General features: G+C 67.5%; 45 protein-coding genes and 1 riboswitch (2 of these 46 running past the window's edge). Of the genes, 24 read left to right on the plus strand and 21 right to left on the minus strand.

Features of this window, described 5'->3' with window-relative positions:
• Positions 1–1,056 carry the 5' portion of an acetylornithine transaminase gene (locus I6I07_RS06875; RefSeq protein ID WP_198486106.1) on the minus strand. The gene continues 138 nt to the left of window position 1, outside the view, so 1,056 of the gene's 1,194 nt are visible here — the first part of the coding sequence; the start codon lies at positions 1,054–1,056; its stop codon lies beyond the left edge, outside the window.
• A gap of 212 nt (positions 1,057–1,268) precedes the next feature.
• Between I6I07_RS06875 and I6I07_RS06880 the strand changes: the two genes are divergently transcribed.
• Positions 1,269–2,234, plus strand: a complete 966-nt coding sequence (locus I6I07_RS06880) for a Bug family tripartite tricarboxylate transporter substrate binding protein (protein ID WP_116522440.1) — start codon at positions 1,269–1,271, stop codon at positions 2,232–2,234.
• 160 nt (positions 2,235–2,394) lie between these two features.
• Here I6I07_RS06880 and I6I07_RS06885 read toward each other — a convergent pair whose 3' ends face one another.
• Together I6I07_RS06885 and I6I07_RS31835 are read right to left on the minus strand one after the other, a co-directional pair.
• Positions 2,395–2,958: a TetR/AcrR family transcriptional regulator gene (locus tag I6I07_RS06885; RefSeq protein WP_198486107.1), complete on the minus strand. Its 564-nt coding sequence runs from the start codon at positions 2,956–2,958 to the stop codon at positions 2,395–2,397.
• Positions 2,959–2,999: 41 nt separating this feature from the next.
• Positions 3,000–3,122 (minus strand): hypothetical protein, encoded by a 123-nt coding sequence (locus I6I07_RS31835; protein ID WP_257791509.1) that lies wholly within the window; start codon positions 3,120–3,122, stop codon positions 3,000–3,002.
• A 343-nt stretch (positions 3,123–3,465) separates the two neighbouring features.
• On the opposite strand from I6I07_RS31835, the gene I6I07_RS06890 reads away from it, so the two are divergent.
• From I6I07_RS06890 to I6I07_RS06905, 4 genes are read left to right on the plus strand one after another with little or no spacing between them, the layout of a single operon-like run.
• On the plus strand, positions 3,466–4,248 hold the full coding sequence (locus tag I6I07_RS06890) for a transporter substrate-binding domain-containing protein (protein WP_116522442.1): 783 nt from the start codon (positions 3,466–3,468) through the stop codon (positions 4,246–4,248).
• Between the two features lie 27 nt (positions 4,249–4,275).
• Positions 4,276–4,944 (plus strand): amino acid ABC transporter permease, encoded by a 669-nt coding sequence (locus I6I07_RS06895; RefSeq protein WP_198486108.1) that lies wholly within the window; start codon positions 4,276–4,278, stop codon positions 4,942–4,944.
• Entirely contained in the window at positions 4,941–5,597 is a 657-nt protein-coding gene (locus tag I6I07_RS06900; RefSeq protein WP_198486109.1) for an amino acid ABC transporter permease, read from the plus strand. Before I6I07_RS06895 ends, I6I07_RS06900 begins: the two co-directional genes overlap by 4 nt.
• Positions 5,578–6,315, plus strand: coding sequence for an amino acid ABC transporter ATP-binding protein (locus tag I6I07_RS06905; protein ID WP_006392206.1), 738 nt, complete (start codon positions 5,578–5,580; stop codon positions 6,313–6,315). Before I6I07_RS06900 ends, I6I07_RS06905 begins: the two co-directional genes overlap by 20 nt.
• Before the next feature lie 113 nt (positions 6,316–6,428).
• Here the strand turns inward: I6I07_RS06905 and I6I07_RS06910 are convergent, their stop codons facing one another.
• Entirely contained in the window at positions 6,429–7,820 is a 1,392-nt protein-coding gene (locus I6I07_RS06910) for a DUF6630 family protein (protein WP_198486110.1), read from the minus strand.
• Positions 7,820–8,959, minus strand: coding sequence for a DSD1 family PLP-dependent enzyme (locus I6I07_RS06915; RefSeq protein ID WP_198486111.1), 1,140 nt, complete (start codon positions 8,957–8,959; stop codon positions 7,820–7,822). The genes I6I07_RS06910 and I6I07_RS06915 overlap by 1 nt, the downstream gene beginning before the upstream one ends.
• A 228-nt stretch (positions 8,960–9,187) precedes the next feature.
• Here I6I07_RS06915 and I6I07_RS06920 point away from each other — a divergent pair, with 228 nt between their 5' ends.
• From I6I07_RS06920 to gluQRS, 4 genes are all read left to right on the plus strand, one after another.
• Positions 9,188–10,147 (plus strand): TAXI family TRAP transporter solute-binding subunit, encoded by a 960-nt coding sequence (locus tag I6I07_RS06920; RefSeq protein WP_054489426.1) that lies wholly within the window; start codon positions 9,188–9,190, stop codon positions 10,145–10,147.
• 133 nt (positions 10,148–10,280) lie between these two features.
• Positions 10,281–12,305, plus strand: coding sequence for a TRAP transporter permease (locus tag I6I07_RS06925; protein ID WP_198486112.1), 2,025 nt, complete (start codon positions 10,281–10,283; stop codon positions 12,303–12,305).
• A 239-nt stretch (positions 12,306–12,544) separates the two neighbouring features.
• Positions 12,545–13,003 carry a DUF494 family protein gene (locus I6I07_RS06930; RefSeq protein ID WP_006392201.1) on the plus strand — a complete coding sequence of 153 codons (459 nt, stop codon included), beginning with the start codon at positions 12,545–12,547 and terminating at the stop codon, positions 13,001–13,003.
• Positions 13,004–13,119: 116 nt separating this feature from the next.
• On the plus strand, positions 13,120–14,001 hold the full coding sequence (gene gluQRS, locus I6I07_RS06935; RefSeq protein WP_198486113.1) for a tRNA glutamyl-Q(34) synthetase GluQRS: 882 nt from the start codon (positions 13,120–13,122) through the stop codon (positions 13,999–14,001).
• A 133-nt stretch (positions 14,002–14,134) separates the two neighbouring features.
• Here gluQRS and I6I07_RS06940 read toward each other — a convergent pair whose 3' ends face one another.
• A complete protein-coding gene (locus tag I6I07_RS06940; protein ID WP_198486114.1) occupies positions 14,135–16,789 on the minus strand; it encodes a GDYXXLXY domain-containing protein in 2,655 nt (884 codons plus the stop codon).
• Between the two features lie 62 nt (positions 16,790–16,851).
• Here I6I07_RS06940 and I6I07_RS06945 point away from each other — a divergent pair, with 62 nt between their 5' ends.
• The 5 genes from I6I07_RS06945 (at position 16,852) to I6I07_RS06965 (ending at position 23,111) form a co-directional block, all read left to right on the plus strand.
• Positions 16,852–19,488 (plus strand): DNA topoisomerase III, encoded by a 2,637-nt coding sequence (locus I6I07_RS06945; RefSeq protein WP_198486115.1) that lies wholly within the window; start codon positions 16,852–16,854, stop codon positions 19,486–19,488.
• A gap of 135 nt (positions 19,489–19,623) precedes the next feature.
• Positions 19,624–20,682 (plus strand): ABC transporter substrate-binding protein, encoded by a 1,059-nt coding sequence (locus tag I6I07_RS06950; protein ID WP_198486116.1) that lies wholly within the window; start codon positions 19,624–19,626, stop codon positions 20,680–20,682.
• Positions 20,682–21,452 (plus strand): ABC transporter ATP-binding protein, encoded by a 771-nt coding sequence (locus I6I07_RS06955; RefSeq protein ID WP_006392196.1) that lies wholly within the window; start codon positions 20,682–20,684, stop codon positions 21,450–21,452. The genes I6I07_RS06950 and I6I07_RS06955 overlap by 1 nt, the downstream gene beginning before the upstream one ends.
• A 7-nt stretch (positions 21,453–21,459) precedes the next feature.
• Entirely contained in the window at positions 21,460–22,314 is an 855-nt protein-coding gene (locus I6I07_RS06960) for an ABC transporter permease (protein WP_006392195.1), read from the plus strand.
• Between the two features lie 14 nt (positions 22,315–22,328).
• Positions 22,329–23,111 carry an SDR family oxidoreductase gene (locus I6I07_RS06965; RefSeq protein WP_198486117.1) on the plus strand — a complete coding sequence of 261 codons (783 nt, stop codon included), beginning with the start codon at positions 22,329–22,331 and terminating at the stop codon, positions 23,109–23,111.
• A 94-nt stretch (positions 23,112–23,205) separates the two neighbouring features.
• Here the strand turns inward: I6I07_RS06965 and ilvB are convergent, their stop codons facing one another.
• Positions 23,206–25,026: a biosynthetic-type acetolactate synthase large subunit gene (gene ilvB / locus I6I07_RS06970; RefSeq protein ID WP_198486118.1), complete on the minus strand. Its 1,821-nt coding sequence runs from the start codon at positions 25,024–25,026 to the stop codon at positions 23,206–23,208.
• Positions 25,027–25,119: 93 nt separating this feature from the next.
• Between ilvB and I6I07_RS06975 the strand changes: the two genes are divergently transcribed.
• A complete protein-coding gene (locus I6I07_RS06975; RefSeq protein ID WP_198486119.1) occupies positions 25,120–25,590 on the plus strand; it encodes an Lrp/AsnC family transcriptional regulator in 471 nt (156 codons plus the stop codon).
• A 1-nt stretch (position 25,591) separates the two neighbouring features.
• Here I6I07_RS06975 and I6I07_RS06980 read toward each other — a convergent pair whose 3' ends face one another.
• Positions 25,592–26,512: a bestrophin family protein gene (locus I6I07_RS06980; protein WP_035361116.1), complete on the minus strand. Its 921-nt coding sequence runs from the start codon at positions 26,510–26,512 to the stop codon at positions 25,592–25,594.
• Between the two features lie 107 nt (positions 26,513–26,619).
• Between I6I07_RS06980 and I6I07_RS06985 the strand changes: the two genes are divergently transcribed.
• Both I6I07_RS06985 and ribB read left to right on the plus strand, forming a co-directional pair.
• On the plus strand, positions 26,620–27,141 hold the full coding sequence (locus I6I07_RS06985) for an SET domain-containing protein (protein WP_198486120.1): 522 nt from the start codon (positions 26,620–26,622) through the stop codon (positions 27,139–27,141).
• 497 nt (positions 27,142–27,638) lie between these two features.
• A riboswitch (FMN riboswitch) is annotated at positions 27,639–27,796 on the plus strand.
• Positions 27,797–27,904: 108 nt separating this feature from the next.
• Positions 27,905–28,618, plus strand: a complete 714-nt coding sequence (gene ribB, locus I6I07_RS06990) for a 3,4-dihydroxy-2-butanone-4-phosphate synthase (RefSeq protein ID WP_006392189.1) — start codon at positions 27,905–27,907, stop codon at positions 28,616–28,618.
• 54 nt (positions 28,619–28,672) lie between these two features.
• Here ribB and I6I07_RS06995 read toward each other — a convergent pair whose 3' ends face one another.
• Positions 28,673–29,881, minus strand: a complete 1,209-nt coding sequence (locus tag I6I07_RS06995) for an MFS transporter (RefSeq protein ID WP_198486121.1) — start codon at positions 29,879–29,881, stop codon at positions 28,673–28,675.
• A 151-nt stretch (positions 29,882–30,032) separates the two neighbouring features.
• Here I6I07_RS06995 and I6I07_RS07000 point away from each other — a divergent pair, with 151 nt between their 5' ends.
• Complete coding sequence (locus I6I07_RS07000) at positions 30,033–30,713, plus strand: TetR/AcrR family transcriptional regulator (protein WP_198486122.1); 681 nt, start codon at positions 30,033–30,035, stop codon at positions 30,711–30,713.
• A 26-nt stretch (positions 30,714–30,739) separates the two neighbouring features.
• Here the strand turns inward: I6I07_RS07000 and I6I07_RS07005 are convergent, their stop codons facing one another.
• From I6I07_RS07005 to I6I07_RS07030, 6 genes are all read right to left on the minus strand, one after another.
• Positions 30,740–31,237 carry a nucleoside 2-deoxyribosyltransferase gene (locus tag I6I07_RS07005; RefSeq protein ID WP_006392186.1) on the minus strand — a complete coding sequence of 166 codons (498 nt, stop codon included), beginning with the start codon at positions 31,235–31,237 and terminating at the stop codon, positions 30,740–30,742.
• A 4-nt stretch (positions 31,238–31,241) separates the two neighbouring features.
• Positions 31,242–31,811 carry a flavin reductase family protein gene (locus I6I07_RS07010; RefSeq protein ID WP_198486123.1) on the minus strand — a complete coding sequence of 190 codons (570 nt, stop codon included), beginning with the start codon at positions 31,809–31,811 and terminating at the stop codon, positions 31,242–31,244.
• A gap of 11 nt (positions 31,812–31,822) precedes the next feature.
• Complete coding sequence (locus tag I6I07_RS07015; RefSeq protein ID WP_054431084.1) at positions 31,823–32,278, minus strand: nuclear transport factor 2 family protein; 456 nt, start codon at positions 32,276–32,278, stop codon at positions 31,823–31,825.
• Positions 32,279–32,465: 187 nt separating this feature from the next.
• Entirely contained in the window at positions 32,466–33,077 is a 612-nt protein-coding gene (locus I6I07_RS07020; protein ID WP_198486124.1) for an NAD(P)-dependent oxidoreductase, read from the minus strand.
• Between the two features lie 169 nt (positions 33,078–33,246).
• Positions 33,247–34,173 (minus strand): 2-dehydropantoate 2-reductase, encoded by a 927-nt coding sequence (gene panE, locus I6I07_RS07025; RefSeq protein WP_198486125.1) that lies wholly within the window; start codon positions 34,171–34,173, stop codon positions 33,247–33,249.
• Between the two features lie 130 nt (positions 34,174–34,303).
• Positions 34,304–35,218, minus strand: a complete 915-nt coding sequence (locus tag I6I07_RS07030) for a VTT domain-containing protein (protein WP_198486126.1) — start codon at positions 35,216–35,218, stop codon at positions 34,304–34,306.
• A gap of 451 nt (positions 35,219–35,669) precedes the next feature.
• Here I6I07_RS07030 and I6I07_RS07035 point away from each other — a divergent pair, with 451 nt between their 5' ends.
• The 5 genes from I6I07_RS07035 to I6I07_RS07055 are packed head-to-tail and all read left to right on the plus strand — an operon-like array spanning position 35,670 to position 41,587.
• The gene (locus tag I6I07_RS07035; RefSeq protein ID WP_198486127.1) at positions 35,670–36,701 is read left to right on the plus strand and encodes a BMP family protein; all 1,032 of its coding nucleotides are present in this window, start codon (positions 35,670–35,672) and stop codon (positions 36,699–36,701) included.
• Positions 36,698–38,227 (plus strand): ABC transporter ATP-binding protein, encoded by a 1,530-nt coding sequence (locus I6I07_RS07040; RefSeq protein WP_198486128.1) that lies wholly within the window; start codon positions 36,698–36,700, stop codon positions 38,225–38,227. The genes I6I07_RS07035 and I6I07_RS07040 overlap by 4 nt, the downstream gene beginning before the upstream one ends.
• A gap of 31 nt (positions 38,228–38,258) precedes the next feature.
• Complete coding sequence (locus I6I07_RS07045) at positions 38,259–39,332, plus strand: ABC transporter permease (protein ID WP_198486129.1); 1,074 nt, start codon at positions 38,259–38,261, stop codon at positions 39,330–39,332.
• A 10-nt stretch (positions 39,333–39,342) separates the two neighbouring features.
• The gene (locus tag I6I07_RS07050; RefSeq protein WP_006389489.1) at positions 39,343–40,293 is read left to right on the plus strand and encodes an ABC transporter permease; all 951 of its coding nucleotides are present in this window, start codon (positions 39,343–39,345) and stop codon (positions 40,291–40,293) included.
• A gap of 16 nt (positions 40,294–40,309) precedes the next feature.
• Positions 40,310–41,587, plus strand: a complete 1,278-nt coding sequence (locus tag I6I07_RS07055) for an amidohydrolase family protein (protein WP_198486130.1) — start codon at positions 40,310–40,312, stop codon at positions 41,585–41,587.
• A gap of 79 nt (positions 41,588–41,666) precedes the next feature.
• On the opposite strand, the gene I6I07_RS07060 is transcribed toward I6I07_RS07055, so the two are convergent.
• Positions 41,667–41,942, minus strand: a complete 276-nt coding sequence (locus tag I6I07_RS07060) for a MafI family immunity protein (protein ID WP_198486131.1) — start codon at positions 41,940–41,942, stop codon at positions 41,667–41,669.
• A gap of 168 nt (positions 41,943–42,110) precedes the next feature.
• On the opposite strand from I6I07_RS07060, the gene I6I07_RS07065 reads away from it, so the two are divergent.
• Positions 42,111–43,081, plus strand: a protein-coding gene (locus I6I07_RS07065) for an IS5 family transposase (protein WP_232625937.1) whose coding sequence is annotated in 2 segments (ribosomal slippage) — positions 42,111–42,924 and positions 42,924–43,081 — 972 coding nt in all. Because the reading frame shifts where the segments join, the coding sequence is not laid out codon by codon here.
• 376 nt (positions 43,082–43,457) lie between these two features.
• On the opposite strand, the gene I6I07_RS07070 is transcribed toward I6I07_RS07065, so the two are convergent.
• The 5 genes from I6I07_RS07070 to I6I07_RS07090 form a co-directional block, all read right to left on the minus strand.
• Positions 43,458–43,949 (minus strand): pentapeptide repeat-containing protein, encoded by a 492-nt coding sequence (locus I6I07_RS07070; RefSeq protein ID WP_198486132.1) that lies wholly within the window; start codon positions 43,947–43,949, stop codon positions 43,458–43,460.
• 106 nt (positions 43,950–44,055) lie between these two features.
• A complete protein-coding gene (locus tag I6I07_RS31890) occupies positions 44,056–44,400 on the minus strand; it encodes a DUF596 domain-containing protein (RefSeq protein ID WP_420094582.1) in 345 nt (114 codons plus the stop codon).
• Between the two features lie 306 nt (positions 44,401–44,706).
• Positions 44,707–45,183 carry a hypothetical protein gene (locus tag I6I07_RS07080; protein WP_198486134.1) on the minus strand — a complete coding sequence of 159 codons (477 nt, stop codon included), beginning with the start codon at positions 45,181–45,183 and terminating at the stop codon, positions 44,707–44,709.
• A gap of 10 nt (positions 45,184–45,193) precedes the next feature.
• A complete protein-coding gene (locus tag I6I07_RS07085; protein ID WP_198486135.1) occupies positions 45,194–56,476 on the minus strand; it encodes a hemagglutinin repeat-containing protein in 11,283 nt (3,760 codons plus the stop codon).
• Between the two features lie 67 nt (positions 56,477–56,543).
• On the minus strand, positions 56,544–57,671 hold the 3' portion of the coding sequence (locus I6I07_RS07090; protein ID WP_232625938.1) for a ShlB/FhaC/HecB family hemolysin secretion/activation protein. It continues 531 nt past the right edge of the window; 1,128 of the gene's 1,659 nt are visible here — the last part of the coding sequence; the start codon falls outside the window, past its right edge — the gene reads right to left on this strand; the stop codon is at positions 56,544–56,546.

Consider the following 57,671-nt stretch of genomic DNA (forward strand, 5'->3'; position numbering starts at 1 on the left):
CAGGTTGCGTGCAGCTTCGACGATGGCGGGGCCATCATCCCGATCCATGATCAGTGCGCGCAGCAGGCCCATCCCGCGCTCGCCCTTCATGCCGTACCTGGCCGACAGGGCCAGCAGGCCTTCGGACAGTTGCTTGGCGCGGGCATTGACCGACTCCATGAAGCCCGGCGCGGCCAGGGCGTCGAACACCGCCACGCCGACAGCCGCCATCAGCGGGTTGCCGTTGTACGTGCCGCCCTGGTCGCCATGCGAGAACACGCAGACTTCCTGGCGCGCCAACAGGGCAGCCAGCGGCACGCCACCGCCAATCCCCTTGGCCAGCGTCATGATGTCCGGCACCACGTCGGATTGCTGGTAGGCGAACAGGGTGCCGGTGCGGCCCATACCCGTCTGCACTTCATCAACGATGAACAGCAGCTTGTGCTCATCGGCCAGCTTGCGCAGGCCCTGCATGAATTCCTTGGTCGCCGGAATCACGCCAGCCTCGCCCTGCACCGGTTCCAGCATGATCGCCACGGTCTGGTCATCGATCAGCTTGCGCACCGATTCCAGATCATTGATCTCGGCCTTCGGGAAACCTTCCACCTGCGGCGCGAACATCTTGTCCCAGCCCGGCTTGCCGGACGCCGACATCGTCGCCAGCGTGCGGCCGTGGAAGCCGTGGTTCATGGTGATGATCTTGTAGGCGCCTTTCTTGTTGACCTGGCCCCATTTACGCGCCAGCTTGATGGCGCCTTCGTTGGCTTCGCCGCCGCTGTTGGCGAAGAACACGCGGTCGAAGACCGAGGCGCCGGTCAGGCGGCTGGCCAGTTCGATGGAGGGCAGGTTGTAGAAGGCCGGCGACGGGTTCATCAGCAGCTTGGACTGGTCCAGCAGGGCCTTCTGCATTTCCGGGGCGCTGTGGCCCAGGGTGTTGACGGCCCAGCCCTGAACGAAGTCCAGGTATCGCTTGCCCGCGTGATCCTCCAGCCAGGATCCCTGGCCGCGCACGAACACGAGGTCCGGGCGGGAGGTGATCTCCATGAGGGCGTTGACGTTGTACTGGCTGAATTCCATGGCGGTTCCTGCTGAAAGGAGAGAACAGGGGTTGAAAAGGGTGGGAAACGCTAAATGCCGAATTTAGCACCGGCGGGGGAATGCTATCGTGACGCACCCCCAGCCGATCCGCCCCACGGCCGCCCCAAAAGGGCCGCTTGCGCGGGGCTCTCTATTTTATGCAACAGGGCAGGCGCCGGGCGCCGCTCTTTGTCGCTTTTTACTGACCGATCATGACACGAATTCTTTCCAGTCTTGCCGCCGGCCTGGTGCTGGCGGCGGCCGCGACGGCCGCGCATGCCGAATATCCCGACCGTCCCATCCGCCTGGTGGTGCCGTTTCCGCCGGGGCAGGCGACCGATATCTTCGCCCGCGCGCTGGCCGAGAAGCTGGGCACGGCGCTCAAGCAGCCGATCGTGGTGGAGAACCGCGCCGGCGCCGGCAGCAATATCGGCATGGAACAGGCCGCGCGCGCGACGCCGGACGGTTACACGCTGGTGATCGCGGGCTCGGCCGCGGCGGTGAACCAGACGCTGTACAAGACCATCAACTACAGCCTGACCAAGGATTTCGCGCCGGTGTCGGGGGTGTTCTCGGTGCCGCTGATGTTCCTGGCGACGCCGGCATCGGGCATCACGTCGCTGCAGCAACTGGTCAAGCAGGCGCGCGCCAATCCGGGCGAGCTGGCGTATGCCAGCGCCGGCATCGGCGGCACGCAGCATCTGTCGGCCGAGATGTTCAAGGCGGCGGCCAATATCGACATCCGCCATATTCCGTACAAGGGCAGCGGCCCGGCGCAGGCGGATTTCCTGGGCCACCAGGTGCCGCTTATGGTGGATTCGGTGACGGCGGGGCTGCCGCACGTGCAGAGCAAGAAGGCGGTGGCGCTGGCGGTGACGACGGCCAAGCGCCTGCCGCAGCTGCCGGACGTGCCGACGGTGGCCGAGAGCGGCTACCCGGGCTTCGAGGCGATCGGCTGGGCGGCGGTGCTGGCCCCGCGTGACACGCCGCCGGCCATCACCAACTACCTGAGCCAGCAGATCGGCCACGTGCTGGGCACGCCCGAGATGCAGAAGTTCTTCCGCGATCGCGGCGCGGAACCGATGCCGCTGAAGCCCGAGGCCACCGGCGCGTTCATCGCCGGCGAGGTCGAGAAGTGGGGCAAGGCGGTCAAGCAGTCGGGCGCGCAGGTGGACTGACGGCGCGGCTTGGAGGCCGGCGCGGTGGCCTTGCCGGCCTGCGCGATCAGCCGGCCATGAAGCCGCCGTCGCAATGACAAACGCCGGGCAATCGCCCGACGTTTTCACGTGGATTTTCAGCGGCCATGTTCAGTGGCCATGGCGAGGCGCGCCGCCTGCGTCAAGGCGCGCTACCCGCATGCCCCAGCGCATCCATCGCCGCCTGCACCAGAAACCCCCGCCATTCGCGCTTTGCATCAATGCGCGCGGCCGTCAGGGCGGAGATGCCCAGGCCGTTGAAAGCGCTGGTGACGCGCACCACGCGCTCCAATTGCAGGTCGGCCAGGTCGATACCGAGCGCGGCATACAGCGTCAGGCCGATCTTGATCAACTCGGGTTCCACCTCGGCGCCCTGGTCGGCCAAGCGGTTGGTCAGGGCCGACAGGCCGGGCCATTCGTAGGTGAGGTCAAGCGTGGCCTCGACCACGGCACGGTCGCGCTCGACGCCGACGGGGATGTGCTGGACGCTTTCCAGCAGGGCTTGCATGCGGTCGATGCCGGTCTTGAGGACCGCGTCGTAGATGGCCTGTTTGCTGGGGTAGTGGTGCAGCAGGCCGGCCTTGGAGTAATTCACGGCGTCGGCGATCTGCTGCAGCGAGGTGTGGGCAAAGCCGTGGCGCGCGAACAGGGCCGCGGCGCGGTCGAGAATCTCGGCGGCGATCTCGGATTTGGTGGGTTTAGGCATGGCGAATCCTTCCGGTACGCCGCATTTTGCCTGATCGCCCGTCAGAACCCTGCGCGTGGCATCGCCGACATGATGCCGATGTACGGCACGACGCGCGGTGGCGGTGGTTCAGATAGGTAGAGGTAGGCGGTGAGGCCCGCGAGCAGGGCGAGGGTGGCGGCCATTGTCAGGGTTCCGGATGGTCGGGTACCGACATGATAAACCGATTTGGTCTGTTTTCGACCATTATGGTCTGTTTTGTAAATCCCTGCCGCTGACTCGCTTCGGCCGTTCCCTTGGTTGGGCAGCCTTCTTTCCGCGGCCCGTCCGGCACCCACCCCACCGCGGTGCGCATCGTGCGCCGCGATGGCGCGCGCCGCACCATCAAGGTGCACCCGCCCCGGCGCGCCTGCGGGCATCCCGCGCGCCCGCCAAATGGCACGGAACTTGCTTTTCAGGTTTTGTATACCGAATTGGTGTGCAACGCTCGACCCCACCCCCGGGGCGGCGCGCCCTGGAGAGTTCCTCATGAACCGTAGAACCCTGTTGCTGTCCCTCTGCACCGCCGCCACGCTGCTGGCCGCGCCGCTCACGCATGCCGACACCCTGGACGACATCGTCAAGGCCGGCACCCTCAAGGTCGCCGTGCCGCAGGACTTTCCGCCGTTCGGCTCGGTTGGTTCGGACATGAAGCCGCTGGGTTACGACATCGACACCGCCGCGCTGATCGCCAAGCAGCTGGGCGTGAAGCTGGAATTGGTGCCGGTGACCAGCGCCAACCGCGTGCCGTACCTGCAGACGCGCAAGGTGGACCTGGTGATTTCCAGCCTGGGCAAGAATCCCGAGCGCGAGAAGGCGATCGATTTCTCGGATGCGTATGCGCCGTTCTTCAATGGCGTGTTCGGCCCGGCCGACCTGAAGGTGGCGTCGGCCGCCGACCTGGCGGGCAAGACCATCGGCGTGACGCGTGGCGCGGTCGAGGACATCGAGCTGACCAAGATCGCGCCGCCCACGGCCACGCTCAAGCGTTATGAAGACAACAACGGCACCATCACCGCCTTCCTGTCGGGCCAGGTGCCGCTGATCGCGACCGGCAACGTGGTGGCCGCCGCGATCCTGGCGCGCAATCCGCCCAAGAAGCCGGAGACCAAGTTCCTGATCAAGGATTCGCCCTGCTACATCGGCATGAACAAGGATGAGCCGAAGCTGCGCGCCAAGGTCAACGAGATCCTGGCCAACGCCAAGCGCGATGGTTCGCTGGCGGCGATTTCCAAGAAATGGCTGGGCGCCGACCTGCCCAAGGACCTGTAAGGCGGGCGCGCGCGCCGGGGCGCTTTCATGGCTTATCAATTCGACTTCGCTTCCGTGTTCGATTACACGCCGGTCCTCATCAAGGGCATTGGCGTGACGGTCGAGCTGATCGCCTTTGGCGCGGTGGCGGGCGTGGCGCTGGGCATCGGCTGCGCCTGGGCCCGCACGCAGGGGCCGCGCTGGCTGCGCGCGCCGGTCACCGCCTATGTGGAGGTGGTGCGCAATACGCCGTTCCTGATCCAGCTGTTCTTCGTGTTCTTCGGCCTGCCGTCGCTGGGCGTGCAGTTCAACGAGATGCAGGCGGCCTGCCTGGCGATGGCGCTGAACCTGGGCGCCTACAGCGCCGAGATCATCCGCGCCGGCATCGACGCCACGCCCAAGGGCCAGTACGAGGCCGGCGCCAGCCTGGCGATGACGCGCTGGCAGGTGTTCCGCCATATCGTGCTGAAACCCGCGCTGGCGCGCATCTGGCCGGCCCTGTCGTCGCAGATCGTGATCGTGATGCTGGGGTCGGCGGTGTGCTCGCAGATCGCGGCCGAGGACCTGACGTTCGCGGCCAACTTCATCCAGTCGCGCAATTTCCGCGCATTCGAGGTGTATTTCGTGACCACCGGCATCTATCTGGCGCTGGCGGTGGGGTTGCGCCAGTTGCTGCGCATGACGGGCAGGCGGTTGTTCCGCAAGGCGGCGCGATGATCGAGTTCACAACCTGGGACATTGTCCGCAACCTGCTGCTGGCCGCGCGCTGGACGATCGTGCTGTCGCTGGTGGCCTTTGTCGGCGGCGCGCTGATGGGCACGCTGGCGCTGATGATGCGGACTTCGCGCGTGACCGTGATGCGGCGCGTGAGCTGGGCCTATATCGAGCTGTTCCAGGGCACGCCGCTGCTGATGCAACTGTTCCTGGCGTTCTTCGGGCTGTCGCTGATCGGCGTGGAGGTGCCGCCATGGCTGGCCGCGGGCGCGGCGCTGACGCTGTGGTCGGGCGCGTTCCTGGCCGAGATCTGGCGCGGCTGCGTGGAAGCGATTCCGAAAGGCCAGTGGGAGGCCTCGGCCAGCCTGGCGCTGGGCTACGTGCAGCAGATGCGCCACGTGGTGCTGCCGCAGGCGCTGCGCATCGCGGTGGCGCCAACCGTTGGCTTCGCGGTGCAGATCGTCAAGAGCACGGCGCTGACCTCCATCATCGGTTTCACCGAGCTGTCCAAGGCCAGCACGGTGATCACCAACGCCACCTTCAGCCCCTTCACCGTCTATGCCTGCGCCGCGCTGATCTATTTCGCGCTGTGCTGGCCCCTGTCGCGCCTCAGCCTCCGGCTGGAAAGGAAGTTGCATGCCCCTCATCGCCCTTGAAGACGTCCGCAAGAAGTTCGGCGACAACGAAGTCCTGAAAGGGGTGACGCTGCGCGTCGAGCCTGGCGAGGTGATCGCCATCATCGGCAAGAGCGGCTCCGGCAAGAGCACGCTGCTGCGCTGCGTGAACGGACTGGAGCAGATCGACGGCGGCGCCATCATGGTGGCCGACGCGCAGCTGGGCGACGACGAGTTGCGGCTGCGCGCGCTGCGGCTGAAGGTGGGCATGATCTTCCAGCAGTTCAACCTGTTCCCGCACCTCACGGTGGGGCGCAACGTGATGCTGTCGCCGATGGTGGCCAAGCGCATGCCGCAGGACGAGGCGGCGGCGCTGGCGCGGGCGATGCTGACGCGGGTGGGGCTGGAACACAAGTTCGACGCCTGGCCCGATGAATTGTCGGGCGGCCAGCAGCAGCGCGTGGCGATCGCCCGCGCGCTGGCGATGCAGCCGCTGGCGCTGCTGTGCGACGAGATCACGTCGGCGCTGGACCCGGAGCTGGTCAACGAAGTGCTGGCGGTGGTGCGCGAGCTGGCCGCCGACGGCATGACGCTGCTGATGGTGACGCACGAGATGCGCTTTGCGCGCGAGGTGTGCGACCGGGTGGTGTTCATGCACCAGGGCCGCGTGCATGAGATCGGGCCGCCCGAGGAACTGTTTACGGCGCCGGCGACGCCGGAGCTGCGGCAGTTCCTGGGGATGACGGATCTGGCCGGATAGGGCGCGTGGATCCTGGCGTGCCAGGATCCGGATCGTCGCGGCCGCTGGCCGTCACGACGGCATTGAGGCGGGCGCGCAGTGCCTGGCGGCGGCGATGGCCCGCCCACCGATGGTCAAGCGGCTGGCAGTCGGCCCAACAATGCGTCGAAGCGACCCAGGCGTACATGACGCAGCTGTCCGCCGACCACCAAGTCGCCATCCGGCAACATCAAGGCGCGCTGGATGCCGCTATCCAGATCGAGCGCGCCGTGGCGGATGCGCAGGACCTGACCGGAACCGGGATGCCACAACTGGCCCAGGTCCAGGCTGCGATGGGGCGCATGCCAATGGCCCAGCAGCAGCCAGCCCCGCGGCAGGGACTGCAGGGTCATGCCGCCGGCGGGCATCTGTTGGGGCTCATGGCGGTTGACGACGAGCGCGTCCAGGTCCGCGTGGCAAAGCGCATCGTCTTCAAGCCAGGCAATGGCGCCGTTGCCGCAGGCGACGGGATGCGAGACATCCCCCGACGTCGCCTCGGGATGGCGCAATGCCAGGGGATGCAACTGGCCGTCGCGCCACAGCAGAAGCTGGCCACGGCACAGCACGCAGGCGCGGCCGTCGGGCAGCGGGATCACCGCCGAGCGGTCGCTGACGGGACGGCGTTGCGGCGGCGCGGTGTGCAGCAACACCGGTTCCATGATGGCTGGGTCATCGCGCGTGGCAAAGCCCCGGTACGCGAAGACCATGCCGCGATCCACCAGCAGCAGGTCATCGCCCGCGAACCCCAGGCTGAATTCGGGCGTGCGGCGCTGCGCCTGCGCCGCGCGCGGCGGTAGCGCCAGGCCGGGACGACTGGACGGCGCGGCCTCGACCCCGGACGCGCGCAGCAGATGCGCATACGGCGTGCTGGCGATGCCGTCTGGGCCTTGCTCGATCCAGGCGTGGACGCCGTTCGCGGCGACGGCCGACGCCAGCAGGCCGCGATGCGGCTGGAACTTGCCGGCGACTTCGCGCAAGGCCGGCCAGCCGCGCAGGTCCGCCAGTTCCGGCATTGCCGTGTCGCGGTTGGCCGCGCAAGCCCAGCCCGATGCCAGCGGCAAGCATTGCGCCATGTCCAGATAATCGCCAGGCTGCGCCAGCGGGCCGGAAGCGGGACGCGGCAAGGCCGCCGGGGCGCCTTGCGGGGCGCCGTCCTGCCGATGCCGCGTCCCCTGTCGGCCATGAGCCGCGATCTGCGCGAGCGTGTCGCTGGCGTCGGCCTGGGGCACGATCAGCAGATGGATGCCATCGTCGTCTTCGTCCTGCCCGATCAGCGCCAACCCCAGCGCTTCCAGTTCCTGGCCCAACAGCGGCAGGAAGTCGTCGGCGCGGTCATCACGCAACGCCGCGCGCAGTGCATCGAGCCGCGCGGCGGCCAGCGCCGGGTAGCGCGCCGCATGGGCCTGCCGCAACGCGTCCAGCAACTCCGGCAGCGGCGTTTTCCAATCGAAGGACAACGGCTCCATCGCGATCGGCGCGGCGGCCATCAGCGTGAAAACCCGCGCGCCGAGATTTCCCAGATGTCCCGCACGATGCCGTCGCGATACACCACCAGCCCGTCGTGCAGGTTGAAGGTGGGGTCGACGTGCGACGGCACCAGCAGCAGCGTGTCGCCCAGCGCGGGCGCCTGCGCGCCGGCCGCCACGCGCACCACGCCGTGTTCGTCGTTGATGGCGGCGTATTGCAGGCCTTGCGCGCCGTGGATCGCGGGCGGGCCGCATTCGGCGGTGGTGGACTTCAGGCCGGCGTCGAGGATGACGCGGTCCGGCGCCGGCGTGCTCATCACGGTCGACAGCACGAACAGGCTGTTCTGGAAGGCCAGCGCGCCGTCCCATTCGTTGGCGCCGTAGTCGCCGTCCATGAAGGCGTAGGAGCCGGCCTGCAGTTCGGTGAAGACGCCGCTGGCGGCGTCGAATTCGACGCTGCCGGTGCCGCCGCCGGTGATGACGTCGCAGGCGATGCCGCTTTCGCGCAGCAGCAGCTGGTAGGACGCGGCGATGCGCGCGGCCTGGCGGCAGACGGCGGCGCGTTCCTCGCGGGTTCGGAAGTGCTGTACCGAGCCGTGGTACGCCTGCAGCCCGACGAAGGTCACGCCGGGCAGGGCGCGCGCCTGCTGCGCCAGCGCCAGCACGGTGGCGTCATCGGACACGCCGCAGCGGCCCTGGCCCACGTCCACCTCGACCAGCACGTCGATCTCGGCGCCAGCCGCGGCCATGGCCTGCGAGATCTGCGCCAGGTTGGCGGCGTTGTCGACGCAGACGCTGAGCTTGGCGGCGCGCGCCAGCTGGCCCAAGAGGCGCAGCTTGGCCGGGCCGACCACTTCGTTGCTGATGTGGATGTCGGTGATGCCGGCGGCCACGAAGGGCACGGCCTCGCTGACCTTCTGGCAACAGATGCCGCGCGCGCCCAGCGCCAGCTGGCGGCGCGCGATCTCGGGACATTTGTGGGCCTTGGCGTGGGGCCGCAGCGCGACCTCGTGGCGGTCGGCCCAGGCCTGCATGGTGCGCAGGTTGGCCTCGAACGCGGCCAGGTCCAGCACCAGGCTGGGCGTGTCGACGCTGGCCAGGGGATCGCCGGCCTGCGCGGGCGGGGGCAGCGCAATGCCGCGTATGACTTCCTGGGACATCTGGAGACTCCGTTGTCTGCACTGCGAGGAAAGCGGCGACCCCCTGGTAAACCATAGCCCTGCAAGCATTGGCGCGGGGGTGCGGCCATGCCAGAATTTCACCACAAATAAAGCCCCGCGCCATGCGCCCGCACAACGGGCCGATCCGATACCGAGCGGGAGCCGAGGCCGCGAAACGGCCCAGCAGCGTCAAAGCATGCCCCTTATCTATTCCCTGGAGAAGCCCGCATGAAAACGAGAAGCTGGATCACCACCCTGGCAATGGCGTTGTCCCTGGCGGCCGCGGCCGGTACGGCGCAGGCGCAGCAGTTCTTCCGCATCGGCACCGGCGGCACCGCCGGCACCTACTACCCCGTCGGCGGCATCATCGGCAACGCCGTGTCGCAGCCTGGCAAGCTGATCGCCACCGCGGTCGCGTCCAATGGCTCGGTCGCCAACATCAACGGCATCATGGGCGGTTCGTTCGAGGCCGGTTTCACGCAATCGGACGTGGCGTTCTGGGCCTACAGCGGCACCGGCACGTTCGAAGGCAAGCCCAAGGCGCAGGACCTGCGGCTGATTTCCACGCTGTATCCGGAAAGCATCCACCTGGTGACGCGCAAGGGCGCCGGCATCAAGGGCGTGGCCGACCTGAAGGGCAAGCGCGTGTCGATGGACGAGCCGGGCTCGGGCACGCTGGTCGACGTGCGCCTGATCCTGGGCGCCTACGGCATGACCGACAAGGACATCAAGGCCGAATACCTCAAGCCCAACCAGGCCGGCGACAAGCTCAAGGACGGCGGGCTGGACGCGTTCTTCTTCGTCGGCGGCGCCCCCGCCGGCGCCATCGCCGAGCTGGCCTCCACCGGCAATATCGAGCTGGTGCCGCTGGTCGGCCCGGAAATCGACGCGCTGCGCGCCAAGCAGGAGTTCTTCACGCCCGACGTGATCGCCGCCAACACCTACCAGAACCTGCCCGAGGTCAAGACCATCTCGGTCAACGCGCAGATGGTGACATCCGCCAAGATCCCCGAGCAGACGGTGTATGAGGTGACCAAGGCGCTGTACAGCGACGCCACCCGCAAGACGCTGGACGCGGGCCATGCCAAGGGCAAGCTCATCACCAAGGAAAACGCGGTCAAGGGCGCGGGCATTCCGTTCCATCCGGGCGCCGAGAAGTTCTACAAGGAAGTCGGCCTGCTGAAGTAGGCCCGCCGCCGCGGACCCGCTGACGTCGGCCTGCCGCGCCGGCGTCGGTCCGCACGCATCCGCGCGCGCCGTCGCGTGGCAGGGGCAGGGCCGTCCGGCCCTGCCCGCCGTGTTCTTCCCGAGATTCCTGGCCATGGAAATTGACCCCCAGAAGACCCAGCAGCTGGCGGAAAAGTACGATTCCGAAATCCGCTTCCGCCCGCTGCACAAGACCGCCACGTGGCTCGTCTCCGGCCTGCTCGTCGCGCTGTCGCTGTTCCACTACTACACCGCCGGCTTCGGCCTGTTGCGCGAGGCCACGCATCGCGGCGTGCACCTGGCGTTCGTGCTGAGCCTGATCTTCCTGGTGTTCGGCTTTTCCAAGTCGCACTATCAGCGCGAGCCGAAATCCACCTGGTATGCGCCGGGCGGCGTGCCGCTGTACGACTGGATCATCGCCATCGCGCTGGCGCTGTCGGTGCTGTACATCCCCTACATCTTCGAGGACCTGGCGTTCCGCGTCGGCAATCCGATGCCGATGGATGTCTTCATGGGCTCGATCCTGCTGATCGGGCTGCTGGAGGCGACGCGCCGCGCCATGGGCTGGCCGCTGCCCATCATCGCGCTGGTGTTCATGGCCTATGCGATGTTCGGGCCGTATTTCCCCGGGCTGCTCAAGCACGCGGGCAACACCTGGCCGCAGATCGTCAACCACATGTACCTGACCAGCCAGGGCGTCTACGGCGTGGCGGTGGGGGTGGTGGCGACCTACGTGTTCCACTTCGTGCTGTTCGGCGTGCTGGCCACGCGCATCGGCCTGGGCCAGCTGTTCCTGGACGTGGCCTCGACGGTCGCCGGGCGCTACGCCGGCGGGCCGGCCAAGGTGTCGGTGTTCGGCTCGGCCATGTTCGGCATGCTGTCGGGGTCGTCGGTGGCCAACGCCGTCACGGTCGGCTCGCTGACCATTCCGGCGATGATCCGCATCGGCTATCCGCGCCATTTCGCGGCGGGGGTGGAGGCGGCCAGCAGCACCGGCGGCCAGATCACGCCGCCGATCATGGGCGCGGCGGCGTTCCTGATGATCGAATTCCTGGGCATTCCGTACCAGCAGATCGCGATCGCCGGCATCTTCCCGGCCTTCCTGTATTTCTTCGGCATGTTCATGCAGGTGCACTTCGAGGCCAAGCGCGAGGGCCTGCGCGGGCTGACCGAGGCCGAGATGCCGAAGCTGAAGCAGTCGTTCAAGATGCGCTGGCCGACGCTGATCCCGCTGTTCCTGCTGATCGGCGTGCTGGCCAGCGGCCGCACCCCATACCTGGCGGCGTTCGCCGGCATCACCGGCTGCATCATCGTCGGCCTGCTCAATCCGTTCCAGCGGCTGCGCTGGCGCGATCTGTACGAGGCCTTCGAGACCGGCGCCAAGTACGCGCTGGCGGTGGGCGCGGCGGCCGGCACGGTGGGCATCGTGATCGGCGTGGTGACGCTGACGGGCGTGGGCTTCAAGATCTCGTACATCGTGATCGCGGCCTCGCAGGTGCTGGCCAGCGGCGCGGCGATGGTGCTGCCGGACAGCCTCGCCAACATGCAGTCGCTGACGCTGATCGCCGCGCTCATCATGACGGGCGTGGTGTGCATCCTGATGGGCTGCGGCGTGCCGACCACCGCCAACTACCTGATCATGGTGGCGGTGGCCGCGCCGACGCTGGTGCAGCTGGGGGTGCAGCCGATCGCGGCGCACTTCTTCGTGTTCTATTTCGGCATCCTGGCCGACATCACGCCGCCGGTGGCGCTGGCGGCCTACGCGGCGGCGGGCATGGCGGGCAGCGATCCGTTCAAGACCGGCAACACCGCGTTCCGGCTGGGCATCACCAAGCTGATCGTGCCGTTCGTGTTCGTGTTCTCGCCGTCGCTGCTGATCTCGGTGCAGGGCTTCACCTGGTACGACTTCTTCGTGACCCTGTTCGGCTGCATGGTGGGGCTGGTGCTGCTGTCGGCGGCGTTCTCGCGCTACATGCTGGTGGGGATGAAAAGCTGGGAACGCTGGCTGTGCACGGTGGGCGCGCTGCTGACCATCATCCCGGGCCTGGCCAGCGGGCTGGTCGGGCTGGCCATCTGCATCCCGGTGTTCATGCGCCAGGTCGCGCAGCTCAAGCTGGAATCGGCGCCGAAAACCGCCTGAACCGTAGGGGTATTAAAGAGGGGCGGACCGTAACGGCCCGCCCCTCGGAAATCGCGCAACCCCTTATTCTGTCAGGCATTGCGCGCGGTTTTCGTGACTGTCGCGAGGCCACGACGCCCTGCCACGCTCCCCCTTGTCGGCGGTTGCCCGGGCAAATAAATCAGCGTAAAGTAAAATTCATGTTTGCTGGTCTGCCGATATGCGGGCCGACTGTGCAAACAGGCTCAAGACTGCGCCATATGTTCGATATCCTGGTTTATCTGTACGAGAATTACTACACGCCGCAAGCCTGTCCTGCCGCCGATGTCCTGGCGAAACGGCTGGCCGCCGCCGGGTTCGAGCACGAAGACATCGACGATGCGTTAGGCTGGCTCTACGGGCTGGCCGAAACCACCGAGCGCTGTGTCGACCTGGCCCAGGCGCCCACCAGCGGCACCCGGATCTACACCGATAACGAATACCAGCAACTGGGTTCCGAATCCATCGGCTTCATCGCCTTCCTGGAATCGGCCGGCGTGCTGCCCGCGCCCTTGCGCGAGATCGTCATCGACCGGGGCCTGGCTTCGCCGGAATCGCCCGTGCCGCTCTCCAAGATCAAGATCATCGCCCTCATGGTTCTCTGGAGCCAGGAAGCCGAGATCGACAACCTGGTCCTGGAAGAGCTGCTCGACGAAGACGGCGTGCGCTTGCTGCACTGACGGCGCCGGCTCCGGCCGACGTCCGTTTCCCCGCGACCCGCGCGCATCGAGCGCGCGGCGCCGCTTCGCCGTAACCCCGTAGTTTCGCCACGCCTCCCGTTTTGCCGCGCCCTCCCGTGACCTACACCGGCCGCTTCGCCCCCAGCCCCAGCGGCCCGTTGCACGCGGGTTCGCTCGTGGCCGCGCTGGCCAGCTGGCTGGACGCGCGCGCCAACGACGGCCGCTGGCTGCTGCGCATCGAGGACGTGGACACGCCGCGCACCGTGCCCGGCGCGGCCGAACACATCATGGGCCAACTCGAGGCCCTGGGGCTGCATTGGGACGGCGACGTCATGTGGCAATCGCGGCGCGGCGACGCCTACCGGGCGGCGTTCGACGCGCTGGCCGCGCGCGGGCTGGTCTACGGCTGCGGCTGCACCCGCCGCGAGATCGCCGACTCCGCGCTGCGCGGCCAGAGCGCGCCCGGCGCGGACGGCGAGCGCCCCTATCCCGGCACCTGCCGCCACGGCCTGCCGCCCGGCCGCGAGGCGCGCGCCTGGCGCGTCGTCATGCCGGCCGGCCTGGAGCGCTTCGACGACCGCTGGCTCGGACCGCAGGAGCAGGACGTGGCGCAGGCGGTGGGAGACATCGCCGTCAAGCGCGCGGACGGCCTGTGGGCCTATCAACTGGCGGTGGTGGTGGACGACGGCGCGCAGGGCGTCACCGACGTGGTGCGCGGCGCCGACCTGCTCAGTTCGACCGCGCGCCAGCGCGTGCTGGGCCGGCTGCTGGACCTGCCGCCGGTGCGCTACATGCACGTGCCGCTGATCCTGGACCCCGCCAGCGGCCTGAAACTGTCCAAGCAGAACAGCGCCCCCGCCCTCGACACGAATGCGCCCCTGGCGTCGCTACAGGGCGCCTGGCGCGCCCTGGGTTTCGCGGCGCTGCCCGCCGCCGACACCGGCGCGTTCCTGCGCGAGGCGACGGCGCGCTGGGCGGCGCGCTTTCCGCTGCCCTGAGCCGGCAAGACCGGCAGGGACCGGCGGCCGTCACGGGCGGTGCAATCGCTCGTGCCGAGGCGCCCGTTCCGACGCATGGCCCACGGCCACCAGGCAACATCATGCCGGGTGGGGTGCCGCCGACCTGCGATCCCTACAAAGGCTGCAGATCCTCGCCCAGCATGCGCACCAACAGGGCCTCGCCGTTCTCGGCCACGCGCAGTTCACCGAACTTGGCGACTTCATAGCGCTTGGCCTGGCCCTGGGGGAAGAAATAGGCGTTGGTGACAATGCGCACCTGGTTGTCGCGCACCCGGTAGCGCAGCGGCACTTCGTTGTCAGCATGCGGCGTGGCGTCGGTCTGGATGCGCACGGGCTGGTACACGCCGCGCGAATCGACCGTCAGCATCACGTAGCCATCGGACGCTTCGCCCATGACGGAATCCTCCGTGTCCGGGCGCTCGCCGCCCAGCCGCAGCCGCGTGACCTCGCGCCCGGCGGCGAAGTTGAGCGCCATGTAGTCTCCCTGCATCAGGGAACGCGGGTCGACCGGCGCCAGTTCCAGAATCACCGGCTTGCCGCTGGCCAGCAGCTTTTCGCGCTGCCAGATGCCGCCATTGGCCACCACCAGCACCAGCGCCAGGCCGCCCAGGATCGCCAGGGTGCGCCAGCGCAGGGCCGGCGAGACCGGCGGCAGCGGCGCGCGGCGCGACGGGTCCTGGGTGCGCATCAAGCGCGGCACCAGCCACACCAGCACCCGCAGCACGAACAGCAGCACCGCCGCGCCCCCCAGCCACAGCGCCTTCTGCAGCAGCGGCACGTCGAGTTGGTAGTAATAGACACCCAGATAGGCCAGCAGGCTCAGCACGCCGAACAGCGTCACGCCCAACTGGTTCAGGCCGAAGCCCAGCAGCAGCCAGGCCAGCGCGAAACCCACGCCGGGGCTGGGCAGCCAGAACAGCGCGAGCAGCAGCAGGGCGATGGGCACGCCCCAGGTGACACCGCCCGTCAGCACATGGCGGCGCGGCCACAGCACCGCCATCGCCGCCGCCGCTGGCAGCAGCGCGCCCGCGCATACCAGCACGGCGGTCTGCGCGTGCAGTTGCCACATGGCCGGCAATTGCAGCACCGACAGGCCGCTGGCCAGCCACACCATGCCCTGCACCGACAGCAGGAAGGCCCAGGCCAGCGGTTGCAGCGCATGGCCGCGCCGGCCGCCCAGCCGGTGCGCCAGGGTCAGGATCACCGCCGTGGCCCATGCGCCGGTCACCGCGATCGGCAGCCAGACAAAGGCGGCGCGGGCCATGTCGAAGTCCAGCAGGGCGTCCAGCAGATCGTCGCGCAGCAGCTCGGGCGCCAGGACGCGCCAGATCAGGCCGGCGCCAGCCATGGCGATCAGGCCGCCGCTCAGGAAGCGCAGGATCACGTCCGGCCCCAGCACGTACACCGCCGTGGCCATCAGCAGCACGAACAGGCAGGCGCTGGCGAACGAGGTCGAGCTGGACATGCCGTAGATGATGAGGATCTGGCCGGCAAAGGCCATGGCCGTGCCGCACTGGCGCCAGAACGGGCCGGCGTCGCTGCGCAGCACCGCCACGCCGGCGGCGCACAGTACCAGGCCGGCCACCAGCGCGCCTTCCTCGGAATTGACGATGCCGGAGAAGGCCACGAACGCCAGCAGCAACAGGGTCGCCAGCCAGGCGCTCAAGCCCAGGATGCATTGCACGTACCAGGGCGGCTCGGTGTGCGGCACGGCGGGCGGCGCGACCTGGGCCACGGGTTCGCCCGCCTCGGCCGGGTCGACCGCGTTGCCGGCCGAGGCGGCGGCCGGCTCGGCATCGGCGGGCGCGGCAACGACCCGCGCCGGCTGGGCCAGGCCACGTAGCCAGCGCGCGGCCCACACGCCTTCGGCCATCAGCAGCGCCGCCAGCGGCAGGGCCGCCCAGACGCCGGGCTCCAGCCGCAGCAGCCATTCGCCGACGATGCGCAGCGACACGCAGATGACGCCGGCCACCAGCATGGCCAGGATGACCAGGTCGCGGCGGCCGCGCTGGTAATAGAAGCCCAGGCCCAGCGTCACCGCGATCCAGGCCAGGCTATTGACGGAAACCAGGCCGCGCGACATGGCGTCGCCGATCACCAGCACCGTCACCATCGGGCCGAAAACCAGCCCCGTCACCAGCGGGCTGATCACCAGCGCCGCCAGGACCCGCGGTCCGACCAAGGTGCTGGCGCGCCAGCGGCGCGCCGCCAGTTCCCAGCCCAGCAGCAGGATCAGGTTCCAGGCGGCCACGATCAGGCTGGCGACCTGCGGGCCGCCCAGCAGCAGCCACCAGTTGAAGGCCCGTTCACCCAGCCACAGCGCCAGGGCGACGTTGCTGACCAGCACCCACAGCAGCCAGACCGCCTGGCTGGACGCCACCAGCGCCCAGGGCAGCAGCAGGACCGCCCACCAGGCGAACAATTCCCAGGTATCGGCGCCAGTCTGGTAAGTTTGGCCTAATAACGCGAGCAAGGCACCGAGCAGGATGCCGGCCAGGGCCAGCAGGGCGCCCGGGATGCTGCGGCGCACTCCTGGAGTGGCGCGCAGGCGCAATCCGGCCCACGCCGCCGCCAGCGCGCTGAGGGCCAGGAGGCCCTGCGTGCCGGCGAAACGCTGGATCTTGGTCATGTCCTGCCAGTTCGCCGCGACCCAGCAGATGGCGGCGCTGCCGAGCAGCAAAACCCCTAGCCAAAGGGTGCTGCGGGCCAGGAATTGGCGCCATGCGTGCAGTTCGGATCCCACTTGCCTTTCAGTGCCGACTTGCATCTCGCGAATCTCCGATCTTATTATCCGCGCTACTAAGGCGGGTCTGCCGCCACTGGATACACATGAATAAAACGCTGATTATTGCCGAGAAGCCCTCGGTGGCCCTTGATATATCACGCGCCTTGGGAGGCTTCGCGCGCGAGGGCGACTATTTTGAAAGCGAACGTTACGTACTGGCGTCCAGCATTGGCCATTTGCTGAGCTTGGTCGCGCCCAACGATCCGGTCAAGGGAAAGTGGAGCTTCACGCACCTGCCCGTAATTCCGCCTGAATTCGAACTGGGCCCGACCGACAAGAAATCGGCCGAGCGCCTCAAGCTGCTGGTGCGCCTGGCCAAGCGCAAGGACGTCGATGCCATCATCAACGCCTGTGACGCTGGGCGCGAGGGCGAACTGATCTTCCGCTACATCATCCAGTACGCCGGGGTGAAGAAGCCGATCCAGCGCCTGTGGCTGCAATCCATGACGCAGGCCGCCATCCGCGAGGCCTTCGCCAACCTGCGTGACGACGTCCAGCTCAAGCCGCTGGAAGCCGCCGCCCGCTCGCGCGCCGAGGCCGACTGGCTGGTGGGCATCAACGGCACGCGCGCCATGACCGCCTTCAACAGCAAGGACGGCGGCTTCTTCAAGACGCCGGTGGGCCGGGTGCAGACCCCCACGCTGGCGATCGTGGCCGAGCGCGAAGAGCGCATCCGCCGCTTCGTCTCGCGCGATTACTGGGAAGTGCGCGCCACCTTCGTGGCCGCGGCCGGCCTGTACGAAGGCCGCTGGATCGACCCGGACTTCAAGAAGGACGAGCGCGACCCCGAGAAGCGCGAGTCGCGCCTGTGGTCGCAGGCCGCCGCCCAGAGCGTGGTGGCCGCCTGCCGCGCCCAGCCGGGCAGCGTGACCGAGGAATCCAAGCCGTCGACCCAGATGTCGCCGGCCCTGTACGACCTGACCTCGCTGCAGCGCGAGGCCAACGGCCGCTTCGGCTTCTCGGCCAAGACCACCCTGGCGCTGGCCCAGACCCTGTACGAACGCCACAAGGCGCTGACCTACCCGCGTACCGATTCGCGCTACCTGCCCGAGGACTACATCGCCACGGTGCAGGAAACCATGCGCGCGCTGGCCAAGGGCGGTTCGAACGCCGTCGGCGGCCTGTCGCGCCATGCCGAAACCGTGACCAGCCAGCACTGGGTCAAGCCGAACCGCCGCATTTTCGACAACAAGAAGGTGTCGGATCACTTTGCCATCATCCCGACGCTGCAGATCCCGCACGACCTGAGCGAGGCCGAGGCCAAGCTCTACGACCTGGTGCTCAAGCGCTTCCTGGCCGTGTTCTTCCCGGCCGCCGAATACCGCGTCACCACCCGCATGACCGAAGTGCAGGGGCATCGCTTCCGCACCGACGGCAAGGTGCTGGTCAACCCGGGCTGGCTGGCCGTGTACGGCAAGGAAGCCCAGGGCGAGGACGCCAACCTGGTGCCGGTGGCCGATGGTGAAACCGTGCGCACCGAGGAAGTCGAAGCCGTGGGCCTGGCCACCAAGCCGCCGGCGCGCTTCAACGAAGGCACGCTGCTGTCGGCCATGGAAGGCGCCGGCAAGCTGGTGGACGACGAGGAACTGCGCGAGGCCATGTCCGAGCGCGGCCTGGGCACGCCGGCCACCCGCGCGGCCATCATCGAAGGCCTGCTCAACGAGGTCTACCTGCGCCGCGAAGGCCGCGACCTGGTGCCCACCGCCAAGGCGCGCCAGCTGATGACGCTGCTGTCGGGCCTGGACGTGTCGGAACTGACCTCGCCCGAGCTGACCGGCGAATGGGAACACAAGCTCAAGCAGATCGAGCAGGGCGCGCTGGACCGCCAGGCCTTCATGCGCGAGATCGCCCAGATGACGCAGGTCATCGTCAAGCGCGCCAAGGAATACGAGCGCGACACGGTGCCCGGCGACTACGCCACGCTGCAGACGCCGTGCCCCAAGTGCGGCGGGGTGGTCAAGGAAAACTACCGTCGTTTCGCCTGCACCAACTGCGATTTCTCGATCGGCAAGCACCCGGGCGGCCGCACCTTCGAGCTGCCGGAAGTCGAGGAACTGCTGGCCAAGCGCGAGATCGGTCCGCTGCAGGGCTTCATCAGCAAGATGGGCCGGCCGTTCGCCGCCATCCTGCGCATCAGCGACGAGTACAAGCTGGAGTTCGACTTCGGCCAGAACGACGAGGACGACAGCGAGGCGGTCGATTTCTCCGGCCACACGCCGGTGGGCAGTTGCCCCAAGTGCCAGTCGCGCGTGTTCGAGCACGGCATGAGCTACGTCTGCGAGAAGTCGGTCGGCCCTGAAAAGAGTTGCGACTTCCGGTCGGGCAAGGTCATCCTGCAGCAGGAAATCTCGCGCGAGCAGATGGAAAAGCTGCTGACCGACGGCCGCACCGACCTGCTCGACGGCTTCGTGTCCAGCCGCACCAACCGCAAGTTCAAGGCCTTCCTGGTGCGCCAGCCCGACGGCAAGATCGGCTTCGAGTTCGAACCGCGTCCGGAGAAGCCCGGCCGCGGCCGCGCGCCGGCCAAGACCGCCACCGCCACCAAGACGGCGGCGAAGAAGGCACCGGCCAAGAAGGCCGCGGTGAAGAAGACCGCAACGAAAACGGCCACCAAGACGGCGACCAAGACCGCCGCCAAGAAAGCCGTGAAGAAGGCCGCGCCCAAGAAGACCGCCGCATAAACCGCGACGGTCTACACTTGCGTGGCACGACGAGAACGCCCGGGCAACCGGGCGTTTTCCATTGTTGGACGGCAAGCGCCGCTGCGGTATTGTTGACGCCAAAACAACCACCACCCGATCAGGACCGAGGAAGACATGAGCATGAGCCCCCACTTCACCACCCGTCGCCGCGTGCTGGCCGCCACCGGGGCGCTGGCCGGCGTCACCTTGATCGGCGGTCGCGTGGCCTTTGCCCAGCCCAAGGCGGGCCGCGTGGTCTACGGCCAGGGCAGCATCGACCCGTTCTTCGCGGCCGGCTACGTAGCGCTCAAGAAGGGCTATTTCGGCGAAGGCGGCCTGGAGGTCGAGTACCTGAACTCGCAGAGCGGCCCGCGCACCAACCAGCTGCTGGCGGCCGGCCAGATCGCGTTCGGCGCCACCGCGGCCACCGCCGCGCCGGCCCTGACGCTGGCCGGCAAGCCGGCCACGCTGGTGTTCGGCTTCGACCGCAAGCTGACCTACGCCAACGTCATCGTGCGCCGCGAGGACTTCGAGAGCGGCAAGATCAAGTCGTTGAAAGACCTGGCCGGCAAGCGCGTGGGTGCCACCCAGCCGCAGTCCAGCACCTGGCTGATGGCGCTGTACCTGATGCAGAAGGCCGGTGTGGCCGACAAGGTCGACATCCGCCCCCTGGGCGACCTGGCCACCATGCTGGGCGCGCTCAAGACCGGCTCGGTGGCCGCCAGCATGGCCACCATGTCGATGATGGAGCAGGCCAGGCAGGAAGGCTGGGGCGTGCCGATCTTCGACGCCACCACCGAGGCCTCGTGGAATGAATTCATGGGCGGCGACGTGCCGGGCATCGCCGCGCTGACGCTGCAGGACACCATCCAGAAGCGGCCCGAGACCGTGCAGGCCTTCGTCACCGGCCTGGTGAAGGCGCAGGACTTCATCACGGCCCACAGCGCCGCCGAGATCGCCGACGTGATCTACGACGACTATCTGAACGCCTTCCCGCGCGCCGCCATCGAGAAGACGCTGGGCGTGTACAAGGAAACCGTGTTCCTGAAGGACAACCTGATTTCCCAGGACGCCTATGACCGCATGACCGCGATCATGGGCGACGGCCGCCAGTTCTCGAACGACGAGATCAAGACCGTGCCGTACGCCAAGTGCGTCGACATGAGCTTCGTGCGCCGCGCCCGGGGGCTCTGATGATCACGCTGGACCGGGTGGGCAAGGCCTACCAGACCCGCCAGGGCACCACCCACGCGGTGGGCGAGGTCAACCTGGAGATCGCGGCGGGCGAGTTCGTGTCGATCGTCGGCCCCTCGGGCTGCGGCAAGAGCACGCTGCTGAACATGATCGCCGGCTTCCTGCCGCCCACCACCGGCCAGATCCGGGTCGACGGCCGGGTGGTCGACGGCCAGGTGCCGCCGGCGCTGGGCTACATCTTCCAGAAGGACACGCTGCTGCCCTGGTTCAGCGTGAAGAAGAACGTGGCGCTGGGCCTGAAGTTCCAGGGCGTGCCGGCCGCGCGCATCGCCAGCCGCGTGGCCGAGCTGCTGGAGCTGGGCCACCTGACGGCGTTCGCCGACGCCTTTCCGCACCAGCTGTCGGGCGGCATGCGGCGGCGCGTGGCGCTGCTGATGAGCCTGGCGGTGGAGCCGCGCATCCTGCTGCTGGACGAGCCGTTCGGGGCGCTGGACACGCACACCAAGACCCACCTGCACCGCGAGCTGATGGAGATCTGGCGCAAGCTGGGCCAGACCGTGGTGCTGGTCACGCACGACCTGGACGAGGCGATCCTGCTGTCCGACCGCGTGGTGGTGCTGTCCGGGCCGCCCAGCCGCGTGCTGCTGGACGAGCGCATCGCCATCCCGCATCCGCGCGACGTCTTCACCCTGCGCGAGACGCCGCAGTTCGTCACCCACGTGCAAAGCCTCTGGAGCGTGCTGGGCCAGCAGTTCCGCGCCGCCGCCTGATTCCGCCATGACCGCTCCCGAATTCACCGATACCCTGCAGGACCAGCTGCGGCTGGACCGCCGCGCCAGCACCTTGCGGCGCGTGCGCATCACGTTGTGGCAGGTGCTGATCCTGGCCATCATCCTTGGCTCCTGGGAAACGCTGACGCGCATTCCCTGGTTCACCCAGAACACGCTGTTCGATCCGTTCTTCATCAGCCAGCCGTCGCGCGTGGCGGTGCGGCTGTGGGAATGGCTGCAGCCCGGGCCGCGCTCGGTCTGGCCGCACCTGTGGCTGACGCTGCAGGCGACGCTGGTCGGGCTGCTGGTGGGCGTGGGCAGCGGCTTCATCGTCGGCATGACGCTCAGCCGCAGCCGCTTCCTGGCGGATGTGTTCAACCCGTTCATCGTGGCCTTCAACTCGATGCCGCGCATCGCCTTCGTGCCGCTCATCACCATGTTCTTCGGCCTGGGGCTGGCGTCCAAGGTGGTGACCTCGTGGTTCGTGGTGTTCTTCCTGGTGTTCTTCAACACCTACAAGGGCGGGCGCAGCGTCGAGCGCGAGCTGGTGGACTTCTGCCGCACGCTGGGCGGGTCGCCGCGCCAGATCCTGTGGCGCGTGCGCATCCCGACCGCGGCCGCCTGGACCTTCGCCGCGCTGCCCAACGCCATCAGCTTCGCGCTGATCGGCGTGGTGCTGGCCGAGTTCGTCGGCTCCACCACCGGCATGGGCTACCTGATGATCACCGCGCTGGCGACACTGAACGCCACCGACATGTTCGCCGCGGTCACGCTGCTGTCCATCGTCGGCATCGCCTTGGTGTACTGCGTCACCTGGCTGGAACGGCGGCTGCTGCACTGGGCGCCCGAATTCCGCGAATGAACCGGACCGCAACCATGACCACTTCCTTGCCCTACCTGCGCAACTTCGACCTGAGCGGCCAGGTCGCGCTGGTGACCGGCTCGGCCCGCGGGCTGGGCTTCTGTATCGCCCGCGCGCTGGCCGGCAGCGGCGCGCGCGTGCTGATCAACGGCCGCAACGAGCAGGCCACGGAAAACAGCGCCGCCGCGCTGCGCGCCGACGGCCTGGACGCGCACGCGCTGGCCTTCGACGTCAGCGACGATGCCGGCATGGCGCGGGCGTTCGCGCGCATCGACGCCGAGCACGGCCGCCTGGACATCCTGGTGAACAACGTCGGCGCCCGCAACCGCAAGACGCTGGCCGACACCAGCGCCGCCGAGATCCGCGAGCTGATCGACACCGACATGGTGGCCGGCATCCTGCTGGCCAAGCACGCCACCGAGCGCATGGTGCGCCAGGGCGGCGGCCGGCTGATCGCCATCACCTCGGTGGTGGGGGAACTGGCGCGCGCCGGCGACGCGGTCTATCCGGCCGCCAAGCAGGGCCTGACCGGCATGGTGCGGGCGCTGGCGGCGGAATTCGGCGGACGCGGCATCACCAGCAACGCGATCGCGCCGGGCACATTCGCCACCGAGACCAATGCCGAGATGGTGGCCGACCCGGCCTTCGGCCCGCGCATCGCGGCGCGCAACCCGACCGGACGCTGGGGCGAGCCCGAGGAGATCGCCGGCGCGGCGGTGTTCCTGGCGTCCAAGGCGGCGTCGTACGTGAACGGGCACGTGCTGGTGGTGGACGGCGGCCTGTCGATCCAGTTCTGACGGCGCGCGGCAAAAGCGAAGGGGCCCGCAAAGGGCCCCTTCATCATGTTGGCGGCGCCTGCAAGCATGCCGCCGTCTTGAAACCGCGCCCGATTCAGGTCGTCTCGTCCTGGTACCAGACGCCCTCGGCCAGCATCATCTTGTGATGGCCATGGCCAGCCGGCATCATCGGGAAGCAGTTCTCCTGCGCCGTCACCGCCACGTCGAGGAAGTAGGGGCCGTCGTGCGCCAGGCATTCGGCCAGTGCCGCGTCCAGCTGCGCCGGGTCGTCGACCCGCGCCGCGCCCCAGCCGAAGGCCCGCGCCAGCGCCACGAAATCGGGCAGCGAGGCGTTGTAGCTGTGGCTGTAGCGGCCGCCGTGGATCAGTTCCTGCCACTGGCGCACCATGCCCATGTAGCCGTTGTTGCACAGCACGACCTTGACCGGCGCCTGGTGCTGCATGGCGGTGGACAGTTCCTGGATGTTCATCAGCACCGAGGCATCGCCGCTGACGCAGACCACGGTCTTGTCCGGATGCGCGACCTGCGCGCCGATGGCGGCCGGCACGCCGTAGCCCATGGTGCCGGCGCCGCCGGAGGTCAGCCAACGGTACGGCTGGTCGAAACGCAGGTACTGCGCGGCCCACATCTGGTGCTGGCCGACGTCGGTCGAGACGATGGCGTCGCGCCCCGTCAGCGCCGCGTTCAGGCGCGACATCAGGTGCTGCGGCAGGATGGCGTCGGCCGCCGGGGTGTAGCCCAGGCAGTCCTGAGCGCGCCAGGCCTGCACCCGCGCCCACCACGGCGCCAGCCGCGCCGGATCGAGCGGCTCGCCCAGCTCGGCCTGCAGGGCGCGCACCAGCGGCAGGCAGTCGCCCACCAGGGCCACGTCCACCCGCACCACCTTGTTGATGGAGGCCGGGTCGATGTCGATGTGGATCTTGCGCGCATGCGGGCAGAACTCGGACAGCTTGCCGGTGATGCGATCGTCGAAGCGGGCGCCGATGCAGACCACCAGGTCGGCGTTGTGCATGGCCAGGTTGGCCTCGACCGTGCCGTGCATGCCCAGCATGCCGACGAACTGCGGATCGGAGGCCGGGAACGCCCCCAGGCCCATCAGCGTGAGGGTGCAGGGCGCGCCGCTGGCGCGCACCAGTTCGGTGAAGGCGGCGCAAGCCTCGGGGCCGGCGTTCACCAGCCCGCCGCCGCCGTAGAAGATCGGGCGCCTGGCCTGGGCGATCAGCGCGGCGGCTCGGCGCACGGCCGACTGCGGCAGCTTGGGCGCCAGCTTGCCCGACTGGCGCCGCGCGCGCAGCGCCGCCAGTTTCTGCTGCGATGGGGTGTCGTCGTCGCCATCGGCGTCGCGCGGCACGGCCAGCTGCACGTCCTTGGGGAAGTCCAGCAGCACCGGGCCGGGCCGGCCCTGGCGCGTCAGCTCAAAGGCGCGGGCGGTGACGGCGGCGACGTCGTCGACCGAACGCACCTGGGTGTTCCACTTGGTCACGGAACGCGAAATGCCGATGGCGTCGCATTCCTGGAAGGCGTCGGTGCCGATGGCGCCGGTGGCGACCTGGCCGCTGATGCACAGCACCGGGATCGAGTCGCACATGGCGTCCAGCAGGCCCGAGGTGGTGTTGGCCATGCCCGGGCCGGAGGTCACGAACACCACGCCGGTGCGGCCGGTGGTGCGGGCGTAGCCCTCGGCGGCATGCACCGCGGCCTGCTCGTGGCGCACCAGCACGTGGCGCAGGCGCGGCTCGGCGTAGAGCGCGTCGTACAGCGGCAGCACGGCCCCGCCGGGATAGCCGAACACGGTGTCCACGCCGTGCGCAATCAGCGTTTCCAGCAGAATCCTGGCCCCGTTGGCGGGGGGAGTTTCAGGGGCGGCAAGCGCGGCGGCGACGGAGGGGTGCAGGCGATCGTTCATGCTATCCATCTTATTGGGAATCCGGGAGAATATTTATCTTCTTTTCCACGAATTGCCGGCAAACGCAGTAAATTTATCTTTGGATCGGAGGAATCAAAGAAAATGAACCTGGACAAGTTTGATTTGGCGATTTTGCGCGCGCTGCAGGAGAACGCCCGCGCCAGCCTCAACGACATCGGCGCCGTGGTCGGCCTGTCGTCCACGCCCTGCTGGAACCGGATCAAGCGCATGGAGGCCGCCGGCGTCATCCGCGGCTACACGGTCGACATCGATCCGGCCAGCCTGGGGTTCATGGACACGGTCATCGTCCACGTGACCCTGGAAAGCCACAGCGAGGAAACGCTCTATGAGTTCGGGCGGGCGCTGGCGCAGATCCCGGAAGTGCTGGAAGCCTTCCTGGTGTCGGGCGACTACGACTACTACATCCGCATCGCCGTGCGCGACACCCGCGACTACGAGCGGCTGCTGCGCGAGCAGCTGTACCGCATCCCCGGCATCCGCCACAGCAAATCCTGTTTCGTGCTGCGCCGCCTGAAGGAAACCATGCTGCCGCTGAACGGGCCGACGAGCTGAGTCAGCGCAGCACGCAGTCCACCGGCTGCGCCGGCTCGGGCAGCGGCCGCACGCCCAGCCCGTCCAGCAGGTCGATCTCGATCACCCGCGCCAGCGCCGACAGCGGCAGGTCGTTTGCTTCCAGGCCGAACGGGTCTTCCAGTTCGTCGCCCAGCGCATCCAGCCCGAAGAAGGTGTAGGCGATGATGGTGACCGCCACCGGCATCAGGTATTCCAGCGTGCCCACCAGCCCGAACGGCAGCAGCAGGCAGAACAGCCAGGCCGTGCGATGCAGCAGCAGCGAATAGGCGAACGGCGTCGGCGTGTACTTGATGCGCTCACAGGCCGCCTGGATCGCCGCGCACTGCGCCACCCGCTGCGTCAGCCCCTGGTACAGAATGTCGGTCAATTCGCCGCGCCGCAGACAGGCCGCCAGGTCGCGGTTGATCGCCATCAGCAGCGCGTCCGGCACATTGCGGTTGCCGGCCAGCGTATCCAGTTCCTCGGGCTGCACCCAGGGCCGCACCGCTTCCAGCATGTCCTGGTCGCGCAGCCGCGCCGCCAGCGCGTAGCCAAACCCAATGCAACGCCGCACCAGCCGTTCCTGCACCGGATTGGCCGTGCTGGCCGCCAGCAGCACCGCGCTTTCGCGCGCCAGGCTGCGGGCCTGCACGATCAGGTCGCCCCATTGCTTGCGCGCCTCCCACCAGCGGTCGTAGCAGACGTTGTTGCGAAACCCCATGAACACCGACAGCGCCAGCCCGAACAGCGAGAACGGCACCGCCGACAGGTGCGTGGGCGAGAACCAGTGCCGGTGGTACATCCAGACCACCACGCACGACAGCACGGTGATCACCAGGATGCGGCTGAAGATGCGGGGAATGATGGAACCGCGCAAGACAAAGAACAGGGCCAGCGCGGAAGGACGCGGACGGACAATCATGGTGCGGGTGAACAAAGAAACGAGGCGGCGCTCACTATACGCCTGTCATCGTGTCATGAGCGCGCCGATATAATTCTGTTTCGTCTCACCGCCCCACTTGCCACTCAATGACCACCGAAGACACCCCCATCAAGCCCTGGTACGTCGTGCGCCGCTCCAAGCTGCACGGCAACGGCGTCTTCGCCGCCCGCAAGATCCCCGCGGGCACCCGCATCATCGAGTACGGCGGCGCCCGCATCAGCGCCAAGGAAGCCGACCGTCGCCACCCCACCAATCCCGACGATCCCTTCCACACCTTCTTCTTCGCCCTCAGCTCCGGCCGCGTCATCGACGGCGGCGACCAGGGCAACGACGCCCGCTGGATCAACCACTCCTGCGAACCCAATTGCGAAGCCCAGGAAGGCAAGCACGGCAAGCGCGTCTACATCGTCGCCCTGAACGACATCCCGCGCGGCACCGAACTCTCCTACGACTACGGCCTGGTCCTAGACGGCCGCATCACCAAGGCCCTGAAGGAAGGCTACAAGTGCCTCTGCGGCACCCCCCCGTGCCGCGGCACCATGCTGGCCCTGCCCGAAAAAAAGAAGAAAAAGAAACCGGCCGAAGCGCAAGCCGAAGCCGCGAAGTAAGCAAGCGGCGAGGGCACCAACAGCGCAGCCACAACGGCTGCGCTCGCCCAACACCCGGTATCCAGCCCGGCACCGCCCCGACGCAAGCCCCTCAAACGCCAAAGAAGGCCGCCCGCGCGGCCGCCTTTGACGACCCCGCAAGACCCTCCCCCCCAGCCCCATCCTGGGCCAAAACGCCAAGCACACCGCTTTCCCCCAGCGCCCGTGAAGGTACAGCTGACCGAGCCGGGGGTGGCGGGGCTTGGGGGGAGCGGGGCGTGTAGATGCGCCCAACGGAAACCGTAGGGAGCCGAAGGCGGACGAGGTTGAGGCAGGGGCAGTCCGGAGCGAACGCTCCGGACCGCAATCGTAGCCCCGCTCCCCCCAAGCCCCGCCACCCCCGGCGTCTCAAGAACCCCACCCACACGCCAGCAAAACCCCACCCCGAATAAGCATATTCCGCCCCATTCCCAAGACAAGCGTAAAATCCCCGCTGTCGTTAACACGACAAACAAGCAGTACGTCTTCAGGGCGGGGCGAAATTCCCCACCGGCGGTATGCCAAGCAATTTGGCGAGCCCGCGAGCGCCCGGCGTCCTTCACGGAGGACACCGGGGTCAGCAGATCTGGTGAGATGCCAGAGCCGACGGTCACAGTCCGGATGAGAGAAGATGTGCCGTCACACGCCCCCTGCCCAGGCCGCACACGCCTGGACAGCCGGTTTGCGTTCGGCTGTCGATGAGCCCTGAAACGTTTTTCGCCCACTTTTTCGCGAGAGCGTTTCAATGTCCAACGTTACCCTTACCCCGCAGTCCCCCAGCCTGGCCGCCCAGCCCTTCGCCGTGCGCCTGCAACGCGCCCTGCATCACCTGCGCCTGGGCCGTCCCGTCATCCTCATGGATGACTTCGACCGTGAAAACGAAGCCGACCTCATCGTCGCCGCCGACAAGCTGACCGTGCCCGTCATGGCCCAGCTGATCCGCGACGGCAGCGGCATCGTCTGCCTGTGCCTGCCCGGCGAAGTCCTCGACCGCCTCGACCTGGCCCCCATGGTCCAGCGCAACCAGAGCCGCTTCGCCACCGCCTTCACCGTCTCGATCGAAGCGCGCGAAGGCGTCAGCACCGGCGTGTCGGCCGTCGATCGCGTCACCACCATCCGCGCCGCCATCGCGCCCACCGCCCAGGCCGACGACATCGTCAGCCCCGGCCACGTCTTCCCGCTGCGGGCCCAGGCCGGCGGCGTGCTGACCCGCCGCGGCCACACCGAAGGCTCGGTCGACCTGGCCACCCTGGCCGGCCTGCGTCCCGCCGGCGTGCTGTGCGAACTGATGAACGCCGACGGCACCATGATGCGCGGCGCCGCGCTCGAGCGTTACGCCGCCCAGCACGGCCTGGTCGCCCTGACCATCGCCGAACTGGCCGACCACCTGCAGCAGCTGCGCGACGGCCAGGCCCAGCCGGTCGACGACGAAGTGCTGGAAATGGCCGCCACCGTCTGAACGTGAAAAGGCGCCCGTGTCAGCGGGCGCCTTGATCGGCGCAATGCCGCGGCCTTACGCGGCCGCCGCCCGGCCCCGCAGCGCCATCGCCACCAGCACCGCGCCCAGCGCGCACGCGCCGCCCAGCGCATAGACCGCGCCGTAGCCCTGCATCCCGGCCAGCCAGCCGGCGACGGGGCTGGCGATGCCCAGCGCCACGTCCAGGAACGCCACGTACGCCCCCATGGCCGCGCCGCGGCTGGCCGGCGGCACCCGGCGCACCGCTTCCACGCCGAACGCCGGGAACGCCAGCGAATAGCCCGCGCCGCTCAACAGCGCGCCGCCGAACGCCCACATCGGCGTCGGGCTCATCCAGATCAGCCATTGGCCGGCCGCCTCGATCAGCACGCACACCAGCGCCACGCGCGCGCCGCCCAGTTTGTCGGGCAGCCCCGCGAAGAACAGCCGCGCCACGATGAAGCCGACGCCAAACAGGCTGAACATCCACGCCGCGCCGTCCCAGCCGCGCTGGGCGAACAGCAGGCTGATGAAGGCGGTGATGACGCCAAAGCCCACGCTGGTCAGCGCCAGCCCCAGGCCCGGCAGCATCACCAGGCCCAGCACGCGGTAGAACGGCGTGCGCACGCCGCCGGCCGCCGGCACGCCGCGCTGCGGCAGCACCAGCGCCAACGCCAGCACGGGAATGAAGACCGTGGCCCAGGCGATGCCTTCGAAACCGGCCGCGCCGTACAAGCGCATGCCCGCCGGCGCGCCCAGCCCGAAGGCGGCATAGATGGCCACGCCGACCCAGGCCATCACGCGGCCCGCGTTCTGCGGCCCGACGCGGCCCACGCCCCAGCTGAGCGCGCCGGTGACGATCAGGCTTTCGGCGCAACCCATGAGGGCGCGGCCGGCCATCAGCGCGGCCAATGCCGCGCGCGGCTGCGACACCAGCGAGTCGGCCAGCAGGTACAGCAGGCCGGCCACCGAGCCCAGCAGGAAGCCGGTGACCACGGCGCGCTTGGCGCCGCGGCGGTCGGCCAGCGCGCCGGACCAGGCGCGCGACAACAATGCCGCCGCGAACTGCAGGCCGGCGACGATGCCCACCACCAGCGCGCCCTGCGCCAGCATGCCATTGACGTAGAGCGGCAGCACCGGCATGGGCAGGCCGACCATGAAGAAGCCGACGAAGACCGCCAGCGCCAGAGGCAATATCTGCATGAAAACGGGACGCGCGGTCCCGCCGGCCGCGGGCAGCGCCGCGGCCGTCGAAGCATTCGACATGAAAATTCCTTGGAAGAGGGAAACGGCACCTGGCCGCCCGATCGCCGTAATCAGCGATGGCATAATCGGCGGGTGCTCGACGCGATTCCCGTCGCGTATCGAAATTTTATGAGCCGGTGCTCAGGTTTGAAACTCGCTTTCCCAGAACTCCATGACATCCATCCCGCAGCCCCGTAAATCGCCGCGCCAGCAACGATCGCAACAGACCGTGGACACCATTCTGCAGGCGACGGCTCGCGTTCTGGCCCAGCATGGCTACGCCGGCACCAACACCAACCTGATCGCCGAGACCGCCGGCGTCAGCGTCGGGTCGCTGTACCAGTACTTCCCCAACAAGAACGCGCTGATCGCCGCGCTGCACGATCGGCACGACGAGCAGATGCTGGCGCTGATCGACACGGTGCTGGATGGCAACCCCGCGGCCACGCTGCGCGAGCGGGTCGCGGCCATCGTCGCCGCCTCGCTGCATGCGCACCTGCTGGAGCCGGCGCTGCACCGCGTGCTGGAACGGGAATTTCCGTTGTTCGACCAGCCGCGCGACCACAGCCGCGCCGACCAGGACATCCACCGCCGCATGCGCCACCTGCTGGAACTGCATCGCGAAGAGATCGCGCAGCAGGACCGCGAGCTGGCGACCTACGTGGTGCTGCGCATCATGGAATCGCTGGTGCACGCGACGGCGCTGGAACCGCCGGCCGGCTTCAGCCCGGAACAGCTGGAGCGGGCGGTGGTGGATGCGGTGATGGGATACCTGGGCACGCCGGCCGCTGGCGCCAAGGCCCGGCCTACGCGCGCCACGAGCCGCAAGCCTGCCCGCGCCGGCGCGGCCTGAGACAACGGCTCGACAGGACGCGGAGGCTAGTCGCGCGCCATGCGCGCCAGGCAGTCGGCGGCGTCGCCCACCACGATGCGGGCGCTGCACGCCAGCATCAGGTTCAGATTCAAACCGAAGTCCTCGACGGTGAAGCCCTGCGCGTCCACCGCGCGCGCCGGGTCATCGGCGGCCACGCCCACGGCGACCTGCTGGCGCACGCTGCCGGCCTGCGCCGTATAGCCCCACACCGGCTTGCCCAGGGCGATGGCATAGCCGACCTCGAAGGCCGTGCCGGAGTCGGGCTCGGCGCCGCGGAACGTATTGAGATTGGCCATCACCAGGTCGGCGCGCTGGATCATCGCCACGTTGGCCTGGTAGATCCACTGCGCCAGGGCCGCGCCGGACAGGCCGGCGGGCGGCGCGTTGTCCAGCGGGTACAGCCCCTCGAAGCCGTGCGCGGCGGCCAGCGCCTTGAGCCGCGCGCCGTGCGCCACCGCGTCGGGCAGGAACACGTCGAAGCCGGCCAGATAGACGCGGCGCATGGGCTTACTCCGGATCGGAGACCGAGAATGCTTCGCCGGTGGCGAAGAAGGAACCGCCCGCGACGTAATGCACCGAGCGGCGCGCATCGTCATCGAAGTGCCAGCGGTTGCCGGAGAACACGTCGGGCGCGGCCCAGGCCGCCACCACCTCGCCGATGAACAGGTCGTAGGCCTGCTGGTTGTGCGGCTCGGGCACGACCTTGCATTCGAGCCAGCCGAGGCAGCCCTCGACCAGCGGCGCGCCAATCTTGCTGGCGGGGAAAGTGGCCAGGCCGCTGGCCTGGAACTTGTCTTCCTCGCGCCCCGAGTGCGAACCAACCTGCAGCGTGGCCTGGGCCTGCGCGCGCGACGGGATGCACAGCGCGAATTCGCCGGAGGCCTCGATCAGCGCGCGGCTGTAGGTGTTCTTGTCCACCACCACCAGCATCTTGGGCGGGCTGAAGTCCAGCGGCATGGCCCAGGCCGCGGCCATGACGTTGCGCTCGGCGCCGTGGGCGCTGGTGACCAGCACGGTGGGGCCGTGGTTCAGCAGCAGATAGGCGCGGGACAGCTCGACGGGTTCGATAGCGGACATGGGCAGCCTGTTCAGAACATGCCGTTCTTGTTGGCGGGGTTTTCGGGAATTTCCTGGCTCACGTCCCAGTGCTCGACGATCTTGCCGTTCTCGACGCGGAAGATGTCGACCACGGCCTGGCCGCGGTCTTCCGGCGACTCCCGCCACAGGTTGTGGATCACCACCAGGTCGCCCTCGGCGATGACGCGCTTGATGTCGACGCTGGCCTGCGGGTGCTGCTCGAAGTAATGGGGGAAGAAATCCACCATCGGCTCGACGCCGTCGCGCATGTAGGGGTTGTGCTGGGTGTAGTTGTTCTTGGCGACATACAGGCGCACCGCCTCGTCGATCTCGCGGTCCTGGAACATCATGCGGAAGAACGCCACCACGATGTCCTTGTTCGACTGCGGCGCGGCGGCCTGGACCGGGGCCAGACAGCTGGCGGCCAGCAGCAAACACAGGGCCAACGATTTCAACTTCATGCTCATACTGACTACTCGGGTCGTGCGCCGGCTTGGCGGCCTGCCAGTTTACAAACAAAACCGGCCAAATCGACCCTGCCGCCAGTGCGGCCTTGCCTGAAAAGCGCACGGCCCCCTGTGGGGGACAGGGGGCCGTGGCCAGCCGGGTATCGCGTGCAAACAACACCGCGCGGGCTGCGCGGCCCGCCCGCGATCAGTAGCCGACGGTGAAGCGGCGGCGCGAATGCTTGGGCGCCTCGATTTCGTCGGCCAGGGCGATGGCGTAGTCTTCCATCGAGATCCAGCTCTTGCCGGCCTCGTCGACCAGCAGGGTGTCGTCGCCGAGGCGGAACTTGCCGGTGCGTTCACCCGGCTCGAACAGCGCCGAAGGCGACAGGAACGTCCAATTTAGGACCTTTTCCTGGCGCAGCGCGTCCAGGAACACCACGCCGCCGCGGGCTTCGGGCTTGTAGGCGTCGGGGAATTCGGGGGTGTCGATCAGCAGTTTGCCGGGCGCCACTTCCAGGCTGCCGGCGCCGCCGACCACCAGCAGGCGCGGCACGCCGGCGTCCTTCACGGCGGCCAGCAGCGGCTTGGCGTCGGCCGACACGAAGCGCGAGGCGCTGACCACGGCATCGTGGCCCTTGAGCAGCGGCGTCAGGCCGTGCGGATCGGTGGCGTCGCCCTGCGCGATGGTCAGGCCGGGCTGGGGATTGACGTCGCCCAGGTTGCGGGCGATGCCGGTCACCTGGTGGCCGCGCTTGAGCAGTTCGTCCGCCACGCGGGAACCCACGCGGCCGGTAATTCCGATCAAAGCGATTTTCATGGTCTTGCTCCTTGGAGGGTGGGCGCCGGGCGGCGGCCGCGCGTTGCGGTCCTGTCCTGCCCGGGCTCAGGCAAAGCCATACTATTCGGCCCGACCGGATCCAGGAACCCACGGGGATGGAAGAGTTTTTTGCAATCCATGCACCAATCGGGCTCCCGTTCCTCCGGCCTCAGGCCGCGGCGCGTTGCGCCTGGTAGACCTGCAGATGGGTGTACGCCGTGCGCAGGCAGGTGGCATCCACGCCCAGCGTGCGGGCGCGCCGCACCATGTCGCCGACGATATGGTCGGCCTCGACCGGCAGGCCCTGGCGCAGGTCGCGGAACATCGAGGCGGTCATGGCCTGGGACGGATCGGTCAGGATCTTGAGTGCGGCGGCGTCGGCGTCGGGCCGCACGGCGTGGCCGCTGGCGGCGGCGACCGATTGCGATTCGCGCAGCAGGCCGCGCACGATGTCGGCGCCGTCGTCGGTGGAGGCGATCTGGCCGACCGTGCCGCGCATCAGGCAGGTGGCGGCGGCCAGCGTCGTCAGGAACACGTATTTTTCCCAGATGTCCTGGTGGATGTCCTCGCTCAGGCGGCTGACGTATTCGCCGCCGGCCAGGGCCTCGGCCAGCGCCACGCAGCGGGCGCTGCGGGCCGGGCCGGCGCGCTCGCCAAAGACGATGCTGGCGTGCTTGCCCAGGTGCACCACCTGGCCCTCGGGGCCGAGCGTGGCGTTGATCTGGCACAGGCCGCCCAGCACCCGGTGCGGCTCGAATTCGCGGTCCAGCACGTCGTACTGCAGCACGCCGTTCATGATGGGCAGCACCGCGGTGTCGGGGCCGACGGCGGGGCGGATGGCGTCGATGGCGCTCTGCAGGTCGTAGGCCTTGCAGCTGAGCACCACCACGTCGTAGAAGCCCTTCAGGGTGTCGGCGGTGGCCAGCTGCGGCTGCAGCGTGACGTCGCCGAACGGGCTTTCGATGCGCAGGCCCTGCTCGCGCAGGCGCGCGGCGCGGGCCTCGCGCACCAGGAACGTCACGTCGGCGCCCGCCTGGGCGGCGCGGCCGCCGAAATAGCCGCCGGTGCCGCCGGCGCCCAAGAACAACAACTTCATGCCTGTCTCCCTGGCCCGTCAGAGGCGCGGGCCGATGGAGCCATTATGCGCCCGTGGCCGCGCCGGGCGAGGGCCGAAACCGCGCGCGCGCCCATGGCCCGGACAGGCGCCGCGCGCCCCCGGCACGCCGTCAGGCCGGGTGCGCGTGCCGCGCCCAGGCCTCGTAGCCGCCGCGCAGCGCCCAGGTGTTGGGATAGCCGGCGGCGCGCAGGCGCGCGGCCAGCATCGCGGCCGAGACCTCGTTGGGGCAGGCGCAATAAACCACGATGTCGGCGGCCTCGGCGCCGGCCTCCAGGGCCGGCAGCGGCGCGCGCAGGTCGACGGCGATGGCGCCCGGGATGCGGTCGGCCTCGCGCAGCGCCTCGGGCCGCACGTCGAACACCAGCGCCTGGCGGCCGTCCTGGCGCCACTGCATCAGCTCGTCGACCGACAGCCGCGGAATCACGCGCAGGTTGCGCTTGAGGATCCAGCGCCGCAGGGCGCGCGCGATGATGTACAGCGCCAGCACCGCCGCCAGCAGGGCCAGCCCCATCGGGCCATAGGTGCCGAGCACGTCCAGCACGTCGTTGACGACGCCGTGGAACAGGCCGCCCAGCAGCAGGGCCGAACCGGCCCAGATCATGGCGCCCACCAGGTCGTAGGCCAGGAAGCGGCGGTACGGCGTGCCGGTCAGGCCCGCCATCACCGTGGACAGGGCGCCCGCGCCGGGCAGGAACTTGCACACCAGCAGGGCGCGCACGCCGATGCGCAGGTACAGCCGCTGGGTCTGGCGGATGCAGGAGTCCTGCGACAGCGACATCCTGCAGATCACGCCCAGCAGGCGCGCGCCGTAGCGCTGGCCGGCCGCGTACCAGAGCGAGTCGGCCAGCAGGCAGGCGAGGGTGGCCGCCAGCCACGGCGCCAGCCAGCCGGCCGAGCCGGCCAGGGCGCCGGCGGCGATCAGCATGGGATAGGCGGGCACGGGCAGGCCCGCCTGCTCGACCAGCACGTTGGCGAAGACGAGCCAGCCGCCGTACTGCTCGAGCAGCAATTGAATGTCTTGCATGGTGGGTTCCGGCTTGCCGCGCACGGGCGCGGCGCTATGCAGGGAATTTTAGGCGCACGGCCGCGCCGATGGCCGCTTGGCGATAGGCTTCCAGGGCCTTTCGGGCCCATTTCGGCCGCAACAGCCTGTTCCACGACGAAAAGTGTCCACGCACCGCGACGGTGCGCACCATCCTGGTGCCACGTTTCCCCGCCAGGGTGCCTATAATCCCGCCCGGCCATCAGGATTCCCCCGACTTGCCGCGGGAATGCCCCATGGCATACAACTTGCTTCGCCAGGACTGGCCGCGAACCCGCCCATTCGGATGGGGCGCGCCGCCCCGGCGCTCCCCCCATCCGATGACCGATCCCACGCCCTCGACCCAGCCCGCCCACGCGTGCCGCACCGCGACGCCCGGACATCGCCGCCATCCCTCCCATTCCCCATCCATCCTCGCGAAGGAGACTTGCGCATGAAATCCTTTTCCCTCCCGGCCGCCGGCGGCATCGCCCGCCGTGGCCTGCTGAAGCTGGCCGCGGCCGCCGCCGGCGCGCTGCTGCTGTCGGCCGGCGCCCAGGCCCAGGCGCCCGCCAAGACCAAGGTCGCCGCCATCTACACGGTGCCGGTCGAGCAGCAATGGGTGTCGCGCATCCACAAGGCGCTGATCGCCGCGCGCGACCGGGGTGAAATCGAATACACGTTCTCGGAAAACGTCACCAACGCCGACTACGAGCGCGTCATGCGCCAGTACGCCGAGCAGGGCAACAAGCTGGTGGTGGGCGAGGCCTTCGCGGTCGAAGCCGCCGCCCGCAAGGTGGCCAAGGACTACCCGCAGACCGCCTTCCTGATGGGTTCGTCGGGCAAGCCGCAGCAGCCCAACTTCTCGGTGTTCGACAACTACATCCAGGAACCGGCCTACCTGACCGGCATGATCGCCGCCGGCATGAGCAAGAGCGGCAAGATCGGCCTGGTGGGCGGCTACCCCATCCCCGAAGTGAACCGCCTGATGCAGGCCTTCATCGAGGGCGCCAAGGAAATCAACCCCAAGACCGAATTCACCGTGACCTTCATCGGCTCGTGGTTCGATCCCCCGAAGGCCAAGGAAGCCGCCTTCGCCATGATCGACAAAGGCGCGGACGTGCTGTACGCCGAGCGCTTCGGCGTGTCGGACGCCGCCAAGGAACGCGGCAAGCTGGCCATCGGCAACGTCATCGACACCCAGCCGCAATACCCCGAGACCGTGGTGGCCTCGGCCCTGTGGAGCATGGAGCCGACCATCGACGAGGCGCTCAAGCAGGTCAAGGGCGGCACCTTCAAGGCCGCCGACTTCGGCCAGTACTCGCTGATGAAGCACAAGGGTTCGTCGCTGGCGCCGCTGGGCACCTTCGAGAGCAAGATCCCGGCTGACCTGATCGCCAAGGTGCAGGCCAAGCAGAAGGCCATCCTGGACGGCAGCTTCAGCGTGCAGGTCAACGACAAAGAACCCAAGTCGTCGGCACGATGAATCAAGCGCCTCTCGCCCTGCGGCTGGCAGGGATCACCAAACGCTTCGGCAGCCTGACGGCCAATGACGATGTCTCGCTGACGCTGGCGCAAGGCGAAGTGCTGGCCCTGCTGGGCGAGAACGGCGCCGGCAAATCGACCCTGGTGTCGATCCTGTTCGGCCACTATGTGGCCGACGCCGGCAGTATCGAAGTCTTCGGCCAGCCGCTGCCCCCCGGCCGGCCCGACGCCGCGCTGGCGGCGGGCGTGGGCATGGTGCACCAGCACTTCACGCTGGCCGACAACCTGACCGTGCTGGACAACATCATGGTCGGCACCGAATCGCTGTGGAAGCTGGCCTCGGGCCGCGGCCAGGCGCGCCGCCGCCTGGTCGAGCTGGGCCAGCGCTTCGGCCTGGGCGTGGACCCGGATGCGCGCGTCGGCAGCCTGTCGGTGGGCGAGAAGCAGCGCGTCGAGATCCTCAAGGCGCTGTACCGCGGCGCCAAGGTGCTGATCCTGGACGAGCCCACCGCCGTCCTCACGCCGCAGGAAGTGCAGGACCTGTTCGCCACGCTGCGCGGCTTCGTCGACGAGGGCCTGGCCGTCATCTTCATTTCGCACAAGCTGGACGAAGTCATGGCCGTGTCGCGCCGCGTCGCGGTGCTGCGCCAGGGCAAGCTGGTGGCCGAGCGCGACACCGCCGCCACCACGCCGGCCGAACTGGCCGAGCTGATGGTCGGCCGCAAGGTCGCCATGCCGCACGCCGAAGCCATGGCGGCGGCTGGCCAGGCCGCGCCCGTGGTGACGCTGTCGCAGGTCACGGTGCGCGACCAGCGCGGCGGCGCGCCGCGCCTGGACAGCCTGGACCTGGTGGTGCACAAACACGAGATCGTCGCCATCGCCGGCGTCGCCGGCAACGGCCAGCAGGCGCTGGTGTCGGTGCTGACCGGCCTGCGCCAGCCGGCCGACGGCACCATCCGCCTGGGCCCCGAGCACGCGGCCGCGCCCACCACGCCGGCCGGCTGGACCGCCGCCCACGTCGGCCGCATTCCCGAGGACCGCCACGGCGAAGGCATGATCGGCGACAGCCCGCTATGGGAAAACGCCATCGTCGAAGACCTGAAGGACCCGCGCTTCTCGCGCTTCGGGCTGATCCGCGCCAAGGCCGGCCGCGCCTACGCGGCGGCGCTGGCCAAGCAGTTCGACGTGCGCGCCGCCTCGCTCGACGTGCGCACCCGCAGCCTGTCGGGCGGCAACATGCAGAAGCTGATCCTGGGCCGCACCCTGGCGCGCGAACCGCGCTTCATCGTCGCCGACCAGCCCACCTGGGGCCTGGACATCGGCGCGGTGGCCTACGTGCGCGAACAGTTGCTGGCCGCGCGCCGGCGCGGCGCCGGCATCCTGCTGGTGTCGGAAGACCTGGAAGAGATCTTCGCGCTGGCCGACCGCATCGCGGTGCTGTGCGGCGGCAAGCTGGTCGCCGACAAGCCGGTCGCGCAATGGACGCCCGCCAGCGTCGGCCTGGCCATGACGGGCACGCGCGCCTGACGCCGCGCCCCCTCTACTGAGCATTTCTCGAATGAAACTGATCCTGGAACGCCGCCCCGAGCCCAGCCGCGCCGCGCTGGCCCTGGCCCCGATCGCGGCCATCCTTTTCACCCTGGCGGTCTGCGCGCTGCTGGTGGCCTGGGCCGGCGCGCCGGTGGGCCGCACCTACGCGCTGCTGTTCGAAGGCGCCTTCGGCTCGAAATTCGCGCTGTCCGAAACCCTGACCCGCGCCACGCCGCTGATGCTGACCGGCCTGGCCTGTGCCGTGGCATTCCGCGCGCGCTTCTACAACATCGGCGCCGAGGGCCAGCTGTACCTGGGCGCGCTGGCCGCGGTGGCGGTGGGCGGCCTGCACGACGGCACCGGCTTCGACCTGCCGATGCCGGCGCTGTTCGGCGGCATGATGCTGGCGGCGGCGCTGGCCGGCGCCTTGCTGCTGCTGATCCCGGCCCTGCTCAAGACGCGCCTGGGCGTGGACGAGGTGGTGACCACGCTGCTGGGCAACTTCATCGTGCTGCTGTTCGTCTCGATGATGCTGGACGGCCCCATGAAGGACCCGATGGCGATGGGCTGGCCGCAGTCGGTCGCGCTCAATCCCGACCTGGAACTGGGCAAGCTGATCGAGCGCACCCGCGCCCACACCGGCCTGCTGTGGGCCGCCGGCCTGGCGCTGGGCCTGTGGCTGCTGAACCGCTACACGGTATTCGGCTTCCAGATGCGCGCGGTCGGCGCCAACGCGCACGCCTCGCGTTTCCTGGGCCTGCCGGTCAACCGCGTGATGCTGGGCACCGCCATGCTGTCGGGCGCGCTGGCCGGACTGGCCGGCGCCATCGAGGTGGCGGGCCGCACCGGCTACGTCACGCTCGATATGTCGCCGGGCTACGGCTACACCGGCGTGGTGGTGGCCATGCTGGCCGGCCTGCATCCGCTGGGCGTGATCCTGGCCAGCATCTTCGTGGCCGGCATGCTGGTCGGCGCGGACAGCATGAGCCGCGCCATCGCGGTGCCGAACTACATCGCCGACGTCATCGTCGCCACCTCGTTGCTCGCCATGCTGGTCGCGACGCTATTCGCGCAGTACCGCCTGCGCCGCAACCGGGCTTGAGGAGCACGCCATGGAATGGATGGACCTGTTGAGTTCCGCGGCCTTCTGGGTCGCGGTGTTGCGGCTGGCGACGCCGCTGATCCTGGGCACGCTGGGCGTGCTGCTGTGCGAGCGCGCCGGCGTGCTGAACCTGGGCATCGAAGGCATCATGGCCGCCGGCGCCTTCACCGGCTGGCTGGTGGTGTACCTGGGCGCGCCGCTGTACGTGGGCGTGCTGGCGGCCGCGCTGGCGGGCGCCGTGTTCGGCCTGCTGCACGCGGTGCTGACGGTGCCGCTGGGCCTGTCGCAGCACGTCTCGGGCCTGGGCGTGACGCTGCTGGCCACCAGCCTGAGCTACTTCGCCTACCGCGTCACGTTCCCCAGCGTGAACACGCCGCCCACCATCACGCCGTTCGCCGAGATGAAGTTCCTGGACGGCATTCCGCTGATCGGCCCGGTGCTGGCCGGGCAGACGCCGATGACGCTGCTGGCGCTGGCCGCGGTGCCGATCCTGGCGTGGGTGCTGAACCGCACTCCGGTGGGCCTGGCGATCCGCATGGTGGGCGAGAACCCCGCCGCCGCCGAGGGCCAGGGCCTGTCGGTCACCAGGCTGCGCATGGGCGCCATCGTCGCCGGCTCGGCGCTGATGGGCGTGGCCGGCAGCTTCCTGACGCTGGCGGCCTTCAATGCCTTTTTCTTCAACATGGTCAACGGCCGCGGCTGGGTCTGCGTGGCGCTGGTGGTGTTCGCCTCGTGGCGGCCCGGCAAGGCGCTGCTGGGCGCGTTGATCTTCGCCTTCTTCGACGCGCTGCAGCTGCGGCTGCAGCAGGGCGGGGCGGCGCTGCCGGGCCTGCCCGAGCTGCCCTATCAGGTCTACCTGATGCTGCCCTATATTCTGTCCATCCTGGCCCTGGTGGTGATGGCGCGCCGCGCCGCCTACCCGCAGGCCCTGATGAAGCCCTACCGCAAGGGCGAACGGTAATCCACAAGGTTTGACTATGCTCGATCTGATCCTCAAGAACTGCACGCTGCCCGACGGCCGCCAGCACATAGACATCGGCGTGGCCCAGGGCCGCATCGTCGCCCTGGAACCGGCGCTGAAGGCCGAAGCCGCGCAAACGGTGGATGCCGCCGGCCAGCTGGTGGCGCCGCCGTTCGTCGACGCCCACTTCCACATGGACTCGACGCTGTCGTTCGGCCTGCCGCGCGTGAACCAGTCGGGCACGCTGCTCGAAGGCATCGCGCTGTGGGGCGAACTGAAGCCGCTGCTGACGCAGGAAGCGCTGGTCGAGCGCGCGCTGGCCTATTGCGACTGGGCGGTGGCGCGCGGCCTGCTGGCGATCCGCTCGCACGTCGACGTGTGCGACCCGCGCCTGCTGGCGGTGGAAGCGCTGCTGCACGTGCGCGAGCAGGTCAAGCCGTACCTGGACCTGCAACTGGTGGCCTTTCCGCAGGATGGCGTGCTGCGCGCGCCGGGAGCGCTCGACAACCTGAAGCGCGCGCTGGACATGGGCGTGGACGTGGTCGGCGGCATTCCGCACTTCGAGCGCACCATGCAGGACGGCGCCGAGTCGGTGCGCATCCTGTGCGAACTGGCGGCCGAGCGCGGCCTGCGCGTGGACATGCACTGCGACGAAAGCGACGACCCGCTGTCGCGCCACATCGAGACGCTGGCCTATCACACGCAGCGCCTGGGCCTGCAGGGCCGCGTCACGGGCTCGCACCTGACCTCGATGCACTCGATGGACAACTACTACGTGTCCAAGCTGCTCCCGCTGATGCGCGAGGCCGGCGTGTCGGCCATCGCCAACCCGCTCATCAACATCACGCTGCAGGGCCGCCACGACACCTATCCGAAGCGCCGCGGCATGACCCGCGTGCCCGAGCTGCTGGCGGCCGGCGTGCCGGTGGCGTTCGGCCACGACTGCGTGATGGACCCGTGGTACAGCCTGGGTTCCGGCGACATGCTGGAAGTGGCGCACATGGGCCTGCACGTGGCCCAGATGACCGGCCAGGACGCCATGCGCGCCTGTTTCCAGGCCGTCACGGCCACGCCGGCCAAGATCCTGGGCCTGGACGAGACCGGCCTGGAAGTCGGCAAGCGCGCCGATATGGTGCTGCTGCAGGCGCGCGACCCGGTCGAGGCGCTGCGCCTGCGCGCCACGCGCCTGATGGTGCTGCGCGCGGGGCAGGTGGTGGCGACCACGCCGCCGGCTACGGCGACGTTGAACCTGCCGGGGCGGCCGGGGCAGGTGAGTTTTCAGACGCGCGAGTGAGCGGGGGCTGGTCGGCGCAGTCTGACTCAAGCTGACCGGCCGCCGCGAAACCCGGGGAGGTTCATTTCGCACCAATGGCTCAATAGAAGCCATCTCGTGAAACTCCCGTAAAAGCCTTTAACTCCTGCAACTCGCTAACCTCCATACCCATATCCTCCGCAAACACTGCGAGCTGCTCTTTGATTTTCATTGGAATGGCTATATCGAACTCCACCAATTGCGTGCAGAGTAGTTCCAAAGCTATTCCTGCCTCCCCATGCACAAGAAGCTCTCTGACATTTCCTTCTGTATCGGGGGCAAGATATTCCGAAATCTCGTCCAGAACCGCCTGCATTCTTTTTTCCAATTCAATCATTAGTCACTCCGCTTCTTAGTCTGGCATCTCGACACCCACAAATCCCAACGCATCAAAGTGTCGTTCACATTGAACCCCACGCCTCGACTAGGGAAAGTCTGAACAAGTTCATCGGTCTGAGGCAGAATTTGATCTGTTGAAGGTGTTCGATCCGATCCGAGGTTGTCGATGAGCCAGTTGAGTTTTTCCGATGCCGAGTACGCGGGCAAGCGCAAGCAGACGCGGCGCGAGAAGTTTCTGTCGGAGATGGAGCGGGCAATCCCTTGGAAGGTATTCGCCGAACTGGTCGAGCCGCACTATCTGAAGTCCGGCAATGGTCGCAGGCCGTATGCGCTGGAGACGATGTTGCGCATCCACTTCATGCAGCAATGGTTCTCGCTGAGCGACCCGGCGATGGAAGAGGCGCTGTACGACATCGCCTCGATGCGTCGTTTCGCCAAGCTGTCGTTGAGCCGGGGCAGCATTCGAGACGAGACGACGATCCTGAATTTTCGGCATCTGCTGGAGAAGCACGAGTTGGCGGCCGACGCGCTGGAGGCGGTGAATTTGCTGCTGCAAGACCAGGGCCTGCAGGTGCGCCGGGGTACGATGGTGGATGCCAGCATCATTGAGGCGCCGAGTTCGACCAAGAATGCCAGCGGCACGCGCGATCCCGAGATGCACCAGACCAAGAAGGGCAACACGTGGCACTTCGGGATGAAGGCGCATATCGGGGTGGACCTGCACAGCGGGCTGGTGCATACGGTGGTGGGCACGGCGGCCAACGTCAACGACGTGACACAGGCGCATGCGCTGCTGCATGGCCAGGAGGAACTGGTGCTTGGTGATGCGGGCTACCAGGGCGTGCACAAGCGCGCAGAGAACCTGGGGCGCGAGGTGCAGTGGCACATCGCCATGCGTCCGGGTGATCGGCGCAGGCTGGGCCAAGGCAAGCAGGACCGAATGCAAGAGACGTACGAGCGCTGTAAGGCGGGCTTGCGGCACGGGTCGAGCATCCCTTCAGGGTGATCAAGCGTCAGTTCGGTTATACGAAGGTGCGTTACCGTGGCTTGTTCAAAAATACGGCGCAGTTGAAGATGCTGTTTGCCCTGTCGAACATCTGGCTGGCGCGTCGGCATTTGATGGCTGCGGCAGGATAGGTACGCCTGGAATCGGCCGACAGCGCCCAAAAGGCGCTTGTATCGGGCGGAAAAGCCCAAATCCGGGCCTGACGTTCCCGTTTTTATCCATTTTGAGCAGGCTGAGCGACCTGCGCGCGTCTCGCGGATTTCGGCCTCGGCTTGTTCAGACTTTCCCTAGAACTATAGTTTCTTCAACAACCCCCACAAATCGCTTAGTGCGACCCGTTGAAGTACAACCTCATAAGAGCTGGTCATAGATAGATTCTCAATAAATAAAGCCTTTGAAATTTCCGCCCATATTCAGTCGGATACCACGACCATCAGGCAGGCGCTTCTCCATATTTTCCTACTTAGCGGGCTGATCAGAATATCTCCCGTAAGCTCATGAACCGGCCTATAAAGCACGTTCAACCTTGATAGCCCCACATTCAATAGGATCGAACCCTGCCGGCCAGATTGTTAGGTCATCGTAAAGCGCATCGGTAAAATTCGCTTTATCGATTCGGTCTGCTCTCAAGTTAGCTCCACATAGATTTGCTTTAAAAAAGTTGGCAGCGCCAACATCAGCATTCTCTAAATTGGCGGCAGAGAGATTAGCTTTAGAGAAATCTGCGGAGACAGCCACTGCTCCCGACATGGCCACCCCCTCCATATTTGCACCAATAAGAACAGCATTCATTAACGCCGCGTTATTCATCACTGATTTAAATAAAACCGAATTTATAAAAGACGCGTTTCTCAGATTCGATGCAGTAAAATCAGCTCGCGCAAGATCTAATTCATCAAAAATTGCACGATGAAGCTCTAGGCTTTTCAAATTCGAACCGCTAAGAGTCTCGACAGGCAAAGCTAATACCTCACCTGTCTCAAAATAGATGTTTATCATTGGTTCCCCCAATCCTTAACATCAGATACGGGCCTAGTTTGGCTAGCTTTACGCGAAGATAGAAGCCCAGGAGCAATCTCCGGATTCCTTCCCAATATTTTCCAAACTACGTCCAGAACGCCTCCCCGTCAGAGCCTATCCATACAACTCCAGCAGGGGCCTCTGTGATAAACCAAAGCCCAAAACCATCAAGATCGTCTTCAGCGAGCTCTTTAGGCCACGCCTCCCTTAGCACATTTAATTGGTCTTCAACAGAACCAACGAGAAAATTACCATCATGAGCAAGTCTTAGATTGCCCTCCATCATCAAACGCTCCATCAGAGCGAAGAACCGTTTGACTCGGCATGCGTAATTAACAGATGAATCGCGAAGCTCAACCGTCATATGTTGCCATATGGCCCCCATTGAAAGTCCAAACGCATTTTCGCAACACCGAATTATAGATAGCATCAATCATTTAGATTTTATCTCCACCTTTCTTCCGCCATTAATGGACTTATCCACAACATCTATCGTCCAAGACGCTCCCGTTTGCGGCGAAGATGTAGAGAAATTTCGAAAAATTATTTGAGCCCCACTACCACTTTTTGCTTTGTATAAGGTCCCTTTTTCAGGAACCGCCTGCGCTAAAGGCATACTCTCGATCCCAGCTAGTTGCCTAAATTAGTCATCACATCGGATTTGCTAGCGCCCATATAAACTGGCACCCCCTTACTAACCCGTCCGTATTGGACTTAGCCCGAAGAAAGTGAACGGCTAAATGTCATCATTCAAAGAACCAGAAGCGTTGCCAGTAAAATACCTTGTATCCAAATCTGTGGCTGGCTCCAGCCCACCATAAAATTTTGATACGGCGAATTTGTTTGATAAACCATCGCAATACTCCTTCATGCCAAGCAAGATACGATCAACGTCAAAAAAAGGCGTTTCATCAAAAGACAATTCAACGTCTATGTCATCCTGATATTTGAGCACTCTCAGCAAAACCAATGGCAAGCTTATTTCCGGCGTGACGTTAAATTCGTGAAGCTGTCCCAACAGACATATATTCCCACCATAAGCAACAACAGAATCAACCAGATTCTTATTAATTATCTGCAAATCTAATCCTCTGACATCTTCAGAAACCGACAGGCCAGAGAGTGACTTAGAGCTTTTCTCTAGTGTCTTCAACACCCCCCACAAATCGCTTGGTGCGACCTGCTGAAGTACAACCTCATAAGAGCTGTTCATAGATCGATTCTCAATCAACAAAGCCTTTGAAAGTTCCGTCCATATTCAGTCGGATACCACGGCCATCAGGCAGGCGTTTCTCCATAAAGCTAAGCCCTCTATCTGTCGTCACTGGCTTGAACTCTCCTGGAGCTCGAGTAATTTCACGCAGGTGCTTCATTGCCTGATCGTTCCATGTACCCATCGAGCCAGTTGTCTTTCCCCAGATTTCCGGGTTCCTACCGGCATGCTTAGAAAGTGCGTGACCGATCACAGTACTGCCTTTGTATGGAACTTGAGCAGATTCAAGTATTGTCCTGATTTCACCAAAAGACGCTGCCCCTTGTTCGGCGTTCAAGGCTGCAGGCTTCAGCTCATCAACGACCGACCGTACTCGCCGTCCTCCAACCGATCCTATCCCCTTCATAGCGACATCAGCCACTGCCGGCAACACCGCCAGCACTCCCGCCTTCAGTCCCTGGCTTCGCATCGCCTCCAGATCCTGCACCTCCTGCGGCGTCAGATAGCCACTGGCCGACAACGCTTCCTTGGACAGCGCGCCCAGCCATGATCCCTGGCCCTCGCGCTCGCGCGCCTGCTCGGCGGCAAGCGCCCGCGACTCCAGGTTCGTGTAGTACTGCGTGCGTGCCTGCAGCAGATTGTTGGCGGCCACGGCCGCTTCCGTGCGGTTCAGACTATTGGCCTGTACCTCCAAGGCAGTGATGTCGGCGCGCAGGACTTGCGCCACCGCCGCGCAGCCTTCCGGGTTCTCAAGGCAAGCACGTTCCGCCCCGTTGTTGCGGTTCACGCTGATGCCATTGAGCCGGTCCACTTCCTTGTGGGCTTGCTCGCAAACGTCCCCGGCGCAACCCTTCAATGTCTGCCGCGCCGCAAGGTACGACTTCATTTCATCAGGCTTGAGATAGTTGTTTTCCGTCTCATTGATCGCCGCGAAGACTGCCTCCGCGCCCGAGACGCCTGACGCTTCCGCAATCCCCGCCACCAGCGAGCCGATCAGGTTGCGACGAACGTCCTTCTCTTCCGGGGTCATCTTCGAGGCATCGCCCGCCAGCAGCGCATTCAGCACCACCCCTGAGCCCGCGCCCAGCGCGCCCGCGCCGCAATCGCCGCCTTTGCCCGCCGCGCCCGCGCAGCCCACAATCGCGTGCATGGCGGCGCGAGCCGTCTCCGCCGTGGGGCCTTCGCCCAACGCCGAGACGATTTCCTTCACGTCGGATGCCGCCAATCCTTGCAGATAATTGACTGCCGTCGTCTGGATCGCGTCGCTGGCCGCGCCGGTCACATTGCCGCTTACGGCCCCCAAGATCGCGCTCAGCCAGCGGCGGCTTTCGCCACCCGGCCCCCACGTCTTCGCATCCTCAAAAGCTTGCTTTAATTGATCTCGACGCGGTCCCTCGGGCTCATTCTTCAGCGCATCTTCCAGCGCCTTCGCTTCCCTGGCCCGAGTCTCCAGGAACTGCCCGGCCTGCCGCTGAGCCTCCGACGCAATCTCGAGCCCTGCCTCGATCTTCTCCTTGTCGAAGATCGGCTGGAGCGCATTCAACGTATCCGCGGTGTCCCGGTTCAACGCCGCGATCGTCTGGACCGCCGTCATCCCCGTCAGGCCCTGCTGCGCGGCCTCGTCGCGGATCACGACGCTGCCGCCGCTGATCGCGCTGCGCGTGGTCGAGCTGGCATTGCCGGAAGCGCCTACGACGACAGGCAGGCCTGCCGACGCCCCGCTCTTGTCGCCCGTGTCCCTCGCCTTTTCAGCGCCGCCCGCCGCCTGGCCGTTGGCGTTCGCGGCTATGTCCGCTTTGCCTGCGTCGCCTTTCTTGGGTGCGCCCCCGCCGTCACCTCCCCAGCTATATCCCCCGCTCAGGGCAATCTGATCGGCCTTGTACCGGGCCGTATTCTTCACATCCCGAACATCCAGCGTGCCCGTGCCGAGCACGTTTCGTCCCTCGAGCGTCGCGCGCTCGCTGCTGGAGATCACCCCGCCGATCAACGTCGTGTTTAGCGCGGCATCCAACTGGAACCCGCCATCACCGGCCCTCAGGCCGGCCTGTTCGCTGGCGGATCTGAAATCGCTGTTCATCCGGCCTTGCGCGACGTTGCCCGATACCGAACTCTTGCAGTAGCCATACACGCAGATGTTGGCTTTGACGCCGATGCTCTGCTGCTTGGAATCGTAGGTGCTGACGTCCTGCAGGGTCTCCAGGCGCAGGTCCTTGCCTGCCGACGCAATGATCCGGTCGGCTCGTGCAGTGGCGCCGATCAAGGCGGTGTCAGTGCCGGATCGCAGCGCGAGCACATCGCCTGCGCTCACGTCGGCATAGGCCCAACTCGTATCCTTGCCATAGGCATGGCCGCGAGCGCCGCTGGCGCCGATGTTGACCATGACGCCGGCGCCATTTTCGCTGTCGGCCGATACGCCGATGCCCACGCTTGCGCTGGAACTCTTGTTCTTCGTGCTCTGCTCGTAGGTGTTTTGCGCGGCCCGCAGAAGGATGCTTCCGTCGGCCTCAAGCACGGCATTGCCGCCCGCCGACAGACGTGATCCCGTGACCGTAATGTCCGAATCGGGCCCAGCGTCCCTGGCCACGAGCGTGAGATCCTTGCCGGCGGCCACCGTCGATCCCGCCGCCGATGCGGACGCGCGGTCCGTGGCGCTCTGGCTCTTGCTGGCGCCCAGGTCGATACTCAGGCTGACGCCGCCGGCGCTTTTGGGATCCGCCATCACCGAGTCATAGGCATTGAGCGCGGCAATGCCCGTGGTCGCCAGCGCCAGGCCCTGCATGACCTTGTTGTCGGTCTTGCCAGCGGCCTGGTTCATCCTGCCCGCGGTCTGCATCGCATCGACCACGGGTGTCCTGGCGTTGATGCTGAAGCCGGACTGCTTGACCTCGTGGAATTCCTTGTCGCGCGTGGTGTCGAGCGCCGCGGCGATACTGACGTCGCGCCCGCGCATTGCGACGTCGCCCTGGCGGGCCAGCACGTTACTGCCGACCACGTTCAGCGACCGGCCGACGTCGATATGCGTATCGCCCTGTACGCTGCCGACCGTGCTGGCGGTATGCCACACCTGATTGCCATTGAGTGTGTCGGTCTGGTGGCGCGTGCCGTAGCTCAAACCGCCCATCGCGCCAAAGCCCGACTTCTTGTCATGTTCGTACTGGCGGATGTCGGCGCTGTTCGCGCCGGCGGCAATCTTCACGTCGCGTGCGCCCGAGACCGCCAGATCATGCTGCGCGCCCAGGTTCGAGCCCGTGACCGCCACGTCCCGGCCAGCCGTCAGCATTGCGGTGTCGCCGGTGAAGGTGGCGGCCTGTGCCCGTTCCGTCGTGATGGCGTTGACCATGTGATTGGACCGGCTGGACAGGAAGCCGCGCTGCTTGCTGTAGGACTCGATGTAGGAGTACTGCGTTTGCACGCCTGCCGTCGCGTTGATGTCGCGCCCGGCGCCTATCGCCAGATGCTTGGCCGCGGTGACGTCGGCCGCGCGCGCGTTGATGTCCTGGCCCGCCATCATGGTCAGGTTGCCGCCGGCGGCGACCATCGCGCCAATCTCACGGCTGGTGTTCAGTTCATAGCGGTTGCGCGGATCGCGCTCGATGCGTTCGCCCTTGCGCTCGGCCAAGGTGGCCATGTTCACGTCGCGGCCGGCTCGCAGGCCCGCGTCGTTCCTGGCCGTGATTTGCGCCGTGGTCAGGCTCAGGTCGCGCCCCGCCCGCGCATCCAGGCCGCCCGCGTCGATCCGCGCAATGCCCGTCAGGTAGGTGCCCCAGGTATTGCTGGCGCGTTCGGAGGCCGAGGCCGAGGTCAGCGCGATGTCGCGTCCGGCGCTCAGGCCGACCTTGTCGCCCTTGATCAGCGACACCAGGTTGGTCAGGTCTTCGCGCGCGGCCAGGTCGATGCTGCGCGCCTGGAGGCTGCCGCCGGCCTGGTTGACGATGTTGCCGGCGCGGACCACCGTGGCTTCGCGCGCCGCGACGGTGCCACTGTTTACGAATGCGTCCTCGACGGCAATGTCGACGTCACGCCCGGCGATCAACGTGCCATCACCCTTCAGGTCATCCCCCCTGACCAGAAGATAGACCTGCGGCACCAGCACCGATTGCACGCTGCCATCGGCCAGGGTCGCCGGCTGCTCGATCAGCCACACCAGATCGGTGGTCAGCAACCGCTGCTGGGCCTCGGTCAGTCTCGCGCCCAGCTTGATGCCATGCGCCTGCGCGAACTGGGCGCCGGCCGCGAGAAGCGCCTTGTATTGCGCGTCCTGATTGCTGTAGTTCTCCAGGAAACGCTGGCCACTGGTGGCAAGGATCTGGTCGGATACCCCCGTTTGCTCATGGAATCCGTCGCCCAGGCGCCGAGGCTGGCCCGATGGCGTGAGAAACTTGGCTCCCGGCGGGATCAAGTCGTCCCAGCCGCCCAGGCGTGTCCCCCTCACGGTGTCTCCCGCGGCGACCGGGATGCCAGGTGCGCCCGGCGCGACCTGGCCATCGGCGCCGGTAGCGACGTTGGGGCGAGCGGGGGCTGATTCCGAGGCGGGACCGCCGGCCGGGTGGCCGCCATCGCCCGCAACCTCGCCGGCCGATGTCCCAGGCAGCGCGCCGGGCTGTCGCAGCAGATCGAGCAGGTAGTCGCTGGATACGTGGGAGCGCCCCGCCGTGAAGCGCGGATCGGTTGTCACGAGGAAGGGCGCCTGCGGCTGCCTGTTGACGACAAAGAGCTGGTTGTCGGGAATGCCGGCAGGATGGGAGACGCTGCGGATAGCCGTGCCGTCGGGCAGATCGACGTCGAGGCCCCGCACCGGCTCCGGCGCGCCGATGGCGGTCGCGTCAGGCGCGGCGCCCGACAGCGTCACCGCGGCGCCGCCCGTCGCGGTGGCGACCGGCACCTCAATGGCTTCGGCGGCCAACGTGCTGGTGTAGGGGCTGCTGCTTTCCCAGCGCGTGGATTTGCGCGCGTGACGCTGCTTCTCGAAGCTCAGGGTCATGACGCCTTCGCGCGTCACGGTCCGCGTGCCGCTGGCCCCGATGTTGTCGATGGCGGGTCCGACCACGGACAGCGCGCCACCGGCGGCAATCCGGCTCTTGTCGTTGGTGACCGACCCGGTCAGCGTCATCGCGGCGCCGGACAGGATCTGGCCGGGATCCGACGACACCGTCCGGGTCTCGACGACCGTTTCGTTGACGCGGTAGTACGTGAACGCGTGCTGCCAGCGGCGCTGCACGTCACGGTTGAAGGCCTTGATGCCCGCGTCGAGTTCGAGGTGCCGCGCCTTGTAGTCGGCATAAGCTTGCTCATAGGCGCTGCGGCGCGCGGCATAGGCCTCGCAATCCGCGGATTTTCCGCGACGGCATCCCCCCGGTTCCGTTTCGTTCCATTGCGGCATCGGACCGGCGGGCGGGGTGACCCCGAATACCGACCAGATCCGCGCATCCGGGGCATAGCGGAAGGTCTCTTTCCAGATCGGGCAGTCATACCCGGCCATGCCCGCGCAGACCGGACGCGGCGGGACGTATGTCGGCGCGATCGGCCAGGTCGTCGCTGTCGGATCCTGGCCCCAGTCGCCGTACCAGTTCGGCACGCCGTAGTCGAAGGGCGGCCCATAGCGCGCGGCCGGGTATTTCTCGCTGGGTGGCAATAGCAGCAGCCAGTTCTGCTTGCCCACGCCCTGCGCAGGATTCTGCGAGCAGATTCCCCGGTACTCATGGCAGACCCAGAAAAACTCGCTGCCGTCCATCAACGGCCCGAACTCCTGACGGTCCTGATTGACCTGCCGAAAATAGAACTTCGGCTCGGACGAAACCTGTTCAGTCCGGCTCACATAGCCCGGGTTCAAGTTTTCGATCCGCGCCGCGGCGATCCTGGCTTGGCCTGCCGCCTCGATCGTCGCCGCGCTGTTGCGCACCAGCGTGGCCTGGCCCGTGGCGGTTCCCGCCGCGTCCAGCGCCCCGCCCATTCGCAGATCCGCCGCCGAGTAGATCAGGGCACCTTGCTCGTTGACGAGCGAACCGGCGCCCAGATCCATGTCCGCTCGCGAGGCGATCACCGCCGGCCCCTTGGTTCCGACCGTATTGACCAGTGTGCCGGCGGTGATCGATACCTGGTCGCCGTAGATGCGGCCCAGGTTATCCACAGAACCGGCCGCGATGCGGGTTGTCTTGCCATCGATAAGGCCCGCATTGATCAGGCCGTTGCTGACATCGATCGTGTTGGCATGGCCCGCTACCCATTCCCCCGTCTCATGATTCACGAACGACTCGGCGCGGATACCGAGGTCGCGGCCAGCGCCGAGGCGCGCCCGGTTATCAAGCGCGCCGCCCAGCGTCAGTTTCAAGTCGCGGCCCGCGGTGATATCACCTTCCTGGTTCAGCGAACCCGCGTAGTCAAGCGACAGATCACCGCCCGAACGCAGCGCCCCCAGGTCTTGCCAGGTCTTGACGCGCACGCTCAGGTTCTGGCCAGCCACCAGTTCGCCTTGCCCATTTTTCAGGACGTCGGTCTCTATGCTGGCATCGCCTTGCGAGGCAATCCTGCCCGCGGTGTTGTCAAGGTCCGCGGCCGACAGCGCAAGCGTTCCGTCCGCGTGGATCAGGCCGTTGCGGTTGTCGATCGCGCCCGCCGTGGCGATGGCCAGATCCCCGCCGGCGAGCGTGCCGTCGCGGTTATCGATGCTTGCGGCATCCACGCTGGCCTGACCGGCGGCGGCGAGCGTGCCGTGGGTGTTGTCCAGGCTTTCACTCAGCTTGACGCGGGCCTCGCCCTCGGCGGTAAGCGTGCCGTTTTGGTTGCGCAGGTGAACCGCCGACAGCCCTAGCGCCCCGGCGTGCAGGGCGGCGCCCGTCGTGTCGATGTCGCCCGTGGATGCCAGCGTCATCTTTTCCACCGCCGACAGCGCGCCTCCGTCCATCTGCAATCCGTTGGCGGACAAGGTCATATCCTTGCCTGCCAGGCTGACACCGGGATGCTGGATCGTGTCGGCGGTCGCCTCCAGGCTGCCTGGCAGGCTCAATCCGCCATCGGCGTCGACACCGGCCACAAGGCGGCCGGCGTTGTGCAGCAGGCCCGACGCGCGAACGCGCAGATCGCCGGCGGCGAGCACCGAACCGGTATTGCTCAATGCGGTGTTGGCGCTCAGGTCTGCCCGCGCCCCCGCGACGGCGAAACCCGCATGGGTCAATGCGTCGCCGGCCGCCAACGCCAGGCCGGCGCCCGATTGCAGGCGGCCACCCGGCGCAATCCGCAGGTCGCGAAGGGCGGTGGCCGAGAGGGTGCCGTGTCGAGTGGCGAGCACCCCATCGAGCAAGGCATCGAGACCGGCCTGCAATGACTGATCCTGAACGGCGCTGCTGGTGCCTGACATCTGCAATACGCCGCCCGCGGACAGCATGAGCGAGCCACCCGCCTCTTGGCGCGATGCCGCGCCCAGGATGGCATCGCCGCGCGCAGCGGCCAGAGACAGATCGCCCTGCAAGGCCGCTACCGTTCCCTCTACCGACAGGCGCTCGCCCGCGCTCAGCGATTGCGTACGCCCAGCCACCGCGCGGCCCGCGATCACCATCGAACGGTCGGCCACGCCAGCCACGCTGTCGCCCGCCTGGATCAAGCCCTTGTCGCCCACCGCGAGGTCGCGCCCGGTCAACGTCAAGCCCGCATCGCTGGCCGCCAAGCCGTCCACGCGCGCGTCGCGCGCCGCGGCCAGCGTCATATGCCCGACCGAGGCCAGCGTCCCCGCGATGGCCATGTCGCGGCTCGCGCCCATGCTCAACCTGGCGGCCGCCCGCAGATGCGCGCCTTGCCCGACCCGCAGATCGCCCAGGTCCTTGCCCGCCGTGACGTTCAACAGACCGTTGGCGGCCGTGGTACCGTTCAGCACCGCATCCGACATGGCCGACAGTCGAATGTCGCTTTCACCCTGGATCACGCCGTCGGCGAGCAGCGCGCCGCCCGCTCGCGCGGTCAGCCATCCGCCCGCCGTCATCGCACTGGATGCGGTCAGCCTCAAATCGCCGCCGCTGGCCGTCGTCAACGCGCTCTCGGGTACCAGCAGGCTGCCGTCGAGGAGCAGTTCGCCGTCCGTGCGCAGATGGGTCACGCCCCCGGCGATGACGCTGCCGGCCAGCGCCGCCGAGCCGGCCTTCGCGCTCAATGCGCCGTCGGCCTGCGTCTGCGCGCTGGAGGCATTGACAAGCCTGCCACCCGCATCCAGGCGCATGTCGCCGGCGGCGAAACTCTGGCCTTGCAGGGTCAGGTTCCCGCTGGCCTGCAATGCCAGATCGGCGAGCGATGACAACACTCCCGCGCTGGCCAACCATCCGCCGGCGAGCGCCTTCAATGGGCCGCCCGCCAGGGCGCGACCGTTCGCGCCCAATGTCAGGTCCTGGCCGGCATTCATGGCCAACGCGCCTCGCGCCGATGCGATCAAGCCCTGCACATCCAGCGCCCCGCCCGCATCCACTGCCGTGCCGCCATTGCCCCGCAGTTCGCCCGCGACGGCGACTTCGCCGTCCGCGCGCAAATTTGCCAGACTCGCCGATTCCAGACGGCCCGCCTCGCCAATCCGCGCGTCGCCCCGGGCGGACAGATCCAGCTTGCCATCGGCAACGATCCCGCCGTCGGCGCTCAGGTCATGGGAAGCGGCGAGATTGATGTCCGCAAAGGACACCAGCTTGCCATCCTGGCGCAGGTCGCCACCGGCGCGCGCGTCCACGCCCTGGCCTTGCAGGCGGCTGCCCGCCTCCAATCGCGCGTTCTGGCCGGCGCGCAGCGCCATTTCACCTTCGCTGCGCGCGCTAGCGCCGCGCAGCAGGGCAAGATCGCCGCCGGCCACCATGCCCAACGAGGTCGCGGCGTGCAGCTTGCCGCCAACCCGCGCATCGCGCATCGCCTGCACGGACAATTCATCCAACGACCTCAACTCGCCATCGATCACCAGGTTCGCACCCGCCGTGACCCGCATGCGATCCCTTGAAACCATGCGGCCCGTCACGCCGATGGACAGCTCGTCTCCCGCCACGGTCAGCAACCCGCCTTCGACTGTCATGACGAGGCCGTCGACGGACAGGCGGTGCGTGGCATCCAGCGCGATGCCGCGATTGGTGCGCAAAGCGCCCGCCCATGCCGCGTCCTGCCCGGCCGTGATCGTTGCGCCGCCGTTCGCCTCCCAAGTCCCACTGGCGTCGGCGAGCAGGCTCCGCTTGGCCCGCAGGTCGAGATTGCCCGAGGCGGCGGCCCCGCCATACAGCCGCAGATCGCGGGCAGACAGGAGCGCGATATCGCCTCGCGCGACCATTTCGCCGCGTGCATCCACATCGCTGCCCGCCCGCGCGATGATGTCACCCCCTTGCACGCGGCTCGCGGCGCCTTGCGTCAAGGTCTGGCCCGCGGTCATGGATACGGCGCCGCCATAGGCGAACGCAACACCATCGACCCGCAGGTCGCGGCCGGATGACGAGGTCAGGTCGGCATTGGTTTGTGCGAGACCGGCCAGCGACAGATCGCTCGCCGCATCCATGCGCGCCTTGCCCGATGCCTCCACCCGCCCGCCGGCGCCAACCGATAGATGACGCCCGGCGTCCAGATCCAACGATCCACCGGCACTGAGCGAACCGTCCACGCGCGTATCGCGTGTCGCCCGCGCCTGGACATCGGCCGCGGACACCAATGCGCCGCCCAATGCGAGGTCGCGGCCCGCAGTGGCCCACACCTGCTTGCCTTGCAGCTTGCCCGCCGAACCCTGCGCCAGATCGTTGCCGCTTGTCAGGCTCAACGCCGCGTCGGTCAGGACGGCCCCGCCCAAGGATGCATCCCGGCCGGCTCGTAGCGTGACGTTGCCGGTCGACTGCAATTGCGTGCCGGCCTCCAGGGTCAAGTTACCGTCGGCCTGGGTCAGCAGCGTGCCCGACGCGTACACCTGTTGCGGCAGCACCAGGTCGCGTCCCGCTTGCAGCGTGACGTAGTCCTTTGCGGACACCACGCCGGCCACCAGGGATACGCCGCCGCGCGAGTCGGCCGGCGCGTCGGACGGCTTGCCCAACTGCGCATCCGCCTGCGCTGCGGCACCGGCACCGGCACCGCTATCGGTGGTTACGCCCTGGGCGGGTGGCGGCACGGCCGCCTGACGGGCCACCGTCAGGTTGCGGCCAGATTGCACGCGCGCATCCTGGCCCGACGTCAGCAGGCTTCCCGATAGCGAAAGGTCCCTGCCGGTGGTCACACGCAAGGCGCCCTGTGTACGCAGGCTGCCTTGTGCGCCCACTGTTGCGTCGCCGCCCGCGTCCATATCCAGCGCCGCGCCCGCGCCGACCGCGCCCGGCACCGCGACATTACGTGCGGCGATGAGCGCAACCGCGCCTGTCGCCTGCGCCGCGCCCTGCACAGCCAGGTCGCCGCCACTCTCCACGCGCAGATCGCCCGCTGCCTGCACGGTGGCGCGTGGCGCGATGCGAACATCGCCGGCGGCATTGACCCGCAGGTCGCCCGTCAAGGCCATCAGATTGCCGCCAATGTTCACCCCCACACCGGCTTCGGTGCCAATCAGGCGGATGCTGTTGGCGTACATGCCGCCCAGCGCGGCCGTGTCCAGCGTTACGCCGGGTGCGGGGCCATCACCTGCCTGCGCCGATACGGCGCCCGTGCCGTAGTCGACCCGCGACGCTCCGGCCGTCACGTTCAACCGGTTCGCCCAGACCTGCGCGTTGATCTCCAGCGTGCGCGCGATCAGGTCCACCTGGCTCAGGTTCATGCCGTTCAGGCCTTGCCCCTCGATGCCAAGCCGGCCTGCCGCCACGTCAAAGCCGATGCCGCCGTCCGGCCCGACGCGAGGTCTGCCAGTGGTCAGCGTGGCCCGGTCGGCATTCAGGAAGCCGCAGCCATTGCAGGTGATGCCCGCCGGGTTGGCGACGATGACGTTGGCCCGATTGCCGGCCACTTCCAGCGTACCGAGCAGTTGCGACGGATTCGGCGCGGTGACCTGGTTGAGGATCGTGCCCGCGCGCTGATTGCCCAGCATTGGATTGCCGGTCACCTGGCCGGCCAATTGCGTCTGGCTGGCGCCGCCGCTGTTGTTGAGCACCGCGCCGGACGGGCCGACGTTGAATTGCGTGTAGCGGTTGTTCGAGACCCCGCCAGCCGAAGGCGGCGCGATGTTGATGACGGGCACGCCGTTGCTCACCCCCACGGAAGGCTTGGCGCCCGGCACGCTCCTGTCCACCGAGATCGGCAGGGTCTGCGCCAGCACCGGCGACCAGGCCTGCGTGAAGACCACGGACCACACGATCAGGGAGCGGAGCTTGGACATCATTCGTACTCGGTTGAACCAAGGATGGGGGCTGGCTTTGCGAGCGTCTCGGCCACGCAAGGCGGCGGGGTCAGAACTCGAACATCAGCGTCACCGCGTACAGGGCGGAAGCGGTTTTCAACGATTCAGGTTTTTGCAGCGGCCAGCCGGCGGCAAGGTCGTAGCTGGCGTTGATCGCATTGGCTGCACCGGGCAGGGCGATGCGGCCGCGCAGGCCGATCACCGCGCCGGCCAGCGTGCGGCCGGACAGCCACGCCGCGGATGGTCCGCCCACGCGGCCCACGTCCAGGCCTGCATACATCTGTTGGCCAGGCACGCGCAGCAGCTCGTCCAGGATCAGCGACAGGTCATTGCGCAGGGTCCATCCGTCTTCGGCAGCCAGGGTCATCTGGCCGTCGAAGCCGCGCACCGCGTAGCGGTTGCCGATGGTGAAGTAGTCGGCGGGCACGACCGGCGTGCGGGCGTGCTGGATCTGCCAGTTGGCCTGGTAGGCCAATTGCTGCCCCGCCACCTTGAAGGGCAGGTACAGGCCGGCGTTGGCCGTCAGGATGGTGCTGCGGCCATTCCATTCCGGGTCGCCGTAGACGTAGCCGGGCTGGTCCGAGAACTGCGGCAGCGTGCCGCGCACCCCGCCGCCGATGTCCAGCACGAGCTGGTCGATGTAGTGGCGGTGGCCGTAGCTGAATTCGTAGCCGACCACGTCGCGCCGCTGCACCTCGATGTCGATGTCGTTGAGCGTGCTGCTGGCGCGCTTGCGCAGGAACTTCAGCATGGCGGTGCCCTTGTAGCTGGCGCCGCGGTAGGGCACCACCGACACGCCCGCCTCCAGCTGCTTGCTGGTGCCGCCATAGACGATGGGCTCATCGAAGCCGGCCACGGTCTGGCGGTAGCGCGACTTGCTGGCGCCGGCGAACAGGGTCCAGTAGCCGAACGGGATGCTGTAGTTGATGGAGGCGGCGCGCGAGCCGGCGTCGCCGTTGCGCAGGTCGGCGTTGCTGTTCCAGGAGACCGACAACTGGTCGTACAGGAACAGCGGCGAATCGAGCGTGAGGCCGGCGTTGACCTGGTTCTTGCCGGTGGACTCCATGCCGGCGTTGTCGCCGCCCACGTAGGCGTGCCAGCGCTTGCCAGTGCCGGGCTTGATGATGATGTCCGAGTCGCCCAGTTCGGGGCCGGGCGCCACGTCGATGGAGGCGTC

The sequence above is a fragment of the Achromobacter deleyi genome, from assembly GCF_016127315.1.
Classification (GTDB): Bacteria; Pseudomonadota; Gammaproteobacteria; order Burkholderiales; family Burkholderiaceae_B; genus Achromobacter; species Achromobacter insuavis_A.

Bases quoted from the DNA above. Each gene is read 5' to 3' on its own strand.
- I6I07_RS06880 (WP_116522440.1), top strand. From the start codon at position 1,269: ATGACACGAATTCTTTCCAGTCTTGCCGCCGGCCTGGTGCTGGCGGCG.
- I6I07_RS06885 (WP_198486107.1), bottom strand. From the start codon at position 2,958: ATGCCTAAACCCACCAAATCCGAGATCGCCGCCGAGATTCTCGACCGC.
- I6I07_RS31835 (WP_257791509.1), bottom strand. From the start codon at position 3,122: ATGGCCGCCACCCTCGCCCTGCTCGCGGGCCTCACCGCCTACCTCTAC.
- I6I07_RS06890 (WP_116522442.1), top strand. From the start codon at position 3,466: ATGAACCGTAGAACCCTGTTGCTGTCCCTCTGCACCGCCGCCACGCTG.
- I6I07_RS06895 (WP_198486108.1), top strand. From the start codon at position 4,276: ATGGCTTATCAATTCGACTTCGCTTCCGTGTTCGATTACACGCCGGTC.
- I6I07_RS06900 (WP_198486109.1), top strand. From the start codon at position 4,941: ATGATCGAGTTCACAACCTGGGACATTGTCCGCAACCTGCTGCTGGCC.
- I6I07_RS06905 (WP_006392206.1), top strand. From the start codon at position 5,578: ATGCCCCTCATCGCCCTTGAAGACGTCCGCAAGAAGTTCGGCGACAAC.
- I6I07_RS06910 (WP_198486110.1), bottom strand. From the start codon at position 7,820: ATGGCCGCCGCGCCGATCGCGATGGAGCCGTTGTCCTTCGATTGGAAA.
- I6I07_RS06915 (WP_198486111.1), bottom strand. From the start codon at position 8,959: ATGTCCCAGGAAGTCATACGCGGCATTGCGCTGCCCCCGCCCGCGCAG.
- I6I07_RS06920 (WP_054489426.1), top strand. From the start codon at position 9,188: ATGAAAACGAGAAGCTGGATCACCACCCTGGCAATGGCGTTGTCCCTG.
- I6I07_RS06925 (WP_198486112.1), top strand. From the start codon at position 10,281: ATGGAAATTGACCCCCAGAAGACCCAGCAGCTGGCGGAAAAGTACGAT.
- I6I07_RS06930 (WP_006392201.1), top strand. From the start codon at position 12,545: ATGTTCGATATCCTGGTTTATCTGTACGAGAATTACTACACGCCGCAA.
- I6I07_RS06940 (WP_198486114.1), bottom strand. From the start codon at position 16,789: ATGCAAGTCGGCACTGAAAGGCAAGTGGGATCCGAACTGCACGCATGG.
- I6I07_RS06945 (WP_198486115.1), top strand. From the start codon at position 16,852: ATGAATAAAACGCTGATTATTGCCGAGAAGCCCTCGGTGGCCCTTGAT.
- I6I07_RS06950 (WP_198486116.1), top strand. From the start codon at position 19,624: ATGAGCATGAGCCCCCACTTCACCACCCGTCGCCGCGTGCTGGCCGCC.
- I6I07_RS06955 (WP_006392196.1), top strand. From the start codon at position 20,682: ATGATCACGCTGGACCGGGTGGGCAAGGCCTACCAGACCCGCCAGGGC.
- I6I07_RS06960 (WP_006392195.1), top strand. From the start codon at position 21,460: ATGACCGCTCCCGAATTCACCGATACCCTGCAGGACCAGCTGCGGCTG.
- I6I07_RS06965 (WP_198486117.1), top strand. From the start codon at position 22,329: ATGACCACTTCCTTGCCCTACCTGCGCAACTTCGACCTGAGCGGCCAG.
- ilvB (WP_198486118.1), bottom strand. From the start codon at position 25,026: ATGGATAGCATGAACGATCGCCTGCACCCCTCCGTCGCCGCCGCGCTT.
- I6I07_RS06975 (WP_198486119.1), top strand. From the start codon at position 25,120: ATGAACCTGGACAAGTTTGATTTGGCGATTTTGCGCGCGCTGCAGGAG.
- I6I07_RS06980 (WP_035361116.1), bottom strand. From the start codon at position 26,512: ATGATTGTCCGTCCGCGTCCTTCCGCGCTGGCCCTGTTCTTTGTCTTG.
- I6I07_RS06985 (WP_198486120.1), top strand. From the start codon at position 26,620: ATGACCACCGAAGACACCCCCATCAAGCCCTGGTACGTCGTGCGCCGC.
- ribB (WP_006392189.1), top strand. From the start codon at position 27,905: ATGTCCAACGTTACCCTTACCCCGCAGTCCCCCAGCCTGGCCGCCCAG.
- I6I07_RS06995 (WP_198486121.1), bottom strand. From the start codon at position 29,881: ATGTCGAATGCTTCGACGGCCGCGGCGCTGCCCGCGGCCGGCGGGACC.
- I6I07_RS07000 (WP_198486122.1), top strand. From the start codon at position 30,033: ATGACATCCATCCCGCAGCCCCGTAAATCGCCGCGCCAGCAACGATCG.
- I6I07_RS07005 (WP_006392186.1), bottom strand. From the start codon at position 31,237: ATGCGCCGCGTCTATCTGGCCGGCTTCGACGTGTTCCTGCCCGACGCG.
- I6I07_RS07010 (WP_198486123.1), bottom strand. From the start codon at position 31,811: ATGTCCGCTATCGAACCCGTCGAGCTGTCCCGCGCCTATCTGCTGCTG.
- I6I07_RS07015 (WP_054431084.1), bottom strand. From the start codon at position 32,278: ATGAGCATGAAGTTGAAATCGTTGGCCCTGTGTTTGCTGCTGGCCGCC.
- I6I07_RS07020 (WP_198486124.1), bottom strand. From the start codon at position 33,077: ATGAAAATCGCTTTGATCGGAATTACCGGCCGCGTGGGTTCCCGCGTG.
- panE (WP_198486125.1), bottom strand. From the start codon at position 34,173: ATGAAGTTGTTGTTCTTGGGCGCCGGCGGCACCGGCGGCTATTTCGGC.
- I6I07_RS07030 (WP_198486126.1), bottom strand. From the start codon at position 35,218: ATGCAAGACATTCAATTGCTGCTCGAGCAGTACGGCGGCTGGCTCGTC.
- I6I07_RS07035 (WP_198486127.1), top strand. From the start codon at position 35,670: ATGAAATCCTTTTCCCTCCCGGCCGCCGGCGGCATCGCCCGCCGTGGC.
- I6I07_RS07040 (WP_198486128.1), top strand. From the start codon at position 36,698: ATGAATCAAGCGCCTCTCGCCCTGCGGCTGGCAGGGATCACCAAACGC.
- I6I07_RS07045 (WP_198486129.1), top strand. From the start codon at position 38,259: ATGAAACTGATCCTGGAACGCCGCCCCGAGCCCAGCCGCGCCGCGCTG.
- I6I07_RS07050 (WP_006389489.1), top strand. From the start codon at position 39,343: ATGGAATGGATGGACCTGTTGAGTTCCGCGGCCTTCTGGGTCGCGGTG.
- I6I07_RS07055 (WP_198486130.1), top strand. From the start codon at position 40,310: ATGCTCGATCTGATCCTCAAGAACTGCACGCTGCCCGACGGCCGCCAG.
- I6I07_RS07060 (WP_198486131.1), bottom strand. From the start codon at position 41,942: ATGATTGAATTGGAAAAAAGAATGCAGGCGGTTCTGGACGAGATTTCG.
- I6I07_RS07070 (WP_198486132.1), bottom strand. From the start codon at position 43,949: ATGATAAACATCTATTTTGAGACAGGTGAGGTATTAGCTTTGCCTGTC.
- I6I07_RS31890 (WP_420094582.1), bottom strand. From the start codon at position 44,400: ATGCTATCTATAATTCGGTGTTGCGAAAATGCGTTTGGACTTTCAATG.
- I6I07_RS07080 (WP_198486134.1), bottom strand. From the start codon at position 45,183: ATGAACAGCTCTTATGAGGTTGTACTTCAGCAGGTCGCACCAAGCGAT.
- I6I07_RS07085 (WP_198486135.1), bottom strand. From the start codon at position 56,476: ATGATGTCCAAGCTCCGCTCCCTGATCGTGTGGTCCGTGGTCTTCACG.